Source organism: Streptacidiphilus carbonis (assembly GCF_000787775.1).
Lineage (GTDB): Bacteria > Actinomycetota > Actinomycetes > Streptomycetales > Streptomycetaceae > Streptacidiphilus > Streptacidiphilus carbonis.
Map to the genome: position 1 here is coordinate 1 of NZ_BBPM01000047.1, position 57,192 is coordinate 57,192.

Below are 57,192 nucleotides of genomic sequence, written 5' to 3' on the forward strand. Positions count from 1 at the left end.
ATGAGTCGAAGCCGCGGGCCGCGTCCCCGGTCCACTCGCTGCCCAGCTTCCACGAACCCTCGCGCAGGCCGCCCGTCACGTCGAACAGGCCGTCGCTCAGAGCCTTGTAGGCGTCGTGCAGATACTCCAGGCGGCCGAAATCCCCCAGCAACGGGGTCAGGAGCAGCTCGATCAGGCTCTGCCCGGTGCAGAACTTGAACAGCTTCTCCGCCCCGGCCAGGAAACCCTCGCCCATGTTGGTGTGCAGCGTCCACACCATGTGGGAGATGCTCTTCGCCTCGTACTGCGAGGCGTCGTCGGGTTCCTTGGGCTGGACCTTGTCGCTGTCGAAGCTCCCGAGGTGGGAGGCGCCGGGCAGCGAACCGAGGTCGGGGAAGCCGCCGAGCGGCGTGGGGTAGAGCGCGCGTAGCTGCGCAGCGGTGTCGTGGTCCGTGGAGCGGTAGTCGTTCGCGGTCGCGTCCGACTTCTGGGCGACCAGGCCCATGCCGCGCTGGCACTGGCCTATCTTCTCCTCGAAGAACTGGGCGACCTCGGGGATGATGCCGCTGACCAGTGCCAACAGCCCTTCCAGTCCTTGGTTGTTGGCGCATGGGCCCGAAGCGTAATGGTTCAGCGTGCCGAGGTTCTCCCCCTCCGCGCGGACCTGCCCCGAGTAGCTGTGGAAGTCGTCCAGCGGCGGTGTCTTGAACCCGTCCATCCCCATCCCCGTTTCCTGCCACGGCCCTTGTGCCGATCGCTCCGCGACTCTACTGGGGGTGTGCGATCCGACCAGCAACGCCTCCTCTCACTCCCCACGTCGGCACAGCCGGCGGGTCTTCGCCTCGTCCCGGCCGTTCGCTACCCGAACGGGACCGCCGCTGACGGCTTTCATCGACACCCACCGCGGCCAGTTCGGCGTCGAGGCGATCTGCCGCACCCCGACCTGCGCCGGGATCCCGGTGGCGGCCTCGACCTACTACGCCTGCAGAACACGACCGCCCTCGCAGCGCGCCCTGCGCGATGAGAAGCTGACCCGGCAGATCCGGCGGATCCATGAGGCGAACTACGGCGTCTACGGGGCCCGCAAGGTCTGGCACCAACTGCGACGCGAGGGCGTCCAGGTGGCGCGTTGCACCGTGGAGCGCCTCATGCGCCAGGAAGGCCTCGTCGGTGCCACACGCGGCCGCAGGATCCGCACAACCGTCCCGGGCAAGGACGGCCGGCGGGCGGGCGACCTGGTCAACCGCGACTTCCACCCCGCCGGGCCGGACCGGACTCAACGACCGGGACGGCCTCACGTCACACTCCACGGTGTTGATGGCCGGAAGCGGCGCGTGGCGCACCGATGCTGAGGGGAGGTTGGGTTACAGACCGGCGAGCAAGGGGGCGGATATGGGAAAAGCCAGCAGGCGCAAGCAGTTACGGACGCGGGAGAAAACCCGCGAGTGGTCGGCGCCCGCCGCAGCCCGTCAGGCCCACTGCTGCGCGACGTTCAAGACGTGCAGGAAGGCGACGCTTTGAATGTCGACGTAGTTGAGCGAGTAGACGCCGGCGGCCGTCAGGCCGCCGGGGTCTTGGTGCTCACGGTGTCGCCTTCGTGCCCACGCTGTCGTCGGGGCCCTGGGGCGCGTTCGAACGGGCGAGGGAGACGCTGCTCAGAGTCCGGACGGGCGCCTGGAAAGCCAGGTGGCGTGCCGGTCGCGCATCTGGTCTCGTTCCTCGGTGCTGGTCAGCAAGACGTCGGCACCACCGTCATAGGGGTGGTGGATGCGCCGGATCCGGGTGTCGGTGATCATGACGCCCGCTGTCTTCTCGTCTGCGACATCGCGTAGGAGACCATCGATGCAGCCGGTCTGCCATGGGCGTTCAACGGCGAAGAGGTGGCAGTAGGTGCGGAATTCCGGGTCGGCGTCGTCTGTCGTCAACAGGCTCTGCCAGTAACCGGCATCTGGTTGGCGGGGCGGGACATCGGGTTCAGTCGTCCATGTGGGAGTGATCACGTAGACGTCCTTGTCCGTGAACAGCTCGTCGAGGACGGTGTTGTAGCGCCCGAGCAGGACGGCGTACTCGGCCTCGTCCTGCGGGTACCTTTTTGACTCCGGGAGGCTGTGGAAGCGGACCCAGACGTCCGGGAAGCGGCTGCGAAGTAGGTGCCCGACGGGAGGGCAGCTGGGCCATCGCTGCTGCCAGAGCGCCGTCAACGCTGCTTGCTTGGTCTCTGGCATGTGAAGCTCCCTCTCGCTGGGCCTGCGGTTGCCCATGATGCCCGACAGACCGCAGGTGGAAGCGCCCGACAGCGGCCTGCGGTCATGCGGTGGTGTGGGTTTCGGTGATGGCCAGGCGGGTGGAGGACTCGTCGACGATGGCCTTGTCCTGGGTGAAGGCGGCGATCAGGGACTGCCAGGCGATGTTGTTGACCGAGCGTGGCAGGCCGCGGCCGGCGAGGTGGATCAGTTCGACGGCGTCGTCGGAGAACAGGGTGTCCTGGCGGCCGGCGATGGTGATGTGGTGCTTGATGTAGCCGGCAGTCTCCTCCCTGCTCATCGTCGGCATCTAGTAGCTGATTGCGATCCGCTGTTCCAGGGCGGCCAGGACGCCGTGCTTCATGCGCTTGCGCAGGGTGGGCTGGCCGATCAGGACCACGGCGAACGGTGTGGTGGAGTCCATGTCGTAGTTGGTGAGCATCCGGATCGCGTCGAGTTCGCCGTGGTCGAGCAGGTGCGACTCGTCGATGACGACGGCCGGGGTGCGGCCGCGTTCGTCAACTTCGGCGGCCAGCGCTGCCGGCCCGGGCGGCCAGCGCCGCGAGGTGGAACTGGGTGTCGCCCAGGCTGGTGACGATCCGGTTGTAGAGGTCGCGCATGCCGACCTCCGGGTTCGGCTGGTAGATCACTGAAGCGGGCCGGGTCGAGGGAGGCGACGGCGCCCTTGAGGGCGACGGTCTTGCCGGAGCCCACGGCGATGGCGAGGACGAAGACCAGCAAGAACAGCGAGAAGAGCACATAGCCGACCCGGCCGGGCCGAGAGGTCACCCCCTACGGGGCGGATGTACGGAAGATGGCAGCTGGCTCACGGCTCGGGTCCTGTTCACATGGCGACGGGGGGTGTTCGCGCGAACACGCGATCGTTGGATATGTGACTGCGTCTCAGTCGGTTAGTTGACCCGGACGATCTGCCAGAGCTGGTCGTTCACGCTGACGTCGTTCCACTGGATGACGGCCGCGCCGTTGGCGGTGGACGACTGCGCCACGCCGGCCAGCAGTCCGTTGTTGACGTTGGCGAGTTTGTAGTAGCCGCCGCCCGCGTCGGTCAGGGTCCACTTCTGTGAGTTGCCGCCGTTGGCGGTGTTCTGAACGATGGCCGCGCCAGCGGAGGCGGAGCCGTTGCCGACGTCGAGGTTCAGTCGGCTGTTGACGTTGGTGAGGGTCCAGGCGCCGCCGCTCTGGGACTGGAAGGTCCACAGTTGGCAGTCGCAGGCGCTGTTCTGCCACTGGTCGGCCGCCGTGCCCGTGGTGGCGGAGGCGTTGGGCATGTCCAGGTACTTGCCGCTGTTCTTGTTGACCAGTACGTACTGGCCGGTGGACAGGGGCGGCAGGGCGGTCTGGGCGAGATTCCACCGCTGGCAGGCGCAGCCGGTACTTTCCCACTGGCCGGCGCCGGTGCCTGCGGTGGTGGAGGCGTCGGGTATCTCCAGGTACTTGCCGCTGATCCGGTTGACGGCCGAAAAGCCGCCTGCCGGGTCGGGTGCCACGGCCCACTCGTGGTCGGGGGTACCGTTGTCGTCCCACTGCAGGATCTTGGCGCCGTTGGCGCTGGACTGGTTTGCCACACCCAGGACCTTGCCGCTGGCGACGTTGAAGATTTTGAAGTAGCCGTCCGTCTGCTGGACGAAGCGCCACTTCTGGTCGGTTGCGCTGTCGGCGCTCTGTTGGATGGCAGCGGTGCCGTTGGCGGTGGAGCCTGCGGCGATGGTCAGCATCAGGTGGCTGTTGGCGTTGGACGCGGTGTAGGTGGCGCCGTCCGAGAGGCCGCCGCCCAGGTCGATGGTGCTGTAGGTGACGGGGTTGAGGCCGGTGCCCCCGTAGCCGCCGCTGAGAACCTCCAGGCTGTGGCCGTCGGCCAGGGGCAGCAGGCCGCGGCTGTAGCCGCCGGCGACGTTGGAACTGATGCGGGTCCAGGTGTTGGCGGCGCCGTTCTGGGTGTTGAGGAAGAGGCTGTCGGAACTGTTGGCGCTGACGACGAGGGTTCCGTTGGAGCCACCGGCGGGCAGCCAGGTGATGTACGGGGTACTGGTCGGTACGGTGCCGTCGGTCGCCCTGAGCGGGATGCCGGTGGCGGAGCCGAACGCCTCCGGGTCGGAGGAGACCTTGTAGTAGACGGCGAAGTCGCCCTCGGGTGCGCCGCCGTACTCGTACGTCATCACGTAATTGCCGTTGGGCAGTTTCGCCACGGTCGGCATGCCGGGGCGGCTGCTGTAGGGGGACACCGCCACGTCGTCGACGACCGGGCCCCAGGTGACGCCGTCGGTGGTGTCCTGGTGCACGACCTTCTGGCCGTGGTTGGGGTCGCGCTGGTCGGAGTAGTAGCAGATCAGCTTGGAGCCGGAGGCCATCAGGAACGGCTCCCACACCGGGGTGTCGCCGTTGGTGTCGAAGGCGGTGCCACCGGTGGCGATGTCGCTGACGAAGGTCCAGGTCACGCCGTGGTCCGTGCTGGCGTACAGGTCGAGCTTGATCGCGGACCGGTCGCTGGGGACGGAGGCGCCCGCGGCGAAAACGGTCCCGGCCGGGTAGGCGCCGATCGCGCTGGGCAACTCGTAGAGGAACGGCTCCCAGCGCATGCCCCAGCTGTTCTGGGTGTCGGCGACGCTGGAGATCTGGGTCCAGGTGCTGCCGTTGTCAGTGCTGCGGTAGATCGGGAAGACCGGAGTGCCCGAGGTGTACTGCTCGAAGGTGGCGAGCATGGTGCCGTTGGACGATCCGCTGTGCTGCAGCCGCACCGCCCGCGGGTAGAGCGAGCCGGGGGCTGGGGCGTTGGACGGCGGGGTGTACATGGTCTGCGAGGCGCGGGAGAGGGCATGCGCCGGGTCGGCGGGGAGGACGAGCGCGGCGGTTGCCGCGATCAGGGCGAGCAGCAGGAGGACGAGGGTGGAGCGGCGGGAACGCGGCGTGGTGCCGGGTCTGGCGCCGTCGTGGGTGATGGACATGTGCGGCTCCCTGCAGGTGCTGCGGAGGTGGGTGGGGGTGCCGACCGCTCCCGGGGTGGGCCGGAGCGTGAGCGGTGGGCGGCTTGGGTACGTCAGGTCACCCGGTCAGCCGGAGAGGGGCAGCCGGGGACGTGCAGGCGGATACGTGCAGGTCGATGACGTGCGACGGCGGACCAGGCGAGATCGCCATGGGGGGCTTGGCCGTCGGTGACAGGAAGGTGGCACGACGGGGCGCGAGGTCGGGTTTCCGCGGCCGTGCTGGTCTCGACCAGCCCTCGCCGGAGACGAGGTCTACTCGCGCTTGTCCGGCGCGGGCGGCAACGTCATTGGGGCGGTTAAGCGGTGGGGCGCGCCGTGGGCTGTTCGCGGGGTGGTGGGGGTGCTGTGGAGGAGCGGACGATGAGTTCGACCGGTGGGACGCTCGCCGCCGGCAGGTCTTCGTCGGGCCTCTCGATGGCATGCACGAGAAGCCTGACGCCTTCCTGGGCCGCGGCGTTGAACGGCTGGCGCACGGTGGTCAGGGGCGGGGCCACGAAGGCGTAGACGGGGTTGTCGTCGAAGCCGACGACGCTGACGTCCTGCGGCACGCGTCGTCCGGCTTCCCGCAGCGCGTGGATCACTCCGATGGCCATGTCGTCGCCCGACGCGAACACCGCGGTAACGGTGGGGTCGGAAGCGAGCTCACGACCTGCCGCATAACCCGAGGCAGCCGACCAGTCGCCCTCGATGTACGGAGGTGCGGTTTTGCCCCTTTCCTTGAGTGCGGCCCGCCATCCCTCGAGACGGTCCTTGGCGGCGTACCAGCGCTGCGGCCCGGCGACGTGATGCACCGTCGCATGCCCCAGGTCCAGCAGATGCTCCGTCGCGGCTCGGCCCAGGAGTTCGGAGCCCACCCCTGAGGTCACGGTGCGGGAGGTGGCGAAGACCGCCGGCGCACCGAGGAAGAGGACCGGCACGTCCACGCGGAGGGCGATTTCTCCCTCATCCACCGGTTCGGAGATGACGATGCCGTCCACGCCCTGCTCAAGGAGTGAGTCGACGGCGCTGGCGATGTCCCCCTGGTCGCCTTCCCGGGTGCCGACGACACGCAGGGTGTAGCCGGCGTCGCGAATGGCTCGCTCGATGCTGACGCGCAGGGAAGCGACGCCGTATCCGGCGATCCCGAGGGTCACCAGACCGATGGAACGAGTTCGACCAGAAGCCAACACTCTGGCCGCGTTGTTCAGGCGGTATCCGAGCTGTTCGGCGGCTTTGAGCACACGTCGGCGTACGTCTGCCGAGACGTACGGCTCGTCGTTGAAGACCCTCGACACCGTCTTGCGCGAGACCCCGGCCATCTGGGCCACATCCGCGCTACGCGGCAAAGCAGGGCTGCCGCCCTGTCCCACCTCTCGTACCATGATGTCTCCTCGTGACCAGATGCCTGAATACTGCGAGGTCAGCTATGTGACCGCGCGGTCATGTCTAAGGGTGCGGGAGATGAAGTGTCAAGGGTTGCCACAAAGAATCTCCCTTTCTATTTTCTTCGGGCGACCCACGGACCGGACGGTCTTGACAGAGAGCCCCACGGTGGACCTATGTTCCTTATGTTCCGATCGCTCTTGTTGGATCATGTTCGATCTTGGGTGCTTCGGTAGGCCTCCCGTCCCGTCCCGCCGTGCCTCGGGGCCGGGGTCGGGGTTTCGGTCGACACAACCTGCTCCGCCTCATCCGTCCCGCGCTGGAGACCCCAGCGCCCCGCCTCCCTACTCGGCGATTCCTCCACATCCACCCCTACTTCCTCCGGAGCCGTCCACCCATGACTTCCACCCGTCCGCTGCGTGTCCCCGGCATCGCCTACGGCGGCGACTACAACCCCGAGCAGTGGCCCGAGGAGGTCTGGGCCGAGGACATGCGCCTGATGCGCGAGGCCGGGGTGACCATGGTCAACGTCGGCATCTTCTCCTGGGCGCTGCTGGAACCCTCCGAGGGCGTCCACGACTTCACCCGGATGGACCGTATCCTCGATCTACTGCACGCCAACGGCATCGCAGCCGACTTGGCCACCCCCACGGCAGCTCCGCCGGCCTGGTTCTTCCGCGCCCACCCGGAGGCACTGCCGGTGGACAAAGACGGCCGCACCCTCTGGTACGGCAGCCGCCAGACCTTCTGCCCCAGCAGCCCCGCCTACCGAAGGGCCGCTCTGCGCATCGCCGACGCGTTGGCCCAGCGCTACGCCGACCACCCGGCTGTCGCCATGTGGCATGTGCACAACGAGTACGGGTGCCACAACGCCGCCTGCTACTGCGACACCAGTGCCGCCGCCTTCCGCAGCTGGCTCCGCGCCCGCTACGCCGAGGACCTGGACGCGCTCAACAACGCCTGGGGCACCACCTTCTGGAGCCAGTGGTACTACGACTGGGACGAGATCCTGCCGCCCCGCGCCACGGGCGCCCCACCGAACCCCACCCAGCAGCTGGACTGGCGCCGCTTCTGCTCGGACGAACTGCTGGCTCTCTGCACCGCCGAACGCGACGTCCTGCGGCAGGCGGCTCCGCGGATCCCCGCCACCACCAACTTCATGGTGCTGCGCACCTTCGACGCCCTGGACTACTGGCGCTGGGCGCCAGAGCTGGACATCGTCTCCAACGACCACTACCTGATGTCCGACGACCCGGAATCCGACATCGACATCGCGCTCAGCGGCGACCTGATGCGCTCCCTGGCCGGCGGCCCCTGGTTCCTGATGGAGCACTCCACCGGCGCCGTCAACTGGCAACCCGTCAACCGTGCCAAGGTGCCGGGCGAGATGCGCCGCAACGCCCTCGCGCACGTGGCCCGCGGCGCCGACGGCATCTCCTTCTTCCAGTGGCGGGCCGCCAAGGCCGGCGCCGAGCAGTGGCACTCCGCGATGCTGCCGCACGCCGGCACCGACAGCCGCATCTGGCAGGACGTCGTACACCTCGGCGCCGATCTGAAGGCGCTCGCCGAGGTACGCGGCAGCACCGCCGCCGCCCAGGTCGCGATCCTGTGGAACTGGGACGCCCGCTGGGCCCTGGAGCTCCCCTCCCAACCCAGCGGCGAACTGCGCTTCCAGGATTTGGTCCGCGACTGGTACACCCCGCTGTGGCGGGCAGGCGTGGCCGTGGACTTCGTGCGGCCGGACGCCGACCTCGACCGCTACCGCCTGGTCCTGGCACCCAGCCTCTACCTGGTTGACGACGCTGGCGCGGCCAATCTGGCGGGCTTCGCCGAGCGCGGCGGCACGCTCGCCGTCGGCTTCCACAGCGGCGCGGTCGACCAGAACTGCCACGTCCGGCCCGGTGGCTACCCCGGCGCCTTCCGGGACATCCTCGGGGTACGCGCCGACGAGCTCTTTCCGCTCCTGCCCAGCCAGACGCTCCAGCTCGCCGGGCAGGTCCCCGCAGGAGCCACGGCCACCCTGTGGTCCGAGCGGATCCAGCTCACCGGCGCCGAGCCCGTCGCGTCCTTCGCCGACGGGCCGCTTGTGGGAGCACCCGCCGTCACCCGTCACACCCCCGCCAGCGGAACCGCCTGGTATCTGGCCACCCGCCCCGATCCCGCGACCCTCGCCGCGTTGATGGATCGAATCTGCCAGGAGGCCGGGGTTCAGCCGGTAATCGACTCTTCGCCGGACGGCCTTGAGGCCGTCCGCAGAAGTGGCACCGATGCCGACTACCTGTTCCTGATCGACCACGCCGGCACCGGCGCCCAAGTCCCCGCGACGGGCGTGGAACTCCTCACCGGCAAGCCCGTAAACGAGTCGGTCACCGTCCCGGCGGGAGGTGTCGCGGTCGTCCGCGAGCCGCACTGAGGTTGGCGGCAGGGGCATCAGCCATCGGCGCAGCTTCGGCGCGCCGGCAGCGTCCTGCCCCTGCCGCTGCTCCGCGCCGGCAGGGGGCCGCCGATCAAAAACGTGTGGGCCGACAGCGCCTACAGGGCCAGGCCCTGGCCCAGGCGTTCGCCCGGCACGGGGTGAGCGTCGAGGTGGTGTGGCGAAGCGGTGATTGTCTGACGGTAGGTCTCCTCATCGGGGGCGGTGGAAGACGGCGTAGGCGATGGTCCGGTCACCCTTCATCCGGCACTCCCCGGGTTCACCACACGCTTCAGCATGTCTCGCACGAGCGGGGTGTCCGCACACGCGAGGGCCTGTTCGACAAGGCCGCGTAGTTCCTGGTCCTGAAGGATCATCGGGTACCCCCCTGCCGTGGACAGGCGACGGTCCGATTGGCGAACCGTCAGCAGCGCGACCCGGATGGCCGGGCTGATCGTGCCCATGCGAATCAGGGCTTGGAGCGCCAGGCGGAAGAACCCGAAGGCTTCACCTCCGGCGGCAATCCGCAGCACGAACTCCTCCAGGGCCTGCATGCTCGGTTCGGCCTGGCCTGTGATTGACCAGAGTGTGGTCGCGGCGGTCAGCCGCACCCAGTGCGTACGGTTCTTCAAGGCGAGTCGGACCCGGTTCGCGTAGGGCGCCGCGTCGAGCCCGAAGTCGGCCAGGTCACTTATCGGTCCGTATTCGGGTTCCTCAGCCGCCAGGACCGCGTCGCCGAAGAACCGGAGCGCCGCCGCACGGTCTGCGCTGATGCTTGCGGCGGCTGCGGCAACCAACCAGTGATTCCCTGGGGAGTCCAGTACCTGACAGGTGCGCAGGGCCGGTTCGGCTGAGGCCGCGCCGGGTCCTATCGTTCGCAGCATCCCGAGCACATAGCTCGAGGTCCAGGTGTCGGCGAGCAACGGCAGGAGTTCGGGCAGCGCCGGCAATGCATCCTCGCCCCATTCCGCCAGCACGCCGAGGAACTTGCGGGTCGCACTACCTCGGGCCCCGTCCTGCCGGATCGCCGTCTGCAGCGCAGGCAGCAGGACCTCCGCGTGGGCTCGTAGCGGGATCAGTACGTCCTCGATGTCCGGCCGCCTCGGGTCGCCGATGATGTAGCCGCGGCCTTGTTCCTCCTGCTGCGCGCGGAGCTGCTCGATCAGACCCGGCAGGGCACGCGGGTCACCGATCCGGGCCAGGGCCCACCGGGCGATTTCCCCGACCGTTCCGTCGAGGAACTCATCGGCGCCCTCGTCGTCGAGCAGTTCGGCGAGCCGGTCGGCGTAGGGGCAGCAGCCGTGCCCAGCACCGCAAGGACGTTTACTGCCCTCAGCCGCACGGCGCCGTCCAGATGGGTCAGCAGCCCGCCGGCCAGTGGCAGCAAGGCGGCTTCCACCGAACGCCGCTCGGTCAGGAGCCGCCACCCCAGGTCCAGTGCCACTCGGCACAGCTCAGCGTCCCCGAGTCGCTCTCCTGTCTCCAGCAGTCGGACAGCGAAGGAGAGTTCAACCTCGGGTTCGTGCGTGAGCAGCCGGGCCGTCGACGACACCAGGTCCTCGCGGGTCCAGGGAACGTCGACGGCCGGGGTGTACCAGACTTCTTCGAAGCGCGGCCGCAGCACGTGGTCGGAGAACACCTCGATCAGCCGGTCCACCTGCCGGACCGGCAGGTCCCGGTCCAGGACCGCCGAGGCGTGCACGGCCGCGACCCACAGCACCCGATCGTCCCCGTCCAGCACCTGCGCCAGCACCGCCCGTACTTCCTCGACGGGGTCACCGCCACGGACCTGCAGCTGGCCAAGGGCAAGCAACAACGGGAGACGGAGCGTCGGGTCCGTCTCCACCCGCCATCGCTCCAGCAGCCGGACGATCCCGGCGCCCAGGGGTATTGCCGCTCGCCGCACCGCCGGGTCCGGATCCGCCAGCAGCGCCCACGCTCCTGTCCAGTCCTCGTCTGCCAGGGCCGGTGCCCGCATGGCCACCAGCAACTCGACGAGGGCGACCCTCGCGCCCATAGCCGGGTCGGCGGCGAGCGCGATGACGAACGGCAGAGCAGCTGCCGCCGCAGACGGCGTCCGCCCCTTCGCCCTCGCGACAAGGGAGGCGTGGAGCGGATGACAGTTCTCCTCCGTCGCCGCCGCCCCCGCCAGCGCGAGCAGGCGCAGCGCCCGCGGCACGGCGTCGACCCGATCGTGCGGATGTGCCGTCTCAAGTTCGTCCCATGCCACAGAGTCCAGCGCGTCCAACGACTTCCCCGTCACCGGCATCCCGTCCACCACCACCTCGTCCTGCCCCTCATCGACCGTCATGGTCCAGGAATCCCACCGTCCTGTCGCTCGAATTCGCTGCTGCCTCATGAGACACCTCTCAGCCTGGAGCACCGGGGCTGCGGTGTCCCAGGCGGCGCCGGTCCTCGGAGCGGGTGCCGGCGGGTTGGAGGTCGGCGTAGGGGTGCAGGTGGGCTCCGGCGGTGCCATGGACCAGGGTGCGCTCGGGTTGGGCGGGGGTGGGCGCAGGCGTGGCCTGGCCCAGGAGGTCCAGGGCAGCTTGGGGGCCGTGGTCGCGGCGCACGGTGGCGAGTTGTTCGAGGTCCCAGGCCATGGCGCCGACGATGGTGCGGCGCAGGCCGTGGGCCTCCACGGTGCCGCGCACCAGCAGCAGACCCGAGTGGAAAACCGTGTGGGCGACCGCGTGGTGGGTGTCCTGGAAGAAAACGACGTCGACCAGGCCGGAGCCGTCTTCGAGGGTGACGAAGATGATCCTCTTGCCGGAGGGGATGGGTGGGGTCTGGGTGGAGGCGCGGATTGGCGCGGCCGTAGCCGTCCCTCTTGATCCGCTTGACTCGCGTGTTCTGACCCTCGACCTGGCCGGAGCTCCGGGTACTGGTCAGGCCCGCGATGACGGCGTCCTGGTCCCGACGCAGTCCGTTGACCAGCGAGTGCAGGGCGAGGAGGTCATCGCGTTCGACGCGGTCCATCCAGGCCGGGAGGTCGTGGCCGGTCAGGTCCCGCATCATGGTGGCGAAGTCGCGAACATGGCCGGTGACCGCGTCCAGTTCGGGGCAGCCGGCGCGGATCTCCTTGAGGCTGAGGGCGTCGTCGGCGGACAGGTTGCCCGGGTTCGTCATGATCCACCGGACGACGCTGCGGGGCCGCGGAGCAATCCTGGGCGCCGCCGGCACGACAGTGGTGGCCTTGAAGGGGCGCAGGTAGCGCAGTGCGGGCACCGGCCTTCGGCCGCCCGCGCCCGGGCATGCTTCGTGACCTGGCCGACCGTCCGCTCCACCAACTCCACCACGACGCCCGCCAGATGCGGATGAAGGACATCGAAACTTCGCGAGATACACCCCGGACACGATGACAGGCCGCACCGACACCACCCGCCCGATCACAAGATCAGCGACAGAGCCGTTTCCCGTGATAGACGTGCGGTTGGAGGGCCAGATCCCTTCGATCCGGTCAACGCTGTTTGCGCAGGACCATGAATTTCTCGCCGTAGGCGAAGAGCGTCGTATTGCCCACCACGTTGCTGTCCGACGCTGCCGCGCGGTAGCGGAGGCCGTCGAGGTAGAGATAGCTGTTCGGCTGAATGTCGGGAGTGTTGACCACCGACTCGGGAAGGCTCGTGTACTGGTCCCACGAATCGCGCTCCTGGCGGGTGAGCCAGAAGACCGGCTCCAGCGGGGGCCACGCGGAGGTGACCCTCACATCAGTCGACGACGGGGCGGGATTGCTGATGGCCTCCCAGGCAATGATGTCCGGCACCCCGTGATAGGTCAGGAAGAAGGTCTGCTCGATCACGTCTTTCAGCCCGAAATCGTCCGCCTGGGCAAGCAGCGCGGGGACGATCTTCTTCCGGTACAGGTCGAGCACGCCTAGGACCGCGGCATGGCGCGTTTTCCGTGCCTCGTCGAGGATGTCCAGCAGGTCGACTCGCTGGTACAGCCTGAAAGCCACCAGCACCGGCAGTTCGCCGTCGTGGGCGGGCCGGCGGCGGGCCTCAGGGCGAGTCGGCAGCGGATTTTTCGGGGCCATGGCCTCGGGGCCATCGGCCTTGATCGCGTCGACCACGTCCTTCAGCCAGTGGGCGCGAGCATCCGAGTTCGCCACCCGGTTCGTGTCCGTACTCTCATATGCTGCGACCCCCCGACCCCCAGCTACCAGGGGCAGCGCTCCAGGTGCGCCGCTATCGTGGCGCGGTTCCAGGCCCCGTCCGCGATAGTGACCCGGTAGCGGCGGGCCAGCACGGCGCCGGCCGCGAGCTCCCGCTCCTCTGCGAAGGCCAGCGAGGGATTGACCATGGGCACGGTTTCGCTGCGGACGAACCAGTGCGGGCGACCCCCTTCGTCGTCCGCAGGGTCGGCGCGGAACAGCAGGGTTGCGTGCCCGTCCACTTCGTCGTGTTCGCCGACATAGGCCAACCAGGGTGACGCGGCGCCCATCACAGCGGAGCCTTCCAAGCCGTCCGCGGCGAGCACCCGGCCGCCGATAAAGGAGCGCGGGCCGCGCCAGAAGAACCCGCAGTAGGCGGCCTGTGCGCGTCCGAAGACGGCGGGGCTTCCGAAGAGCAAAGGCTCACGGCGGACGTTGCGCAGTTCAGTGCTGAACTCAAGGGTCCAACTGCCTTCGGCCCGGTCGACGTCCTGGACCGACACTCGGCGGCGTTCGCGGATCCACAGTTCCCCATCGGCTGTGATCCAGGCCAGTTCCTCGGTGAAACCGGTGCTGTCGATGGAGCCGAAGCCGAGGTGGTCTTGGCGGCCGACATTGGGCAGGTCCAGGTATCCGGCGTCAGGAGCGCCCGGCGTGTAGGTGCCTCCGCCCCAGAAGTTCTGGCCGGACAGATGCGAGGCGGTCATGGCCAGGCCCTTGTGCCAGCGATGGTCGTGCGGGCGGTTTCCGCTGACGACCCGTCCGGCCAGGGTGCGCAGTGGATGCATGTACGGGCTGGGACACTCGGCGGCGGGAAGCTGCGGGCGGTAGTGGTAGCGGAACAGCGCGGTGCCGTTCAGTTCGGCGGTCAGCTGGTCACCATGCCCCTGGGTCATGAGTACGGTCTGCTGGCTCAGCATCGCGCCCACTCCGGAACACCTCCGTGGAGTCGCTGGTAGAAGGGGTTGTCGGGGAGCAGGTCGGTGGGTCGCACTGTCGCGCCGGTGAAAGCGGCCTGGTAGAGCGCGGTGACCAGTTCCAGCGCCTCCCGGCCACCGTTCCGGCCCGACAGGGGTGGACGCTCCTTGCGGTCCATCGCGTCCAGCAGGCCGGGCAGCAGCGCGGTGTGCGAGCTGCGGACCTCCGCACCGTCGACCGCCCGCAGTCGTTCCGGCGTATAGGTCCAGTCCGCGTCGCCGTAGCCGTACAGGTGCCGTAGTTCGACGCTGGCTTCGCTGAAGTCGAAGCGCAGATAGCTTTCCTCGCGCCGGGAGAGCGCGGAGTTGACTACGGTGGCCAGTGCCCCCGACTCGAAGCGCACGAGGGCTGTGGACACGTCCTCCACGTCCATGTCCCGCTCCAGGCGGGCGGCCATCGCGCGCACCTCGGCCCAGGGTCCGAGCACCGCCAGCAGCAGGTCCATCTGGTGGATTCCGTGTCCGAGTGTCGTGCCGCCGCCCTCGGTGTCCCAGCGGCCGCGCCACGGCACGGCGTAGTACTCCGGTGAGCGGTACCAGGTCGTCACTGCTTGGGCGACCAGGGGTCGCCCCAACTCGCCGGAGTCGAGTTGACGGACCAGCCGTCGCAGCCCGGATCCCGAGCGCTGCTGGAAGATGACAGAGGCGTATGGGCCGCCCTGCCGCTCTGCGGCCTCGACCAGGTCGAATTCGGCCAGTGAGAGGAAGGGCGGTTTCTCCAGCCACACCCAGGCCCCGGACCGCAGGCTGCTCAGTGCCGCGTCGAGGTGGGCAGCCGGCGGGGAGCACAGCACGACCAGGTCGGGGCGCTCTCTGCGGAGCATCGCGTCGAGGTCGGTGTAGGCGGCGGGGATCCCGTGCCGGACGGCGAACGAGTCCGCCCGCTCGGCGTCGATGTCCACCGCCGCCACCAACTCGGTTCGCCCGGCCTCGGCCGCGAATGCCGGCAGGTGTGCTTCCTCGGCGATATGCCCGGTGCCGACGACGGCCACCCGGAATCTGGTCATGTGTTTCGATGCTCCCCGCATGCCGGTTCTCTTGAGGGTGGCGCTCTTGGTGGTGGGAAGGCGGTCAGGTCGCGCTGACGGCCAGTGTGCTGACGACTGATCAGTAGGCGGGGCCGTAGGTCACATCGGTGACCAGGTACTTGCCGGTCAGCACGGCCGGGGCCTGGACCAGGTTTGTCTGCTGGGTCTGGGCGAAGCCCAGGTCGGGGTCGCTGTTCAGTTTGGTGCTGTAGGACTCGAGGAGCAGGCCGAGGTTGGCCGAGTTGCTGAAGGTGTTGCCGGAGGCCGCGGTGGGGTTGCTGACTCTGACCCCGGCCGGCGAAGTGATGGCCATCGGGCCGGCGGTGATGCCCAGCGGGTCGGTGAGGGTGCCGCCGTCCGCGCCGAAGGAGAGCGTTCCGCCGTTCAGGCCGCCGACTCCGAGGATCTTCATCTGCGGTTTGTTCGGTGCGGTGCCCACGCCGGGTGCGTCGGTCAGATAAGGCAGTCCGGCGACGTAGGAGAGTGTGGCGCCGGCACCGACCAGCACGGCCGGGACGGAGGCAGTGACCCGGACTCGTCCGTCGGTGACCCGATAGACCGTGGTGACCGGAAGCTCGGTTCCGCCCGGGCCGATCAGACTCTGCACCACTTCGCGGCCGACGCCGCCGTCGACCTTGACGGCGCGGGTCCGGACCGCGGAGTCCGGCGCGGGGCTGAGGAAGTGCGTGCCGGTGACGTCGGTGTAGGCCAGGCCGATGCTCTGCTTGCCCGAGGTGGCGGCATGGATCACGTCGGCGTTGCCTGCGGACACCAGATAGGCGGTCCCTTGGGCGTCGAGCACCACCGAGCCGGAGCCGACCCGCAGCTTGTACTGGGTGTCGGTGGTCTGCGCCTTGGTGTACCACCGGCTGGGGTCGCTGAACTGCCACACCGTCATAAAGGCGAAGTGCCCGTCTGGGACCACACTCTTGTCCGGCTCGGTGCCGACATGGGTGTAGGGGATGGTGGAGGTGCCCAGGTAGCGGCCGAGGTCGTCCTTGACGATGCCGCTGTAGTGCTGGAGTCCGTACAGCCCTTCGAAGCCCGCCCGCAGCTCGTTGTGCCGGGCGCCGCCGTAGTCGAAGCCGCGGGCTCCGAGCCGCATGTCCAGGTACCGGGTCATGGACAGGCCGTCGTTGTAGAAGCGCCGGTCGCCGGTAAGCCGCCAGCCCTCCCACAGAAAACTGATCGCGATGGCGCCGTAGTTCTGGTCCAGACCGCCTGAGTGCTCAGGGTAGAAGGTGTAGCCGCGGTCGGTCTGGCGCAGGGGCTGCACCCGCTGCGTGAACACGTCCATGGCCTGCTGCTTCAGCGTCTTGGCGGCCTGCGTGTCGCCGAACCTGGCCAGTTGCTGGGAGAGCATCAGGGCGCCGTCCACCGAGGCGATGGCCTGGTTGTCGGCGTCCTGCGGGTTGAAGGCGGAGACGGTGGTGAGCCAGGTCCAGTACCCCTGTCCGAGCTTGAGCAGCGCGGCGCGCTGGTCGGTGCGGAGCATGCCGTCGCCGTACTGCAGGACGTCGCCGACGTGGAGCAGCGCCCAGGCAGTCGTGGGCCAGTCTCCGCCGCCGCCGGCTGCCAGGGTGTAGGGCATGTAGGCGGCCCAGGGCCGGCCGCTGTTCTTGACCAGGAGTGTGGTGTCGCCGGGGTTGTCCTGGGTGTAGACCCGGTTGGCGAGGTACCAGTCCACGCTCTTCTGGAACGCGGCCACCACGCTGCTGTCGCGGGTCTGCGCGTGGTAGAGGGCGATCAGGCTGGAGGCTCCCAGGGAGTTGTCGCCGAGGTCCTTGGTCTTGCCCTGGATCTCCAGGCTGCCGTCGGCGGTCTGGTGCGCCAGCATCGACTGGACCTGCTGCCGCAACTGGGCGGCGTAGACGGCGGAGCCGTCCGGGATGTCGCCGAGGTGCACGCTGAGGTTGGGCGACAGCACCAGTGCGGGAACGGCGGCGCTGCCGGCCGTGTCGGCGCGCGCGCTGCCCTGCAGGCCGGCGGCGGCCAGTACGGCGGCGGCCGTCATCGCTATGGCGGAGACTACGGACTTCCGTGCCTTTGGCATGGTTCTCCTCATGGAGGTCGTTCTCGGGTGGGAGGAGCGACGGTCAGCCCTTGAAGCCGGTGGTGGCGATGCCCTGCACCAGGTGCCGTTGGAACAGTACGAACAGCACCAGCAGCGGGGCCAGGGTGACTGTGGCCATCGCGAACATCGGGCCCAGGTCGGAGCCGGAGGTGGCGTCCAGGAACATCCGCAGTCCGACCGGGAGGGTGTAGCGGGCGGGGCTGTTGAGGTAGATCAGCTGGGAGAAGTAGTCGTTCCAGGTCCAGATGAAGGTGAAGATCGCGGTGGTTGCCATCGCCGGTTTCATCAGCGGCAGCAGGATGTGCCAGAAGGTCCGGAAGGGGCCGCAGCCGTCCAGTGCGGCGGCCTCGTCGAGCTCGCGCGGCAGTCCTCGCATGAACTGGAGGTTGAGGAAGAGGAAGAAGGCGTCCACGGCGAGGAACTTGGGCAGCACCAGCGGCAGGTCGGTGTCTACCCAGCCGAGCTGATGGAAGATCAGGTACTGCGGGATGAGCAGGATTTCCTTGGGCAGCAGCAGGGTTCCGATGGCGATCCCGGTGACCAGGGCCCGGCCGCGGAACTCCAGCCGCGCCATCGCATAGGCCGTGATCGAGCAGGAGAACATGTTGCCGATCACCGCGCCGACGGCGATCAGGGTGGAGTTCATGAAGTAGACCGCGAAGCTGGTGCCGGCCGTCCCCGCCCAGCCCTGGGCGAAGTTGCCCGGGGTGAAGTGCCTGGGCCAGAAGGACAGACTGGCGACGATCTCGTCGGTCGATTTGAACGAGGAGCCCAGCATCCAGGCCACCGGGTAGAGCAGGACCAGCAGCAGGGCGATGATCAGCAGGTGCGGAAGTGCGGGCCGAACGGCCCTGGTGAGGAGCGGGCGCATCGTCAGTCTCCGTAGTGGACCCAGTACTTGGCGGACCAGAAGAGCAGCCCGGTGATCACGCCGAGGCCGGCGATCATCACCCAGGCCATCGCCGCCGCGTAGCCCATCTGCTGGAACTGGAAGGCGCGCTGGTAGAGGTAGAGGGTGTAGAAGAGGGTGGAGTCGACCGGACCGCCCTGGCCGTCCCCGACCAGTTGGGCCGGGGTGAAGGCCTGGAAGGCGCCGATCATCTCGACCACCAGGTTGAACAGGATCACCGGGCTCAGCATCGGCAGGGTGATCGACCGGAAGCGTCGCCAGGGACCCGCCCCGTCGACTTCCGCCGCCTCGTAGAGCTCGCGTGGAATCTGCTTGAGGCCCGCCAAGAAGATCACCATCGGGGCGCCGAACTGCCACATGGCCAGGGCGACGATCACCCAGCGGACGTAGTTGGGGTCCGAGACCCAGGCTTCGCCGCGGATTCCGAAGAGCCGCAGAAAGCCGTTGAAGGGGCCGTCGGTGTCGAAGGTGCCCTGCCAGACGATGGCGATGGCGACGCTGGTGCCGAGCAGTGAGGGCAGGTAGAACAGCGCCCGATAGACGCCCTGCCCGCGCCGGGGCCGCGCCAGCAGCAGCGCCACGGCCAGCGCAGCCAACAGCTTCAGCGGAGCCGAGGTGACGACGTACTCCGCGGTGACCTGGATCGAGTGCAGATAGCGCGGATCGGAGGTGAACAGCCGGCGGTAGTTGGCGAAACCGACCCAGTGCGGCGCGCTGAGCAGGTCATAGCTGGTGAACGACAGATAGAGCGAGTAGAGCAGCGGAATGGCCAGCACTCCGACGGTGCCGATGATCCACGGGCTCAGCAGGATGAACGCCGGTCCGCCCTGCCGCTTCCCGGGACGGCGGCCCAGGCCTGGGGCGGCGGTGGAGCGGTCGGGCCGCACCGCCACGGACTCGGCTGTGGCCGACGCCATCAGGAGTCCCCGGCCAGCATCTGCTTTGCCTGCTGCATGAACTGTCCGGCGGCCTGGTCGATGCTCGCCTTGCCGAACCAGACGCTCTCCGCGGTGCGGACGAAGAGCCCGGTCTCGATCTGGGTGGAGGCGGACGGCGAGGGCGGCGGTGCAGCGGAGTTGTTGCCGGCCTTGCCCACATAGCCGGTGTAGGCGGCGACCTGCCGTGCCGAGCCGCTGAGGGTGGGCGTGAGCGCCGCGAGCACTTTGCTGTTGGCCGGCGCGCCGCGGCTGATGCCCAGCTTCAGCCCCGCCTGGGCGTCGTTGATCAGGAAGTCCACCAGTTCGGCGGCCTCTTTGGCGTGCTTGGAGTGCCCGTACACGCCCCAGTCGACGGAGCGCTTCAGGTAGGCGCCCGGCCGAGCGGCGGTCTCGCCCGGCAGGCCGACGTACTGCCAGTTGCCGCCGGGCAGGGTAGTGCTGGTGCCGTAGGCATCCATGGCCACCTGCCCCTTGGCGATGGGGACCTTGGTGACGTCACCTGCCACGCCCGGTTCGGTAACTGTCGCCGGCGGCACCGCGCCGCTCTTGCGCAGCCCGTCCCAGTAGGTCCACCAGGCCGTCAGCTCCGCCTGGGTGAAGCCGAGGCTCTTGCCGTCCGCGCTGTAGAGGTTGCCGCCGCGCTGGCGGACGAAGATCTCGAAGGCCTGGACGTTGGCGCTGTCGTCGCCCGCGCCCCAAGTCTTGCCGTCACCCTTGGCGGATATCTGCTTGGCCAGGTCTCCGTACTGCTGCCAGGTCATCCCCGCGGTGGGCGCGCCGACGCCGGCTGCGGAGACCAGGGCTGAGTTGTAGAGCAGAGCGAACGGGTTGGAGCCGGCCGGCACCTCGTAGAGCTTGCCCAGGTAGGAGCCCTGGGCCAGGTATGCGGGGGCGATGGAACTGGTGTCGAGTACGTCCTTCAGTGCGCCGAGGTCGGCCAGCGAACCCTTGGACGCGTACTTGGAGACGGTGTCCACCTGGAACACATCGGGGGCGTCGCCCGCGGTGACCTCGGTGTCCAGCTTGTCGTAGTAGCCGGGGTAGGCCGAGGGCTCGCTCTGCACGGTGATGTCCGGGTGCGCCTTCTCAAACAGAGCGACCGCCTCCTGGGTGGCCTGCGCCCGAGCGGGGTTGCCCCACCAGGTGATACGCAGAACGGTCTTGCCGCCCGCCGAGGTGCCGGTGCCGCCCCCGGCACAGGCGGACAGGGCCAGCAGCACCCCGGCGACGGCAGCGGCGGTCCCAGCGGTGGCGGCGGTTCTGTGGCAAGTCGCTGCGGGTCGCTTCATTGCGTTCCCTCTCGTGAACGGTCACATGTGTGATGCCAAGACCATAGGAACCGCCCCGCAGGGCGTCAATAGGGGTCGTGCAGGTTTCCGTGGAACGACAAGGCTCATCCTGGACTCGGCCGACGTGGTGGGTTATCGTGACCGTTGCCATGAAGCAGCCAGAATCACCGATCACCATGCGGACCGTCGCCAAGCAGGCCGGCGTGTCCTACCAGACGGTCTCCCGTGTCATCAACGAAGCGTCAGGAGTAGCACCGGAGACCCGGTCCCGCGTGCTCACGGCAATGCGCGAGCTCGGCTACCGCCCAAGCCTCGCGGCGCGTTCCCTGGCCCGGAACCGCACCGAGATCGTCGGTCTGGTGCTGCCCAGCTCCGTCGACCTGACATTCGCCGACGCCCATCTACTGCAAATGGTCGGCGGAGTGGACCGCGGTGTCAGCGACAACGACTACAGCACTCTGCTGGCCAGCCCCAAGGAGTCGGAGCCGGTACTGTCGGCCTTCCGCAGGCTGGTGCGTCAGCGGACGGTGGACGGTGTGCTCATCGAGGCCGGTATGGGCGAGGAGGGCGTCGCCCTGCTGGTCGACGCCGGCTACCCGGTAACAGTCATCGGCCACACCAGCCTTGACGTACCGTCGGTCCGCCCGGACGACGAGAGCGGAGCCTACGTCGCCATGCAGCACCTGCTGGCGCTCGGACACCGCCGGATCGCCCTCATCGGCAGCGAGAACCCGGGCAACCTCGCAGTCGCCGCCCGCCGCTCCGGTTGCGACCGCGCCCTGGCCGACGCCGGCCTGGCGCTGGACATGTCCCTGGTCGAGCGGGGCGAGTGGACCATCGCCTCGGGCCGGGCGGCCACCGAGCGGCTGCTCGACCTGCCCGCACCACCGACCGCCGTCTTCGCATTCAATGACAGCATGGCCATCGGCACCCTCCAGGTCGCCCGGGAGCGCGGAATCGAAGTGCCCCGGCAGCTCTCGGTCCTGGGCTTCGACGACACCCCGAGTGCCGCCCTGCTCACTCCGGCTCTCACCAGCGTCCGCGTCTTCAGCGCCGAACAAGGCGAGCGCGCGGCCCGCACCCTGATTGGCATACTGCGCGGCATGACCCCACCGAGCTCGCCCGTCATCCTGCCGAGCCAACTGGTGGTCCGTTCCTCGACCGCGCCACTGACTCGCTGAACCATCCCGGTGTGAACGGTCACGACGGATCAAGCAATCGCCCCGAGCCTTGCCGGGGAAGAGGACCGACTGTCGCGCATGGCCGTCGCCGAGTGTGGGTCTCCACGGCGGGCTGGTAACGCCGTGCGGGCAGGTGAGAGTGCGTTCCTGCCGGTCGATATGGAAGTCCACCTTGGTGGAGCCGGGATGCGCGGCGGCGCGGGGATCGTCGCGGACCGGGCCGAGGAGGATGATGTCCCAGCGCCGGGCGGGCTGGAGGCCCTGGCTGGTCGGGCCCGCGTGGAGGAGGCTCACGTTGCGCTCGGGCACTCGTGGTGGGTGCAACCGGTACTGGGCGGGCCTCGACGGTGTTGCGAGGCCCACCCAGCCGTGTGCCGGTTCTCTTGCGGTTCCGCCGGTGCCGGTGTTGATCCGGGCCGGCGCCTGGGGTCCGCGCCCAGGGCCGACACCTGGACCGGGACCGGGGTCGTCAGGTGCCCGGGGTCAGGGTGTCCTCCACACCGGGGTTGGCGGCCAGCCAGGTCTGCACGGCCTTCGCCTCGTTGCCCTGTCCGGCCTGTTGGATGTCGTTCTCCAGTGAACCGAGTTGGGCCTCCGTCAGGTGGAAGTTCTTCAGCCACCCGGCGATCTGCGGGAACTTCTGCGGGAAGTCCTTGTTGGCGAGCGAGTCGATCTGGTCGTGTGCGCCGAAGGCGCCCTTCGGGTCCGCCAGCTTGGTCAGGCTGTACTTGCTGTAGGCCCAGTGCGGGGACCACAGCACCACCGCGATCGGCTGCTTCTTCGCGTAGGCCCGTTCCAGGTCGGCCAGCATGGCCGGCGAGGAGCCCGCGACCAGCGTGAAGTTCTTGTCCAATCCGTAGGCCGGCAGCACACTGCTCTTGACCAGGCTCATCTCACCGGTGCCGGGTTCGATGCCGATGATCCTGCCGCCGAACTCCGACGCGTGAGCGGCCAGATCGGACAGCGAGTGGACGTCCTTCACATAGGACGGGACCGTGATCTCCAGCGAGGTCGGCGAGTACCAAGCGCCCAGGTTCACCAGGTCCTTGTGGTATTTCGCCCAGTACTGCGACTGCGCGTGCGGCAGCCAGCCGTCCAGTTCGAAGTCCACCTGGCCGTTGGACATCGCGGTGAACATGGAGCCCACGTCGAACTGCTGCAGGTTCACCTTGTAGCCGCGGCGCGTGAGGAGGTCGTCCCACAGGTAGCTGGCGGCGATGTCCTCGTCCCAGGGGAAGTAGCCGAGCGTCACGGTCTTGCCGTGGCCGGAGTCCTGCGGGGAGCCGCCAGGGACCGGCGCGAGCTGGTCGACCAGGCCGGGGTGCTTCGCCAGCCAGGACTGCACGGCCTGCTGCTCGTGACCGGTACCAGCGGCGTGCACGGCGTTCTCCAGGTCGGTCAGGTCCGACTGCGCCATCCTGAAGCTCTTCAGCCACTGGCTGATCTGCGGGAACTTACCCGGGAAGCTCTTGTTCGCGAGTGTGTGGATCCGGTCGCCCGCCCCGAACAGCCCCTGCGGGTCGGTCAGCTTGGTGAGGTGGTACTTGCTGTAGGCCCAGTGCGGTGACCACAGTGCCACCGCGATCGGCGTCTTGCTGCGCACCGAGCGGTCGAGGTCGGCCAGCATGCTGGCGGTGCTGCTCGCGGTGAGCTGGTAGTCCTTGTCCAGGCCGTAGCCCGGCAGCACCTTGGTCTGCAGCAGCTTCATCTCGCCCGCGCCCGGCTCGATGCCGGTGATCTTCCCGCCGAACTCGGACGCCTTGCCCTTGAGGTCGGCCAAGGTGCGCACGTCCGTGACGTACGAGGGGACGGCGATCTCCAGCGAGGTCGGCCCGTACCAGGAGCCCAGGTCGACCAGGTCCTTCTGGTACTGCGCCCAGTACGAGGCGTGCGTGGTGGGCAGCCAGGAATCGAGCTCGAAGTCAGTGGAGCCCTTGGCCATGCTCGCGTAGAGTGCGCCGACGTCCATCAGCTGCAGATTGGGCTTGAAGCCGCGCTGCTGGAGGACGTCCTGCCACAGATAGCTGGAGGCGACGTCCTCGTCCCAGTTGATGTAGCCGAGGTTGACGCTCTGTCCGTGCCCGACGTCGGTGCTGCTGGACGCGGCGGGCGTGGCGTCGGAGCCCTTGTCCTGGGCCAGGTTGAGACCGCCCGCGACGAGGGCGATCACCAGTACGCCGATCCCGGCAACCGCGCTGGCGGGCCGGTAGCGAAGGACCGACAGGCCGCGCGCCGAGTTGGCCTTGGCCAACGCGCGGCGGCCGAGCGGGGAGACCCGCTCGCCGAGCGCTGCGGTCATCCGGTCCAGGTACATGGCGAGGATCACCACGGCGGTGCCGCCCTCGACCCCCATGCCGACATTGACCTGGCTGATCGCCGTGTAGATCGACTGGCCGAGGCCGGGTGCACCCACCATGGCGGAGATGACCACCATGGACAGCGCCAGCATGATCACCTGATTGAGGCCGGCCAGGATGGTCGGCAGCGCCAGTGGCAGCTGCACGCGCAGCAGGGTGTTGCGCGGGGTGGTGCCGAACGCCTCGGCGGCCTCTACCAGTTCCCCGTCCACCTGGCGGATGCCGAGGTCGGTCATCCGCACGCCGGGCGGCATGGAGAAGACGATCGTGGCGATCGCGGCGGGCACGATGCCGGTGCCGAAGAAGAAGATGCCGGGGATCAGGTAGACGAAGGCCGGCATGGTCTGCATCAGGTCCAGTACCGGCCGCAGCAGCGCGTTCCCCCACCGGCTGCGGGCCGACCAGATGCCGAGGGGAACCGCGAGGAGAATCGTGATGACACTGGCCACGATCACCTGCGACAGCGTCTGCATGGCCGGTGTCCACAGCTGCAGGGAGTCGATCAGCGCGAGGCCGAGAAAGGCCAGCACACCGGAGAGCGGTCCGCGCAGCCAGAACGCGACGACCGCCAGGATCGCGGCCAGCAGCAGCGGTTCGGGTTTGCCCAGCACCCAGTCGACGCCGTTGTACATGCCGTTGACCACGGTGGTGACGGCGTCGAAGAGGGGTTGGACGTTGTTCTGCAGGAAGCTGACGACGTGTTCGGACCAGTTGCCCAGCGGGACCCGGTACATCAGCGGCTCCCCTCGGCGTCAGCGGACTCCATCGCGGTGCCGCCGGCGGTCGTGGCGGCGGACTGCGAAGCGCGCCCGAGCACTCGGTCCCGGTCCACGTCCTCGACGAACGCAGCCACGTAGTCGTCCGCCGGAGCGAGCACGATCTCGGCCGGAGTGCCCTGCTGGACGATCCGGCCGTCGCGCATCACCGCGATCCGGTCGCCGAGGCGCATCGCCTCATTGAGGTCGTGGGTGATGAAGACGATGCTCTTGCGCAGGTTGTGCTGGATCTCCAGCAGCTGGTCCTGCATCTCGCGCCGGATCAGCGGGTCGAGCGCGCTGAAGGACTCGTCCATCAGCAGCAGGTCGGCGTCGGTGGCCAGGGCGCGGGCCAGGCCGACCCGCTGCTGCATTCCGCCGGACAGCTCGTCCGGCCAGGACTGCTCCCAGCCCTCCAGGCTCACCAGGCGCAGTGCCTCAGCCGCCCGCCGGTCGCGTTCCTCACGCGGGACCTGCTGCACCTGCAGGCCGTATCCGGCGTTCTCCAGGACGCTGCGGTGCGGGAAGAGCGCGAAGTGCTGGAAGACCATGCTGATGCGGCGCGATCGGACGGCCCGCAGCTCCTTGTCGGGCAGCGTGGTCAGGTTCTGGCCACCGAAGAGGACCCGACCGGAGGTGGGACGGGTCAGTCCGTTGAGCATCCGCAGCAGTGTCGATTTGCCGGATCCCGACAGGCCCATGACGACGAAGATCTCGCCTGGTTCGACGTGGAACGAGGCGTCGACCACGGCCGCAGTGGTGCCCTCGGCCCGGAGTACCTCTCGATCGACTCCCCCGCGAAGGCGATCGACGGCATCGTCCGGTTTTCTCCCGAACACCTTGAACAGTTGGTCGGCCTCAAGCGTGGTCACGTGCACCTCTCGGTCAGGGCGGATAGGGCAGCCACGACCGTGCCGTGCTGGAGATTGGAAGGCCTCGCACAACCTGGTTCGCGACTGCGAAGCGGGCCGTACTGATACGACCGAACCCCGGATGTTCGAATGTGATCGAACGCCCTGGGCGACTTCCCGGCCCGTGTACCCGGAGGCCGCGCTCCGCAAAACCGAAAGTGACGGGTGACACGGAAGTTTCACCTCAGGCACGCAAAGTCATCGCCCCAGGTGGGATCTGGCATGAGGGCCATCATTGGTCTGAACCAATGCCGATTGGGGCCCATATGGGACCGGCAAGGACGCAGCGGCCGGACCGGGCCTTGGCGGTGGCCTGGCCGCAGCAGCGGGCGGCGCCGTGACGGCACCCGCCATCGCCCGCCGGCGGCGGGAGAAGTCCGCGACCCGACCGGCCGCCTACGCCAGCTCCCCCGCCGTCACCGCGTCCACCACGGCGTTGCGCAGCGCCGACAGCTGCGCATCGGCCGATCCCGTTGCCCAGGCAGACCAGGTCCACCCTGGCGGCCAGGGTCAGGATCGTAGCCCTGGCCGCCCCGTAGCGGGTGGGGACGGTTTCCATCTCCACGCGTCGGAGTCACACTGCCATCGCGCCGTTCCGGCGCAGGAACGGCGCGACGGCCTCCTCACGCAACCGACGGCTGAGCGTTGAAACCGGTCAGAGTGGATCTCCCTCCTCGGATGGTCCCGCTTGCATGTGACTAGTGGCTCATCTCGGATCCTTGGCCATGTAATTGATCCGGCGTTCGTTGCACGGCAGGCTGCTTCCACGTCGTGATCGTGGACGTGGTCGTGGGGCGTCGTCCGGGAGTGTTCGTTCGGTGAGCATGGAAGAGGGTCGTCGGCTACAGCGGATCAGCCGGACCTCGAAAGATCCGGTGCGCCTGCGGCGGGCGATCGTGTTGATGATGTCCGCGCAGGGCCAGTCGGTACCGGATATCACCTTGTTGATGCAGGTCAGCGCCGACTATGTGCGTGACGTCATCCGCGCGTTCAACGAGTGGGGTTTGAGGCGCTGGACCCAAAATGGAGCGGGGGACGCCCCCGGACGATCAGCGGCCAGGTGCGTGAGCACATTTGCTTGATCGCCCGGACGTCCCCCGCCGACTGGAAGATCGCTGCGTTCTCCACCTTGAGCCCTTGAGCCTGACCAAGCTCGCTGAGCACCTGGTCCAGCAGAACGTGGTGCCCGCCGTCAGCCGCGAGACTCTGCGGCGGATACTGCGCGAGGGCAAGGTCTCCTGGCAGACCACCACGACCTGGAAATCCTCGAACGACCCGGACTTCATCGCCAAGATGCACCGAATCCTGGCACTCTACGACTCGCCGCCAGCTGATGGCCGGGTGGTCTGCGTGGACGAGTTCGGGCCGCTCAACCTCTTACCCCGCAAGGGCAAAGCCTGGTGTCCGGCCCGCTCGCCGCGCCGACTGCGGGCCACCTACAACCGCTACGACGGCGTGATGCCATCGGCGCCTACGTGCACTGGCGCAATGCCCGGGGCCCGGCCGAAGAGACGCTTCGCGCCGGACTCGCCGATCCGTGCCTGGACCCAGTACCCCGTCCAGGCCGCTTGAGGCATCGCTCCACGCTGACCACGTGCGCTACCTGACCGAATCCTTCGCCCTCGCCGCCCTACGGCGAGGCCGGCCCATCGAACAGTTCCTCGGCGCGGCAGGCCGACCGGACAAGCCCGGCATTCGCTGGGTGGAGGTCAGGCCGGCACCTGCCGGATACACCGTCGTGCTCCACACCGCCGAGGACATCGGCGGAGAGCAATTCTGCGATCTCGCCGAGTTCCCCGCCCTCGATTCCGACGGCGAGGAGGACTTCGGCCAGGAGATCGCCACAGCCGAGGACAAGTCGCAGGCCATGGCGACCGCCGAGGCCAGCACGGGAGCCGTCCCCGGCCGGTGGGTCAACGCCGGCATCGCCCAAGACGAATACCTCGACTTCGTACGGGCCGGACGCACACCACGCCTCACATCGACTGCAGAACCGACCTGACCCCGTCACACGACGACAGGATTCGGCACATCAACGCCTCGTTCGCCGGTCAACCTTCCGAGCAGAGCCACTAGGAGGGTGTCGGTGCTGCGCTCCCCCATCCGCTCCAGCGACAGGATCTGATCACGGGTCAGGGTGAACAGGTCGGCAAAGTCCTCGATGAGTCCGAGTTCGACCAGCTGGACCACGATCTTCTCGCCGAGGCCGTCGATGCCCAGGGCCCGGGGCCTCGGTCGCGCGGTCGACCTCGACCAGAAAGCACCGGCAGTTGCTGCTCGGGCGCTCGCAGGACGGCGTCGGCCTGGGCGCGGCGCTTGTTCGGGGCCTCGTGAACGACCTCGGTAGTCCACGACAGGATCGTGCCCATACCCCGCCCCCAGTGCGGTGCCGCCGGTGAGGAACGCCAGGATCGTCTCGTTCACCGCCATCGCGTGCGGAGCCCCCGACCGCCCCGCGCCCCAGGCGATGTTGCCCACCTCCCGACCCGCGGGCGTCATCTGCCTCGCTGGCGCCGTTCGGTTCGACAGTTGCCGCGGCCTGGTGGGCAACCGCCGGACCATTCAGGCCGTATCGGCCGTCAGCAGCGGGCGGACCACGTAGACGGTCGTAAGGCGTTCCTTCACGGTGCGTTCCCAGTCCACCTCCCAGCCCAGGCGCTCGGCGACCTCCGCGACGGCGCCCGGGCCGGCCCCACGGAAAGCGCCCGCGGTGAGCTTGACGGTCCCGTAGCGGGGCTCGGTCGGCGCGGGCTTGTTCTTGGCTGCTGCGCGGGCGACTGCCTTGGCGTGGAGTTCGTCGGAGCGGGTGACGCCCTTGCGCAGCAGCTTCTCGATCCGGGCGCACCACTGCTGCCGGGTGCCGCCGCGCTCTAGCCGGTAGCGCTCCCGGGAAAGGATCACGAAGTCGCCACAGGAGAGCTCGCCGCTGCCACGAGTGCCACTGCCGCCGATCTGGATCGGGTCACTGGGGCTGAGCGCGCTGATGGCAAGGAAAACGGCGAAGAGGGCGGCCAGCAGCGCACCGCCGACGGCCAAGAAGAGCCACTGAAACCAGAACTGCCACCAGACCCCGGCCCTGGAACGCGGTGGCAGGGGCCCGAGTTCGGACTCAGGAGGCCGCGCCGCGGGAAGCGGCAGCGGGTCGAACAGGCCCATGGTTCCCCCTTATTGGCCAGGCGGCGTCAATCGTCGCCGCCACCCTACCGAAGCCGGGAAGCCGCCCCGGGGCCGTCAGCGCTTCAGCGGACGCTGTTGGCCATTTCGGGCCCTGTTGCTTTGCCCCGTCGACTTGGTCGGCGGGGCAAGGCTGCGAGGTGGCTGGTTCGGGGACGGGCCCGCCGTCGCGCTGTCATCGGGTAGCCCGGGCTCAGATGCCCGGGCTACCGACCACCTTCTCTCGAGGTGCAGTCGCGAAGCTACACAAAATTGAACGAGCCGGTTCCGGAGTCCACCAGCCTTACCTGCTGGTGGCGATGACCGACGGCGCGCGTCACCGTTCCTCCGCTCCGCGCCGGTCCGACTGCTCGATCCGGTCGTCACATGGCAGGTCGGGCAGCGGGCGGGCGTCCTCGCGCTCGACGGCCGCCTGGTGGAGGCGCAGCACGCCGTAGCCGCCGATCTGTTCGGGCTCCCGACCGGTGAAGTGGGCGAGTACGGTGCCGTCGGGTGCTCGTAGGGTGCGGCGAGTGCCCGACTCGTGGCCGTCGCCCGTTCCCGACTCCCACCTCTCGGCGGTGACGGTGATGTGCGACCAGCGGACCGCGCGCATCGAGTCGCGGCCGGCGATCACGAAGCCGTTCTCGAAGCAGTAGAGGTGCGTCATCGGGCCGCCCTCGCGTCGCTCGAACCGGGGCAAGCAGGTGAGGCCGGCCAGGCCCAGGCCCATGACCAGCCCCAGGGTCGTGATCAGACCTTCGGGCCAGCGGGGAACACCGCGGACCAGCTCGTAGCCCGCCGCCCCCACGAAGAACACGCCCAGCATCATGAAGAACCCGTCGCCGACCGCGGATCCCGGGACCGCGAGCCTCCGGTACCCGCCCAGCCCGTCGGCCGACCCCATCTCCAGCGCCGCCTCGCGTTTGCTCACGCAGCCCTCCCCGCACCGGTGCCCGCACCCACGGCCCCGCCGTGGGGTCCCGCCTCCTCCAGGGAGACGCTGCGGAGCCCGCCTGGGTTCCTCGGCGAGGCAGCGCACGGGCTTCCTGCGTGAGCCGCTCAATTGCTCATGCGCTTCTGGGATGGCTCGGCTCAGTGGCGTCCGAGGCCAACGACACGGCCGCACAGACCCTCCGCCGGCATGGCTTCGTGCCGCAGGACTATCCGCCTTTTACCCAGGCGCACCGGTTGCTGCCGCTGCTGTTCGGTCCCGTCTACGCGCATGTGCATGACCAGGACCTGGCAGTTCGCGAGGCCGCCATCGCCGCGTGCATCCTCTTGGTCGACGATGCGCGACTGCGGCAGCACCGTGCGATGCTGATCACCTTGGTCCGCGAGGTTCTCGGAGCAAGCACTGTGTGGCAGTACCGGGAGCGGGCGATCGAAACGTTGGAGGACTGGGGCGAAGACGCCACTGGCCTGGTTGGCCGCGATCCCTGGGCCTTTATCAACGCCGACCTACCCGGTTGCTCGCATGGGCAGGACTGCCCCAACGACAAATTGGCGGACCAGCTGCCGTTTTGATGAATCACTCGGCGTTCGAACAGCGAGTTCACTGTCCGCGACGGCTCCCCAAGATCTGGGCCAGAACCGAGATTTGACTCCACCGGGGGTCTTGCGGTTCGACTATCACGATGCATCTGGTGGCCCAAGTGCCCGTTCCGAAGGTCGAGTTGTATCGCGGCCGATCCTCGTTGAGCAGCGAGGCGCCGCCCGCATGGGGTGCGGGCGGCGCGGCCGGGCGGTGGTCGGCCGCCCGGCGCGGTGCGGGTGGTCAGGCGGGGTCGGACGGCTGGGGGACCGTTCGGGCGCGCGCGATGCGGACGACGGCGGCCAGGAGTGCCGCGCCCGCGAGCGGGGCGCAGGCCAGAGTAGTTGCGGCGGCGATGTGGTGAACGGTGAGCTGGGAGTCGTCACTGAACACCACAGCCCAGGGCAGTGCGGTCAGGCCGATCCCCACGGTGCGCAGCGGGTCTGGGCGTGGGCGGGTGAGCAGGACCAGGACGGCGGTCGCTGGGAGCAGTCCTGGCCAGCAGTACAGCAGCAGGTAGCTCAGTGAGCCGGGGCCGACGTTGTGGCCGAGCAAGTAGCCCAGCGCGACGGTGAGGGGTGCGCCCAGCAGCGCTGCCGCACCGATCACCCGGCGGTTGCGCTGCCGGGCGACGTCCACCAGGTCGGGCGGGGCCAGCACCACCAGCACGCCCAGGGCCACCGAGAACCACAGGACATGGGCGCCCTCCCCCAGCGGGATGAGCCAGCGCCACGTGGTCGGGGAGGGCCAGGTGGCGATGATGAGCAGCACGGTCTTGACAGCGGTGGCCAGCAGGGAGAGCATGCGGGCCGGTGTCCAGCGCCCGGTCAGTGCGCAGGCCAGGGCTGCGATCCAGGGCAGGTTGTCCACCGCGGCCAGGGCCGTGAGGCCCGGACCCAGGCCCCCTGAGAGGATGTCGGGTGCCAGGACCACCACGAGGAGCAGGCTGAGGCCGGCGGCTCCGGCCAGGGCGAAGGGCGCTGCGCCGGCGGCGATGCGCCCGGCGGGGTCGGTGGAGCTGAGCCGGGTGCGCAGCCGCAGCGCGTGGGCTGCCAGGTCGGAGTGTTCGCGCAACAGTGGCAGGCCGGTGAGGCCAGCTGTGGCCTGGGCATGGACCGCGGCGATCTCCGGTCCGTGCAGGTTGCGGTATCGAGCCGGGTACAGGCGCAGCAGTCGGGGTTCAGGTGCGCGGTCGGAGGCGGTCATGCGGTCACCGTCCCGGGGCCGAACGGCTGGCCCGGCGGTCGGCTGGCCCTGGAGGCCGGGAATCGGGGCAGTGCGAGGCGGCGCTGGGCCTCGCGCACGGTCAGGCTCAGCCGCTCGGTCTCCGCGACCAGGGTGCTGCGGCCCGTATCGGTGAGCGCGTAGCTGCGGCGCAGCCTGCCCCCGACGACCTCCTCCGCGTGGACGTGGACCAGGCCCTGCTGCAGCAGCCGGTCCAGCGCCGTGTAGAGGGTGCCGGTGCGCAGCCGCACCTGGCCCCCGGAGATGGTGAGTACTTCCTGCACGATCGCGTACCCGTGCCGCGGCGCGTCAGCCAGCGCGGTGAGCACCAGCCTCGTCGGCTCCTGTAGTTGACGATCACTCATGGACCGAGCATGAGGCAGTCAATCGGTATATGTCAATGGTCGGCCTATAGTCCGCCACTCGAAGACAGGCGAGGACACGGATTGCGGAAATCCTTGAGAGGGCGTCTCGCTGTCCATAGGTCCGGCCTTCCGGGTTGCAGGCCCCGCAACCCGGGGCCGGACCTTCGACGCCCCTCTACTTGCCGGGGCGACCGAGCTGGTGAACGGTCCAACCCTGGTTGCGCCACGGCGCGGGGTCCAGGGTGGTGCGGCAGTCGACCAGTAGCGCCGTCTCAGGCAGGCCCGGGCACCTCGCACCGGCCGGTCGCCCAGGGCGTCGCCGATCAGGCTCATGGCGACGCCGGTGCGGGACTCGTTGATCCGCACTCCTCCAACGCCCGGTCCGACGGCTGACGCTGCCCTCCACCGTCCCGACCGCGCACCGGCGGCTGGAGCGGTGGTGTGTGGCGCGGACATGGGAGCTGGCTGGGTCAGCAGGGAGCTCACCCAGTTCCGCCGCATGCTCACCGGCACCCACGGCCCCCACCTCAGGTTCACACCTCGCGGAGCAGTAGGAAGTTGTCCCGCTGACCGGTGACGCTGTCCAGGACGGTACTCGCGTCGGGCTTGGCCCGACAGATCAGGCTCACCGCTCCCCGGCACCGACTTCGACCAGTACTTCCCCGCTGGAGCGCCAGGAATTCCTCACCTGGACGGCATGCGAGCCCACGGTGACGGGGCTGTTGACCAACTCCCCGCGCCGCAGCAGGCCGACACGCTTGCCGTCGATGTAGACCTCATAGCGCCGCAACTGCGCGTAGGTGTCCGCGTCATCGCGATAGACGGAGACCTCGGTGGTCGTCGAAGCAGCAGCAGACCGCGGTCTCGCCCCCATGGCCTTCTCACTCGCCAGCAGGAAGGCTGGCTGTCCGGAGACCGTCACCATCACCTGAGCAGCACAGCCGAGGCCAAAAGCCACCAACCCGGTCAAGGCCACGGCGAAAGCCGCCACCGGTTCCGTACGGTGCCCGGCTCCATCGGTGGGGAGCCAGGCACCGCCTATTACTCCAGCCGTAGATCGTGATCATGGATGCGGCGGTCGTCCGTCGGTGCTGAACTTGATCCGGTGATGTCGGCGTGGGTGTGAGGTACGCGCAGGGCGCCGGACTGACCGACCGGGCATCCGGAAACCGTCTCAAGGGGAAACCCAGTCGACCGCACGGGCGGGGTTGCCTACGCTGCACTGCGTGATCCCCGCACTGCGCGTCCGCCGACTCTTCCACGCCGTGGAGGAATACCAGGGTGTGGACGTCTTCCTCGCCGTCGTCGATCCGTGGCTGGACGAGCACGCCGATGTCGTCCGGGAGTCCCTCGCGCCGCTGGCCGACTTCGGCGGATGGACGCGGACCAAGTATCAGTTCGGCGATCCCCTGGAGACGGCGTACGCGCTGAGCCGCGTCAGCGATGCACTGATCTACAAGTTTCAGCCGCTGCTGCCGCCGGGCTCTGAGATCCCCTGGGCGCACGACATCCACGAGCCTGAGCGCTGGCCGCATGTCACACGTGACCAGTATCTGGCTGTCTTCACCCGGCTCGGCATGGCCCCGATCGGCGACATCGCGTTCGAACCGTTCTTCCACGAGGTCGTCCACGTCGCGCAGCATGAATACTCGGGGGCGCCGGTGGAGATCACCGGGACGGTCTGGCCGGGCCTGATGTTCGGGGAGATGCTGTTCAGCCGCGCCGGTGTGACGGTGCGTGCTGGCGGCCGGCACCTGGTCGCGGGAATCGCGGACAGGTCGCCGCTCCACGATGTATTCATGCGCCGTTACCGGGAGACCTCCGACGGGTCGCTGGGCTGGGGCAGCAACTCGCAGTGGAAAACCGACTTCCGCCGCGACTACCTCACCGATGCCGCCTTCCACTTCGACGTCGACGAGGAGCCCGACTCAGGCCAGGACCTCCTCGGCGAGCCGAGGAGGTTGACGGCGGCCGAGCGATCGGCCCTGGTGCGGCACCGCTGCTTGACCCGTCCCCTCCAGGATCCAGATGCCTGGCAAAGCGCCTGCCCGGGCGGGCGGCTCACCGTCTCTCGGGCCTGATCCACTCCGAGGTCCGGTCCCGCCGTACCGACATCACCAATTCAAGTTCAGTAGCCTGCCCACGTGGCTGAGACCTGGGACGTAGAGCATCTGATCGCGGACGGCTTCGAGCGTGTGTACGTCGAGTTGGAGTGGTACGACGGACCTCGCGCTGGCCTTGCTGAAATCGACGGGACGCCTCACTACTTCCAGAACGACGACTACGACCACGCCCACGAGGCCGACGAGTACCGTGTCTGGCCCGCCAGCGAGGCGGCGGTGGAGTTGGAGCGCGAGCAGTGGGCTATCTTCGCCAGGTGGAACGAGCACTACGAGGCCGGAACGGTCGGGTCGGAGAGCCATCCGGGCCACGGCGGGATCGACGCCCGCTACGACGAACTGGCCCTGCTGCTGGCCTCGCACCGCCAGGCACCGAACGACGCGCGGCGGCTTGTTGGCGAGCTGCGGTTCGACGCCGGAGCTCGGTACCGGGTCGCGGGGCTCGACTACTGGTTCCGGTGGCGTCCGAGCAGGTGAGGCCGCCGTTGATCATTAGGCGTTGTGTCGACAACCAATGATCACGCGGCGGCCTCGGACGCCAACGTAGTGCCTGCCCACTGGCAGGAGGCATTCGAAGGTCTGATGAGTCGGATAGCTGGCCGGTTCTCCCGGGTTGAACCCCGCCGCCGGGTAAGACGGTTGATCTCCGGGCTGCTGTCGGACCTGCCGCGGAAGAACTGCTGGACCCTGGCCGAGCATGCGGGCGACGCCACCCCGGACGGCATGCAGCACCTACTGCACCGCGCGAAGTGGGACGCCGACGCGATCCGTGACGACGTACGGGCATACGTGGTCGAGCACCTGCACGACACAGAGGCGGTGCTCGTGGTCGACGAGACGAAGGGCAACGCGACCGTCGGCGTGCAGCGCCAGTACACCGGCACCGCCGGCCGCATCGAGAACGCTCAGGTCGCCGTCTACCTCGTATACTCCGCCGCGCGCGGACACGCCGCCATCGACCGCGCCCTGTACGTCCCGCGCTCGTGGACCGATGACCGGAACGCTGCCGGGGCGCCGGTATCCCCGACGATCTTGCCTTCGCCACCAAGACCCAGCTCGCCGCCCGGATGGTCGCCCGAGCCCTGGACGCCGGAACACCCGCCCGCTGGGTCGCGGGAGACGAGGTCTACGGCGAGAACCCGCACCTTCGGGCCGCCCTCGAACGTCGCGGGACCGGTTACGTCCTGGCCGTGTCCAGCACCCACCCCGTCGTCACACACGCCGGGAAGTTCCAGGCGAAGATCCTGGCGGCGCGGATCCCCAGGCGGGCCTGGCAGCAGCTCTCGGCCGGGGCGGGCGCGAAGGGCGAGCGGTACTACGACTGGGCCGAGGTCGACATCCACGGCCCGACTGGCCGCCTCGGCCGCTGGTGCCTGCTGGTCCGACGCAATCGTCGCACCGCGAACTCGCCTTCTACCGCTGCTTCTCACTGAACCCGGTTTCGCTGACCGAACTGGTGCAGGTGGCTGGACCGCGTTGGACAGTGGAGGAGACATTCCAGGCGAGCAAGGGCCTGACCGGCCTGGACGAGCACCAGGTCCGCCGCTGGAACTCGTGGCACCGGTGGGTCACCCTCGCCATGCTCGCCCACGCCTTCCTCGCCGTGACCGCAGCCGCCGAACGCCGTGACCGCCCTGCCACCGACGGCCTGATTCCGTTGACCGGCAACGCGATCCAGCACTTGTTCGCGGCACTGATCAACCCAGCGCACGACCTCGCGCACCGACTGCACTGGTCGCAGTGGCGACGCCGACACCGAGCCCGCGCCCGTGACTGCCACTACCGACGGCAAGCGACTTCCCAGCCATGAAGATCACGATCTACGGCTGGAGTAGGAGGACGTGATTCAGAGTGCTGCCGGTGCCTCAATGTCCGCAAGGCGTCAAGAAATCATGGGATGTCTTCCCAGCTTTGGCAGCCCGACTTGATCGGATTTATGAAACTTTCACGCGCGGAATCTGCCGATTCCGCCCGCCTCCTACACCTTGACCACGCCTCGCTTCACCAAGACATCCCATGCCTTCTTGACGGGCCACGAAGGAGGGGAGCAGCATCGGCGCGAATTGTTAGCGCTAACCACGATCACCCAAAGGGGAGGAGGCGACGACATGACAGCAACCGCATGGAGCCGCCGGCGACTCGGCAGTCTCGGGGCGGGAATCACCATCATGCTCGGTACGTTCATCGGCACCGCAGCCTCGACGGGCACGGCGCATGCCGCGTCGCAGGGGCCGTGTGACATCTACGCTGCCGGCGGCACGCCGTGCGTGGCCGCGCACTCGACGACACGCGCAATGTACGCGGCATACAACGGTCCGCTGTATCAGGTACGGCGCTCCTCGGACAACGCGACCATGAACGTCGGCCTGCTCTCTGCCGGCGGGGTCGCCAACGCTCCCGCGCAGGATTCCTTCTGCGCCGGCACGTCCTGTGTGATCACCGTGATCTACGACCAGTCCGGGCGGTCCAACAACCTGACCCCGGCGCCAGCAGGCGGCTATGTGCACACCCCTGACAATCCCGCCGACGCCGGGGCCGCACCGATCACCATCGGCGGCCACGAGGCGTACGGCGTGTTCACCGCCCCCGGTATCGGGTACCGCGACGACACCACCAACGGAATCGCCACCGGGGACAGCCCCGAGGGCGAGTACGACGTGGTGGACGGCACGCATTACAACGGCGGGTGCTGTTTCGACTACGGCAACGCCGAGACCAGTAACAACGACGACGGTAACGGAACCATGGAGGCGATCTACTTCGGCAACGCCAGGTACTGGGACACCGGTGCCGGCAATGGCCCGTGGATCATGGCCGATCTGGAAAACGGCCTGTTCTCCGGATCCAACGTGAACAGTCCCAACCCCGGCGACCAGACGGTCAATTACCGGTTCACCACCGCAATCGTCAAGGGCACCGCGAACCAGTGGGCGATCCGCGGCGGCAACGCCCAGTCGGGAAGCCTGTCGACCTTCTACAGCGGAGCGCGTCCTGCCGGTTACAACCCCATGCACAAGGAAGGCGCGATCCTGCTGGGCATCGGCGGCGACAACAGCAACGGCGCCGCCGGAACCTTCTACGAAGGTGCGATGACCTCGGGCTACCCCTCCGACGCCACCGAGAGCGCAGTGCAGGCCAACATCAACGCCGCCGGATACGTCGCCGGCAGCGGCAGTGGCAACAGCACCGGCTCCTTGCACGCGGATGGTGCGGGCAAGTGCCTGGACGACCCGAACGGCGCCGCGACCGGCGGAACGCAGCAACAGATCTGGGGCTGCAACGGGCAGACCAACCAGACCTGGACACACACCTCAACGAACCAGTTGACCCTGTCCGCGGGCGGCTCCACCTTCTGCCTGGACGCCAACGGCAACGGCACCAGTCCAGGCACCAAAGCGATCATCTGGACCTGCAACGGCCAGAGCAACCAGCAGTGGCAGTTCAACTCGAACGGCACCATCACCGGAGTGCAGTCAGGGCTCTGCCTTGACGTGACGGGCGCGTCCACCGCGGACGGCGCCCTGGTCGAACTGTGGACCTGCAACGGCGGCAGCAACCAACAGTGGAACCTCGGATAGCTGTTGAAGCTCACTCCTCCCCTCGGAGCGGCCCAGCCCCGATGCCGTTGCGTCAGGGCCGGGCCGGTCCGGCATGGTGGGGAGGGCGTTGCGCGGCTTGGCCCTTCTGATGGCGCTCAGCGCGTACTTCGCCGATGGTGCGTCCGACCCGGAGAGCCAGCTGCCCGAAGCTGCTCGCGCGACTCGGCGCCGACGGTGACGAGCGGATCCGGGGCGGCGAAGCAGATGGCGCGAGGACGGAGCCGGAGCAGTGGTGAGGTGGCGGAGTTCCGCATATCCGTCCTCCGCCAACACCGCCCCCTCCCCCACAACCCGGCAGGCCAGTAGCGTCCAAGGCCTGCGTTCACGTGGGTTTCTGACGCAGAGCGCCTCACCCCGTCGCTGAGGTGAGGCGCAGCACGCCCGGGTCAGCCAGTCAGCCGCAAGATGTGATTCGCCAACTCGACGATCACACCGCCGATGCACCCTGCACCTGACCGTGCGGGGGCCCCGGCTGCGGGACAGAATGCGTCGAAGTTCTCGGCCTGCGGCCCCTTCTGGCCCTCGGTTGCGACCTCGGGAGAAAAGAGATCGAGGGCGTCGGCCCGGTGCCAATGATCGATCAGTGCAGGTGATGGCACATCAGTCGCCCGGTGCGACTGCGGCTTCAGTACCCGCAGCACTCCGTGCGTAGGGGCGTGATGATCTCTTCGACGAGCCAGTGTGCGACCTGTGGGGGGTAGGGGCTTCGCAGGCTCAGCACGATGTGCGTCAGGCCAGCGGCGATGAGATCCCGGATGGCCATGCGGTCACCGGCTGGGTCGTCGTAGGAGACGATGTACTGCACGGAGCGGGTGATCGTCTGCGGGTCCCGGCCGATGGCCGCACAGTGTGCGTCCAGGACGCGGCTGCGTTGGGTGATGTAGTCGAGGGTGTTGTGCGGCGGGCCGGGGATGTTCCAGATGTCCGCGTGTTCGGCGACCAGGCGTAGGGTTCTGCTGCCCCAGCCACCGATCAGCAGGGGCGGGCCTGGTTGCTGGACGGGCTTGGGTTCGTTGCGGTTGCCCTTGAGGGTGTAGTAGTGGCCGTGGAAGTCGAAGACTTCCTCCGTCCACATGTGCTTGAGGATGGCGATGGTCTCGGCCAGGCGGGCGATGCCTTCGGCCGGCGGCACCAGGGGCAGGCCGTAGGCCTCGTACTCGGCGACGGCGGGGTTCTCGCCGGTGATGCCACCGGCGCCGGTTGGTTGGTGGGTGCCGCCCACGCCGAGGCCCATGACCAGGCGGCCACTGGAGATCACGTCCACCGTCGTGGCGATCTTGCCGAGGACTGCGGGTTGGCGGATCCGATTGCTGGTCACGAGCAGCCCCAGGCGCAGCCGCTGGGTCCGTGCGGCCAAGGCGCTCAGGAGCGTCCACCCTTCCAGGATCTGCCCATCCTTGGGGCCTGCGATCGGCATCAGGTGGTCCCACAGCCACGCGTCCGCGATCTCCGGCAGGGCGTCGGCCTCCTGCCACACTCGGAGGATTTCCTCGTAGGAGGCGCGCATCGGGGTGGTCTTGATGCCGAACGTCACCCGGTGCTGAATCTGGTCGGTCATGGTGCACACGCACCCTTCGGCTCGACATGTCGCCGCTGAGACGGCAATACTGTCACCATAGAGGATCGTCAGTGAAGCTGACTATCAGTTCCGCGATACGATGCGGGCATGACGGACGATGCAGCCTCCGATGCCCTCGCCTCCCGACTCGGCTATCTGGTCAAGCACGTGCAGCTCCGGCTGGCCGAGGCGTCCGCGCTGGCGCTGGCGCCGTTCGGCGTCGACGGACGCGAGCTGGCGGTCCTGGTCGTCCTCGCGGCGGAATACCCGCTGTCCCAACTGGAGGCTGCAGGCAGGCTCAGTGTCGACCGCACGACGATGGTGGCGCTCGTCGATGCCCTGGAGGAGAAGGGGCTCGTCGAGCGCCACCGCAGTCCCCAGGACCGGCGCAAGAACACCGTGCAACTGACCCCAACGGGTCAGGACACCCTCCGCAAGGCCGAGCACGCCCGCGAGGAGATGGAACGCCAGTTCCTCGCCCCGCTCTCCTCCTCGGACGCAAACCAATTGGTCCGCGCCCTGCAGACCCTCGTCACCGCCCCGCAGACCCTCGGCTGACGACCGGGAATGAGAAGCCCTGTCCCCGGGCTGGGCATGGACCAGCGCCCCCTCCAGATTCGGTGAGTTGTGAAGCCACCTCGGCGGGCTCTGCCGCCTCGGTAGCGGCGGTGGCCTTCGCCAGCGTTCTGCGCGGCGCCGCTTGTCGGGCAGAGCCGCATCCGGCCGGGCGGGCTGTTCGAGCACGGACATAGCCGTCTTCAATTCGGCGAACACCACTCGCACATAGTCGACGAGAGTCAGCGGATCCGATGAGGACGTCGACCGGTCGAACGCGCTGTAGAACATACGCGCTCCCAGGTCGGCCGCGAGATCGGCGACGAGTTCCGGGGTGCCGTGAGTGCGAAGCGCGTGCTCCATCGTCTCGGCGAGCGCCGCCCGCTTGGACGCGGAGCGCTCCTGTAGCTCCGCGCTGTGCGCGACCTGGTCGACCCACGTCCGAGGGATCGGTGAGCCACAGCAGCGCCCGGCGGTCGCGCGGCCCACCAGCGCCGCACCTCGCACCGGACGCGTTGTCCAGCCAGCCCTCGGGATCCCGCCGCAGTTCGTCGGCCGCCGGCGCGAGAGCGCGGAAACAACGCACGGCCGCCTCCGGGCCGTAGGCCAGGTCCAGCAGCAGACGTCCCGCTCCGGGCTCGGCCCTTCCCTGGTGCACTTGTCCACCCCCACGGTGCCGTTTGCGAGGGGGCAGCGGCCCGCGTCCGCGTCGGTCGCGGGCCTGACCGCACGTCGATCACGCACCGTTACGAGTGACGATTGCTTTCCCGCGGGGTCTTGTCGCGACCGATCCCCCTCCCCTAGCATCCACGGCATTGGTGAATCGATTCGACGAAGCGATTCGACGAATCGATCCGATGTGCAAGGCCAAGGGAGCAGCATGACCACCATCAAGGACGTCGCACTCCGGGCCGGCGTCGCGCCGAGTACCGTCTCGTATGTCCTGAGCGGCTCCCGGAAGATCTCGGAGGAGACCCGGCAGGCGGTCCAGACCGCGATCGACGAGCTCGGCTACCACCCGCGGGCCAGCGCCCGCTCCCTGCGCAGCACCCGCACCAACGTCATCGCCCTCGCGCTGCCCCGGGTCCCCGGCGGCTACCACCGCTCGGTGGACGGTCGGTTCGCCATCGAGATCTGCGACGCGGCGCGCCGCCACGACTACGACGTCCTGCTGATGACCGATCAACACGGCGTCCCCGGGCTGCGCAGGATCGCAGGCAGCGGCCTGGCCGACGCGGCCATTCTGATGGCCGTGGAGCTGGAGGATCCGCGTGTCGAGGCGATGCGCGAAATCGGGTTTCCCACGGCCTTGTTGGGCAGTCCGTCAGGCGAGGTCGGACTGCCGTGGACCGACCTCGACTGGGAGGCAGCCGCGGCGCTCGCGGTCCACGAGGCGGCCGTGGCCGGCCACCGCAGGATCGCCTACCTCGCGACCACCGAGCACGAGATCCTGGCCCGCCGCGGCTACGCGGTGCTGGGTGTGGCGGGCGCGCGCCGCGCCGGCGACGAAACGGGCGCCCAGGTCACAATCCACGACTCCACCAGCGACATGGTCCGTCTCGATGGACGCCTCCGCTCGCTGCTCACCGCGCCGGACGCTCCCACCGCGCTGGTCGTCCAGCACGTGTCCGCGCTGCCGCACATCCTGGCGGCGTGCACCGCCGCGGGCCGCCGCATCCCGGAGGACCTGTGGGTCTTCGCGGTCGGCAATCTCCCGGACGACATGGGCGGTCGTGAACTGCCCCGTATCGAGCTGCCCATCTCGGAGTTGGCCGACGAGGTGACTCGCCTCGCCGTCCAGGCCATCGCGGATCACGCGACGCAGCACACCGCCAGGGAGCCGGCTGGCCACCGCCGCCTCTCCCCCGTACTACTGCCGCCCCGCGCCGTCTCCTGACCGTCCCACCCCACCCATCCCTTCCTGTATTCGTCCATCCCGCCTTCGTCCTCGATCTGCTCCAGAGCCGCAACCGATCGGAGAGCTCGACCATGCATGTCCCTCGCGGGGGCATACGCCTTCCCGCGCTCGCCCTGGCCATCGCCGCGCTGGGTTTGAGCGGCTGCGCCGGCAGTCCGGATCCCAACACCCTGATCGTGCTCAACTCCGCCACCGAGCCGCACGAGGCGGCGGACCAGCAGAAGCTGTTCGACGCCTGCGCCGCCCCTCTCGGCGTGAAGGTCGTCCAGACCAGCGTGCCCGCCGACCAGGTGCCCTCCAAGGCGCTGCGGATGGCATCGTCCCACTCGCTTCCCGACATCCTCGACCTCGACGGCTCCGATCTGCCGACGTTCGCTGGCATCGGCGGGCTGCTGCCGCTGCAGCCCCTGGGCGTGTCCTTCGCCGGACAGTCGGCCGGCGCTGTGTCCATGGGCAGCTACAACGGCACGCAGTACGGGATCGCCCGCGCCGTCGACTCGCTGGGCCTGATGTACAACACCGACCTGCTGAAGCAGGCCGGCATCAAGCCGCCCACCACCTGGGACGAACTCAAGCGGGACGCCAAGCTGCTGACCCACGGCCACACCTACGGCATGGCGTTCAGCGCCTCGCCCAACGCGGACGGCGTCTTCCAGTTCCTGCCCTTCTTCTGGTCGGGAGGCGGCAACGAGGCGCACCTGGGCGACGGCAGGGGCGCCCCCGCCCTTCAGCTGTGGAAGGACCTGGTCACCGACGGTTCGGCCTCCTCCGCCGTGGTGACCTGGAACCAGCAGGACATCAACGACCAGTTCGTGGCGGGAAACGCCGCGATGATGATCAACGGCCCGTGGCAGGTCCCGGTACTCGGGTCGATCAAGAGCCTGCACTGGGCCGTCGCACCGATCCCCGTCCCGGCGGCAGGGGACCCGGTGGTGCCACCGCTCGGCGGCACCGTGATGACCATTCCGCGCACCGGCAACCCGACGAAGCAGCGGGCCGCCGCACAACTGCTCAACTGCCTCAACACCGCGAAGAACCAGCTGGCCTGGGGCGAGTCGGAGTACTACATCCCCACCCGCACCGACGCCGCCCGTACCTACGAGCAGGACAACCCGGAACTCGCCGGCTTCGTCTCGGAGATTCCCACCGCCAAGACCCGCGTCGCCCGCGTCGGGACCGGCTGGTCCACGGTGGAGACCGCTCTCGCCTCCGCCTTCCAGAACGTGCTCACGGGCAGGTCCACGCCGCAACAGGCGCTGAAGCAGGCCCAGTCGCAAGCGAAGTCGGGGAATTGAGGAGCCGGTGATGAGCAGCACACAGAATGTCGCCGTGTCCGCACCCGTCAGCGACGGGACGCGCTCGCGGCCCAGCAGGGCCCAGGGCAGGCGCAGCGCGTTGCGCTGGTGCTTCATCGCCCCGGCCGTCGGCTACATGCTGGCGTTCTTCGGATATCCGCTGGTCCGCAACGTCGTCATGAGTTTCCAGCACTACACGCCGAGTACCTTCTTCGACGGCCGGGCACCCTTCAACGGTCTCGCCAACTGGAGGGCGGTCTTCTCCAACCCGCTGTTCACCGACTCGCTGTGGCACACCCTGGTGTTCACGCTCGGCTCGCTGCTCGGCCAGTTCACCCTCGGCCTCGCGCTCGCGGTGTTCTTCTCGCGGCGCTTCCGTCTCTCCGGGGTCGTCCGGGCCGTACTGCTGCTGCCGTGGCTGGTACCGATGGTGGTCTCGGCCGTGGTGTGGCGCAAGCTGCTCGATCCGGCCACCGGGGTGCTCAACACACTCCTCATGGACGTGCATCTGATCGGCTCGCCGCTGCCCTGGCTGAGCAGCCCGAACGCGGCGCTGGCCTCCGCGGTCCTGGTGAACATCTGGATCGGCATCCCGTTCAACATGGTCATCCTCTACGGGGGCCTGCAGGAGATCCCGACCGATCTGCACGAGGCCGCGGCGCTCGACGGCGCCGGCGTCTGGCGCACCTTCCGCAGCGTCACCTTCCCGCTGCTGCGCCCCGTGGTCACCGTCGTCCTCGTGCTGGGCTTCATGTCGACACTCAAGATCCTCGACCTGATCCTGGCGCTGACCAACGGCGGTCCCGCCGACTCCACCCAGACACTGGGCACTGTGTCCTACCAACTCTCCTTCCTGCAACTGGACTTCGGGCAAGGCGCAGTGGTCGGCAACGTCCTCATCCTGATCAGCGCGGTCTTCGCCGTGCTCTACCTGCGGGCCAACCGCGCCGACTTCGGACCGGAAAGGTGACCGCCGTGTCCCGTACCCGCCGTAACCGCCCTGCCGACAACCGCCCGCGCTGGAACGGCAACACGATTGCCGCGCTGGCCATCCTGATCGTCCTGCTCTTCCCGCTGTACTGGATGGTCAACATCGCGCTGCAGTCCGACCGGAGCCTGGCCGGCACCACATGGCTGCCCACCGCGCCGACCTGGGCGCACTTCAGCACGGCGCTGAGCACCGAGGGCGGCTCGCTGCTGACCTCGCTCACCGTCGCCCTGGGAGCCGTCGTGGTGTGCCTCGCGCTGGCCGCACCGGCCGCCTACGGGCTGGCCCAGTTCAAACTGCGCGGCACCCGAGTGGTCGTCTTCGGCACGCTCATCACCCAGATGGTGCCGGGAATCGTCATCGCCAACGCCCTCTACGGCGCCTACGTCGATCTGCACCTGGTCAACTCCTACCTGGGGCTGATCTTCGCGGACGCCTCCCTCGGCCTGCCGTTCTCGATCGTGCTGCTGCGCGCCTTCATGGTCTCCATCCCCGCCGAGGTGGTGGAGGCGTCGCTGGTGGACGGTGCCAACCGCTTCGTCGCCTTCGTCCGCATCGTGCTGCCCATGAGCCGCAACGCGCTGATCACCGCCGGCCTGTTCACCTTCCTCTTCTCCTGGTCGGACTTCATGTTCGCGCTGACGCTCAACACCACCGACAACGTCAAACCCATCACCGTCGGCATCTACGAGTTCGTCGGCGCGCACGTGAGCGACTGGGGGGCCGTCATGGCCACCGCGGTGATGGCGGCCGTGCCCGCCGCCGTCCTCCTGGTGATGGCGCAGAAGTACGTGGCCGCCGGGATCACCGGCGGATCGATCAAGTAGACCCAGCAGCAAACAGACTGGCCTCACCGATCCAGACAGGAACCCTGAATGAAGTTCACCGACGGCTACTGGCACATGCGCCAGGGCACCGACGCCCACTTCGCGAAGTCGGTCAAGGACACCGTCGCCGAAGCCGACAGGATCACGCTGTACGCGCCGGTCCGGGACGTCGAACGCCGGGGCGACACGCTCAACAGCCCCCTACTGACCGTCGAGTGCTGGTCACCGGCCGAGGGCGTCATCGGCGTCCGCTACACGCACCTCGCCGGCGCGGTGGCCCGCGAGCCGCGGTTCGAGATGCGTCCCGGCAACGGGTCCGCCGGCAAGGTCTCCCGCGACGGCTCCGTGGTCGAACTCTCCTCCGCCGGGCTCACCCTGCGCGTGGACACCGACGCCCCCTGGCGGCTCGACTTCAGCGCGGGCGGCCGTCCCCTCACCACTTTCGGCGCCCGCGGCACGGGCTTCGCCACCGACAAGGCCGGGCGCCACTTCATGATCGGCCAACACGCCCTGGGCGTAGGCGAGTTGGTCTACGGTCTCGGCGAACGGTTCACCCCGTACGTCAAGAACGGTCAGAGCGTGGACATGTGGCAGGCAGACGGCGGCACCAGCAGCGAGCAGGCGTACAAGAACATCCCGTTCCACCTCACCAACCGCGGCTACGGCGTCTTCGTCAACCACCCAGGAAGGATCAGCTACGAGGTCGGTTCCGAGGCCGTCGGCCAGATGCAGTTCAGCGTCGAGGACCAGTCGTTGGAGTTCTACCTCGTCCACGGCCCCTCGCCCAAGGAGATCCTGACCCGCTACACGGCCCTGACCGGACGGCCGGCGCTGCCCCCCGCCTGGTCCTTCGGCCTGTGGCTGACCACCTCGTTCACCACGTCCTACGACGAGGAGACCGTCCGCAGCTTCGTCGACGGCATGGCCGAGCGCGACATCCCGCTGAGCGTCTTCCACTTCGACTGCTTCTGGATGCGCGAGTACCAGTGGTGCGACTTCACCTGGGACGAGCGGGTGTTCCCCGATCCGGAAGGCATGCTGGCACGGCTGAAGGAGCAGGGGCTGCGCATCTGCGTCTGGATCAACCCGTACATAGCCCAGAAGTCCGCACTCTTCGCGGAGGGCATGCGCGAGGGCTATCTCGTCAGGAAGGCCGACGGCGACGTCTGGCAGTGGGACCGCTGGCAGGCGGGCATGGGCCTGGTCGACTTCACCAACCCGGCGGCGTGCCGCTGGTACGCGGAGAAGCTGCGCGAGCTGCTCGGCCAGGGCGTCGACTGCTTCAAGACCGACTTCGGCGAGCGCATACCGACGGATGTGGTGTGGCACGACGGCTCCGACCCAGAGCGCATGCACAACTACTACACGCAGCTCTACAACCAGACGGTCTTCGACCTGCTGAAGCAGGAGCGCGGCGAGGGCGAGGCGGTCCTCTTCGCCCGTTCCGCGACCGCCGGCGGCCAGCAGTTCCCGGTGCACTGGGGCGGCGACTGCGAGTCGTCCTTCGGCGCGATGGCCGAATCACTGCGCGGCGGGCTGTCGTTGGGGCTTTCCGGCTTCGGCTTCTGGAGCCATGACATCGGCGGCTTCGAGGGGACGCCCACGCCCGCGGTCTTCAAACGCTGGGCACAGTTCGGACTGCTCTCCTCACACAGCCGGCTGCACGGCAGCAGGTCCTACCGGGTGCCATGGGCCTACGACGACGAGGGGAGCACCGAGGCGGTGGACGTCGTCCGCACTTTCACCCGCCTCAAGCACCGCCTGATGCCCTACCTGTTCCGGGCCGCCCTGCAGGCACGCGATCTGGGCACACCGGTCCTGCGCGCGATGCTCCTCGAATTCCCCGACGACCCGGCCTGCCACCAGCTGGACCGGCAGTACATGCTCGGGGGCGACCTGCTCGTCGCACCGGTGTTCACCGAGGAGGGCGACGTCGAGTACTACGTGCCGGACGGCACATGGACGCATCTGCTCTCCGGTGAACGCATCACCGGCCCGGCCTGGCGGCGCGAACGGCACGGCTTCGACAGCCTCCCGCTGCTGGCCAGGCCCGGCTCAGTGATCGCCTTCGGCGCCGGCGCGGACCACCCCGAGTACGACTGGGCGGACGGCGTGACGCTGCATGTGCACGCCCCCGCCGACGGCTGCGAAACGCTGACGACGGTGCCGGCACCTGACGGCATGACAGGCCCGACGTTCCGCGTCCACCGCGAGGGCGACACGGTCACCGTCGACGCCGTCCGCCCGCCGGCAGAGGCCAAGCCTTGGCAGGTCCTGCTCGTCGGCGCCTCGGCCACCGAAGGCGCATCGGGCGCGGCCTCGGTCCACCGCACGGCCCAGGGCGTACTGCTCAGCTGCGAGGCGCAGACCGCCACGGTCTCGGCCCGCTGGTCATAGGATCCGGGCGTCGCCGAGCCGGTGGGCGAGATCAGCGCTGCTATCTCAGCCCGCCGGTCCGGCGGGGCGCCGCCACCTATGCCAGAAGACCCCTGCTCGTCGGCCAGGCGCAGGATGTGCAGGGTCTTGGCGATCCGCCCGTAGTGGGCGATCACGTCGCCGAGCGGTCCCGGGCGTCCGTCGCGGGAGAGCATCCGGATGACGTCGTACGCGCGGAGGGCGCCGGTGTGGATGGAGCCGATGATCCGCAGGATGCTCTCCCAGCGCTGCTCAATCCGGGCGAGGTCGACCCGGCCGCAGGCCGCGCCCTGGAAGGCTCCGTAGTCGGCTGCACAGTCGATCCGCCGCATCTTCTGGCCCGGCAGGTTCGCCAACTGCGGGGCGTACGCGAACGCGGCCAGGGTGAGCAGGCCGAAGACGATGTCGGAGTCGCTCGCGGTGCCGGTGACGATCATCTCCGGGCGGGGTCGCCGTCGCGGTCGTAGAGGCGTCGAGGACGTACGGGCAGTCGCGCGGGCTGCCCGCCACGACCGCTTCGGCGATCTGCGGTTCGGGGTCGCCGGGCTGCAGGCAGGCGCGTGCTGCCAGGACCGCGGCTGTGGCGGCGGCCTGGCGGTCCGCGGTGTCGCGGTGGTGTGCCCGCAGGGAGGGGGTGGAGCAAATGAGGCCGGCGAACCGCGTCAGGGTGTCCTTGGCCCGGGGGAGGTCGGGCTGACGTCGCCAAGCCCAAGCCGGGCTGGAGCGGCGTCGTGCTGTGCACGGTCCTGGAGGCACGCGAACCCACCCTGCTGCGCTACTCCTGGCGAGACGAGGGCGGCGGCCAGACCACCGAGGTCGCCTACCGCCTCGAACCCCACGCCACAGGCACCCGCTTCACCTACGCCCACACCGGCTTCACCGGCGTCGGCGGCTACTTCATGGCCAAGATCCTCAGCACCGTAGATGCTCACCCAGGGCCTGCCCGCCGTCCTTGACGACCTGGACGAAAACGGCAGCCTGCGCCCCAAAGCGATGTAGCGCACAAGGACATGCTGAGCCGTCTTGGCCCCGAACCGCTGTGCCGTTAGGGCACGTCGGGCGGTCCTTGAGAGCCGCCAGGACGGCGGTGGCTCAGTTCGGCGGGCTGTCCCAGCGGTAGAGGTCGGGCATGTTGTGCCTGCCGCCGGAGTTCTGGTTCTCGATCTCCGCGTTGGCGGTGTAGGACGTGCCGTCCTTGAAGGCCACCACGCAACGCAGATGGGCGGTGTCGCCGCGCACGGTGTCGTGTACGTGGGGGGTGCAGGACACCGACGCGACCGGGCGGTGGTCCACGTGCGTGATGTGCGCCGTCATCGCGCTCTGCAGCTCGGCGTAGGCCTCCGTGTTCGCCCCGCAGCCGGCCGCGCCGACAGCGACGGCCGTCAGAGCGAGGAGCCCCGCCGCTCGCCGGACCGGTCCGGTGGCTCCCCTGGTCGGTCCCGATGCACACCTCCCATGAGGTCGGGCCATTCTCATCACAGGGCTCCTGATCGGCCGGCTGAAGAATCCCGAGCGTAGCGGGGACGTACACCGACCTTCACCATTCCCGACACGCGGCCACCAGCGCCATCGCCTCCTCTGGTGAGCCAGTCCCCCATCGGTGCACATCCGGGCCGCAGACCGTGTGGAACGCTCCGCCTGACAGCAGCCGCTGCCGACAGCGTCGACCTCGTATCCGGCGAAGCCTTCGCGGTCTCGGGTAGCGCGCGGGCCGGGACGGTAAGTACGCCGGCGGCGGTGAGCCAGCCTCCGAGTTGGCGAGAGCTCCCCATGGCGGGCCCGCAGCGGGTGCGACCGTCCCATGACAGGCGGACGCTGGAGTCATGACGGATGTTCCCGACCGCCTCGCCGGCCACCAGGCACACGTCGTGGTGCACCCCGTAGTCGACGCCCTGCGGCCGTTCCGTCGGGTCGAGGTCATGGGCGTCCAGGTCGGCAAGGCGTACGGCGTGCTCGACGTGATCGAGTTCGCCCGGCGCGCCGGACTGGACGACATCGTCCTCGACGACACCGAGTCGGTGCTCGGCGCCTGCAATGCGCCGCTGGCGCACCGCGCGCTTGCGGTCGACCGCCGCATCGGGCTCCTGCTGCCGTGCAACGTCGTCGTTCGCACCGCCGAGGGCCGCACCGTGATGGAGGCGATAGACCCGCAGATCATGGTCCAGGTCACCGAACGGCCCGCACTCGCCGCCGTGGCCGGCGAGGCCACCACCCGCGCACAAGGCCCCGGGCCGCTGTGGGAGACAGGTTGCCGTTCCTCGGGCACAAGGTGGGTGACTGCGATCGCGTGGGCCGCGTGCTGGAGGTGCTCGGTTCGGACGGGGGGCCGTCCTACCTGGTGGAGTTCGAGGACGGCCACCAGGGCGAGGTGTTCCCTGGTTCGGACTGCGAGCTCGAACCGCACGCCGGGCACGAGCCGGAGCGCAGCGCACCGTAGCTGTTTCCCCATTGCCTCACAGGTCGGCCGGCGGCTGCTTCAGGTGCTGGGCGAACCAGTCGGTGGCCAGCTCCGCGACGGTTTCGAGGGCACCGGGTTCCTCGAACAGGTGGGTGGCGCCGGGGACGACGGCGAGCTTGCTCTCGCAAGGGAGTTGCGCCTGGGCCTGGCGGTTGAGGTGGAGCACGAGGTCGTCGCCACCTCCGACAATTAGCAGCGTCGGCGCGGTGACCTGGGGGAGCCTTGTCTCGGCGAGGTCGGGGCGGCCACCCCGGGATACGACGGCGCTGACAGGAGAGCCGGGTTCCGCTGACGCCCACAGGGCCGCGGCGGCGCCCGTGCTGGCACCGAAGTAGCCGATGGGGAGGCCCTGGACCTCGGCGCGGGTTTCGAGCCAGCGGGTGGCATCGGCCAGTCGTCCCGCGAGCAGCGGGGTGTCGAAGACGTTCGCGCGGTCGAGCTCTTCGTCCTCGGTGAGCAGGTCGAACAGCAACGTGGCGAGGCGGGCCTGGTTGAGTGCGGCGGCGACGCAGCGGTTGCGGGGGCTGTGGCGGCTGCTGCCGCTGCCGTGCGCGAACAGTACGACGCCGGTCGCGTGCTCGGGCACCGCCAGATGGCCACCGAGTGCCGTAGCGCCTGCCTGCACGGCCACTTCTGGATCGGTGCCGGCGACCGTTCCGGTCGCTGGTGTCGGCCGACCTGGCGCGTCTTGGCCAGTCGGCTGGTTCGCGCGCCGCAGGCAGGCGCTGACCTCCGCGTCGGAGGTCTGGGCGAAGTGGTCGTAGAACTGGCCGACGCCGAAGAACTGGGCGGGGGTGTCGAGGCAGACGAGTTCGTCCGCCACGTCGTGGAAGCGGCTTTCCCAGCCGCGCGGTGCGATCGGGACGGCCAAGACGATCCGGGCGGCGCCCTGGCGGCGGGCGATTAGGCAGGCTGCGCGGGCGGTCGAGCCGGTGGCGATGCCGTCATCGACGATCACCACGGTCCGGCCGGCCAGCGGCACGGGTGGCCGGTCGCCGCGGTAGCGGCGCACCCGGCACTCCAGCTCGGCGCGCTCACGGGCCTCGACCTCGGCCAGCTCCTCGTCGGTGGTGCGCGTCTCATGAAGCACCGCCTGGTTGCACGCGGACGCCCTGCTCGCCGATCGCGCCCATGCCCAGCTCGGGCTGGAACGGCACCCCCAGCTTGCGCACGACCAGGATGTCGAGTGGCGCTCCGAGGGCCTCCGCGACTTCGACGGCGACCGGCACGCCCCCACGGGGCAGGCCGACGACCACAACCTCCTGTGCGTCGGCTCTCAGCAGCAGTCGCCCGGCCAGGCGTCGTCCGGCTACCGTACGGTCAGTGAAGTACACGGCCCACCTCCTTGGAGGAGCACGTGGCTACGCCGTCTCCCGGTCCACGCTACGCGCGGAGCCGTGGCCGGGCCTGCCGGGCCGGCCACGGGGCCTGGGCCTGGCCATGAGCGGCGGGACAAGCGGGTGGCTGCGGCTGACGCTGCTGGGCGGGCGCGCGATGAACTCGCCGCGCTTCGGCCTGCTGGTTCGGCACAGCCGCACCCGTGCGGCCTGGACGGCAGGACCGGGGCTGGGTCGCGCGTGCGGCGCACCGCCCTCCCGGGCGGTGCGCCGCACGCATGTTCTCCACCACGCTCACCGCTGCTGGGCCAGGCGGACACTGACCCACTCGCTGTCGCGTCAGCCGAAGCTGACGGTGACCGACCGGTGCACGCTCTGCCGGGGCAGGGTGACGGACAGGGTGTGGGTCGTGCTGTCGAAGTGGTAGTCGTCGGGGGACAGTCGGGAGCCGTCGGCGCTGACGCTACTGGCCAGCGCCGTGACACCGGTGAGCAGGATGGTCCACTGCCGGGACTGCACCTGGCCGGGGAACGATCCGCAGGTCGGACTGATCGTCACCGTGCGCCTGGTTCCGGTCTCCTGGTACCGGATCGCGGTCGTGGCGCCGTGGCCGGGCTTGGTGGTGGTCCCGTTGTCCTCGTAGAGGGTGTAGGAGCCGGAGGCGCCCGCGGCGACGGTGAGGGTGACCTTCGTCAGCGGGGACTGGTCGTTGCTGGTGACGTCGTCGGTGCGGGTGGGGATGATCGCACCGGCCTTGACGAACACCGGCATGGTGTCCAGGCCGGTGGTGACGGACTGGGTGGTGCCGCCGGTGTAGGTCTGTCCGGTGAAGTAGTCGGTCCACTGGCCGGGTGGGAACCACACCGAGGTGGTGGATGTGGTGCCGGGCGTGGTGACCGGGGCGACCAGCATGTCCGGGCCGTAGAAGAACTCGCTGCCGGCGGTGGCGTACGCCTGGGGCTCGTCCGGGTACTCCAGGTAGGTCGGGCGGGTCACCGGGACGCCGGTGGCATTGGCTTGCTCGGCGAGCGAGTAGGTGTACGGCACCAGGTTCTCGCGCAGGTTGAGGAACTTGTCGGCCGAGGCGCGGGCGGCGGCTCCGTACTGCCAGGGCAGCCGGTCGCTGTGGTTGCTGTGCAGGCGGTCGATCGGCTGGAAGGTGCCCAGCTGGACCCAGCGCGCGTACAGGTCGTCGGGGAGTCTGTGGGTGGTGAGGGTCTGCCCGCCGGAGGTATAGGTCTCCGAACCGGTCAGCCCGGTGGTGTCGTTGTGGCCGCCGATGTCGTGGCTGATCGCCGACATGCCGGTGGCGGCTGCCTCGCCGGGGGTGTAGCCGACCTCCGCCCTGAGGGTGCCCCAGGTAGAGGAGGTGTCGCCGGTGAAGTGGACGGTGGTGCGCTTGTCGGCCCAGGGCCCGGTCGGCAGGGCTGCGTTGCCGCCGGACTGCAGGGAGCCGTAGGCACGGGAGAGCACGAAGCCGCGGCCGATGGACTTGTCGGCGTCGGTGGCGTACTGCTGGTTGATCCAGGCGTCGGGGGTGACGCCGGGCACCGAGGACTGCGAGGAGTCGCAGCACCAGTCGAGCCACCAGAAGTCGTTGCCCTGCTGGTCCATGGTCTGATGCAGGTTCAGGTACGCCTTCAGCTGGTCGGGGTCACCGAAGTCGAAGGTGTAGCAGTCTCCGGCGCCGCTGCTGGCGGCAGATGCGCAACCGCCCTTCTGCAGCTTGCCCTTGGCGGTCGCCTGGGCCTGGGCGAACTGCGGGTCGGAACTGAGGATGCTCGGGTGGATGTTGAGCGTGTTGTGCAGGCCCTGGGAGGCGGACCAGTCGAAGAACGCCTTGGGGTCCGCGAACTTGGCGGTGTCGATCTCCCAACCGCTCCAGGTGTTGGGGGACTTGAAGTCGGTGTCGGTCACCAGAACGTCCAGCGGCACGCCTTCGGAGCGGAAGGCGGGCAGGATCGTGTTCTCGTAGTCGGCGGCGGTGCGGTCGATGTACTCCGAGTACCACACCCCGTAGGCCCACTCAGGGAGCAGCTCGGCCGGACCGGTCAGTGTCGCCAGGTCGGACAGGCCCTGCTGGTAGTCGTGCCCGTAGCCGAAGACATAGCCGTCCTGGTACGGGGTGCCGCCGTGTGATGGGCGCTGGGTGACCTGTCCGGTGCCGGTGTCGTACAGGGCGGAAGTGGTGTCGTCGAGCAGGTACCAGCCGTCCTGGTACAGCAGTCCCGGCGTGGTCGCCGGGGCGCCGTTGTCGCCGTTGACGCCGTCGAGGCTGCGGCGGTAGCCGCCGAGCGCCAGGTGCGGCTGCGGGGCGGAGGCTCCGGCCGCGGTGACGGCCACCGTGTCGAGGTTGACATGGCAGCTCGTGGCGGCTGGGCAGCCGATGGTGAGGTCGTCGGCGCCGGCCTTGAGCGTGATCGGCACCGAGGCGGTCTGCCAGCTGTCCCAGCCTCCGGTGACCGGCAGCGGCAGGGCCTGTGACGTACCGCCGGCGGACACGGTGGCGCTGCGGGTCTGGTAGAGACCGTCGCCGCCGGTGCCGTTGGCGTAGCGCACCTGCAGTGCGTAGCTGCCGTCGGCCGGTACGCCGACCAGATGGGCCGCCACGCTGGACCCCTGGTTCAGCTCCGCGACGAACCCGCTGCCGGAGTAGCCGGTGTGGTCGGTGGCGACGACGGCCGAGCCGGCGAGGCGGGCGGCCTCCGCCTCGCAGCTCACCGCGAACCGGCAGTCGGTGATCGCGGTCGTGGACGCCGGCGGGTAGGCGGCGCCGGGGTTCACCAGGGCCACGCTGTCGATGTTCACATTGCCGGAGTCGGTGGCGGTTCTGGCCAGCGTGACCGTGTGGTGTCCGGCGCCGAGCTGCACCGAGGTGGTCGCCAGGCTCCAGGAGTCCCAGTTGGCGGTGGTCGGCAGGCTCAGTGTCCGGCTCGCGCCGCCGTCCACCGACAGGGTCAGCGTCCGCGTGGTGGACTGGCCGTCCCCGCCGACGGAATTGGCGTAGCGGGTGTCGAACTGGTAGGTCCCGGACGCGGTGACGTCGACGTCGGCCGACAGCGAGTTGCCGGTCCCCTGGAAGCCGGCCAGGAAGCCGGAGCCGGTGTAGCCGGTGTGGTCCGTGGCGGTGCTGAGTCCGCTGTACGACAGGCGCTCGGCCTCGCACAGGGTGCCCAGGGTGCAGGTCAGCTGCTGCCACGGGGTGGCGGTGACCGGCGCCCCGCCGGCCGACAGCTGCACGGAGAGGTTCTGGGCGTTGAACGCGCCCGACCCCATCTGGTACCGCAGGGTGAGCGCGCTGGTGCTGACGGTCAGCCAGCCGTTGGAGGTGCTGGTGGTGTAGGTGGTCGGCGTGAACGCGGTGCGGCCGATCGCGTTGAAGGTCGCGCTGTCGGTGAACCTGCCGTCCTGCGCGTACTCCGTGCGGATCAGCGTGGGTGACAGCACCTCGAAGCGCGCCCCGCCGGAGGTCACCGTGGCGAGCCGATGGACTGCGGCCACCCCGGCCCGCTCCCCCGCTGACGCCGGTCCGGCACCGACCGTCGCCATGGCCGCCATGCTGACGGCCAGTGCGACGACGGTGGGCCGCCGCCGGAGTAAGCGCATCACGCGCTGCGCTGAGCTTCTTCTCATGGGAGGGCCGCACCCCATTCCATCGTTGGAATCTCTGTACGTGGCATGACATCACACCCCCCGGGCGGTGTCCATGAGTCCGGCGCCAGCTGCGGGGTTCCGATCGTCAGCGCCAGCGGGACGGTCGCCCTGCCATCGCCAGGGCTTCCAACGTTATTACTGGCGCCTCGGGACCTCGGCGCCGGGGGGATACCGGCGCACCATGGTGTCGAAGTAACAGGCGGGTCTGACCGCAGACGCGGATCCGGATCACGCCTCACTGCCCCGGGCGAGGACCCGACCGATCGCGCCGCCCGGGCGCACCTGCAAATGGCTACCGGTAGTTCGTTAAACCGGGCAGTAGCGGGTTGACGTTTGAGCAGGCCGGTCGTAGAGCGGAGGGAAGGGATACCTCGCCGAGTGGGGGCGTGATGACTGAGCGGCAGGTATGTCCGCCGGGGCCGCTGGAGGCGTGCGCGGCGCGTTTTGATGACCTGTTCCTCAACCTCGCCCAGCGGCGCGGGTTTCGCGAGTAACTGACCGGGTTGCTGGCGCCGCGCGACCGGAACAAGACGCTGACCTGCCTGGCCGGGGTCGAACCGGTGGCCAGCGCGGGTCTGGCGAGCGTGCAGCGGCTGCAGAACTTCCTGTCCGAGTCGGGCTGGAACAGCGACCAGGGTCAACGACCGCCGCCTGGAGCTGCTGCGGGCCGACCCCGCCTGCGCGCCCCATGAGGCCGGGGGTGCTCGTGATCGACGACTCCGGGGACCGCAAGGACGATACGGCCACCGCGCATGTGGGCCGTCAGTCGCTGGGCCGGTTGGGCAAAACCGACACTTCATCCTCTACCTGGTCATCGCCCTGGTCGACCTCAACGTCGTCGAATACACCTCCACCAACCGCCTCCGCGCAATCGACTGGAACGGCAATATGGCCGCCCGCCTGCTCTACTGGCCCACCGTCGCCGTTCTCCTCCTCGCCACCACAGTGGGCGTCTTCCTCCTCCGAGGCGGCGGCATATGACGTGATGTCGTATCGTCACTGGAACGTGTGATTGCCGATCTCCGCAGCCCGAGGGGTCCGGGAATGCATCGCTCTTGCCGCAAGGTTGACCGGGCAGACACCCACCTACAACGAGCGGGGGACCAGCAAGGTGACGCAGGCGAGAGAGCTCTACCTGAGCGTGGCGGACACGGCAGCGAGACTGCTGGCCGCTCCGGAAGTGGCAGATCGCTGGCGCCGGCCATCCTCCCTGGCGAAGCTCAGCGTCCAGGGGCTGGCGGGGCACCTGGCTGGGCAGGTCTTCTTCGTTCCCGCGGTGCTCGCGGACCCAGTGCCGACCGAGCCCGCAGTCTCGATCCACGAGTACTACGCGCGAGTCAGCTGGATCGGCTCGGACCTCAACACCCCGTTCAACCAAGCCATCCGGTCCGGCGGCGAGGAAGAGGCAAGCGAGGGTCCAGCCGCGCTTGCCGAGCGAGTTGCCGCCTGCGTCGAGGAACTGCGCGCCACCCTCCCCGCCAGTCCGGATCGCCCGGTTCGCCGCCCCACCTGGGGCCCGTGGTCGATCAGCCTCGACGACTTCATCACCAGCCGGCTCTTGGAACTCGTGCTCCACTCCGACGACCTAGCGCACAGCGTCGGGCTGCCGACCCCACAGTTCCCGGCCCCCGCCGTCGAAACCGTCGTGGACCTGCTGTCCCGGATCGCCTTGAGGCGGCACGGCGCGACCAATGTCCTGCGCGCACTGAGCCGCAGCGAACGCGCACCTCTTTCCATATCGGCGTTCTAGCACAAGCACCAAAACCCGCCGAAAGCGCACTTACCGCCCCCTAAGAGGACGTTAAGTCCGTTTCTGGTAGCGGCCGCGTCCGGGTTGGTCGAGGAGTCCCTGACGGACGAGTCGTCCCAGGCGGGAGCGGGTGACGTTGATGGAGGGCTCGTCGGTGGGCAGCTCAAGGAGTCGGTGGAGGTCGTGCACCCGGAAGACCTGCCCGGGGTGCTCGTTGAAGGCGGTCACGATGCGCTGGTAGATGGTGGCGGGCTCCTCGGCGGTCGGTTCGCCGTCGGCCGGGGTGAGGCTGTCAATGACCTTCCGGGTGGTGTCGATCTCGGCGAGGCGGTGCGCCTGCCGAGAAGTACATCCGCACAGGTCACCCGTACTAGCCATCGTCCTCGGCGGTCCCAGCACAATGATCAACTGCGGTGCTGAAACTGACCTACGTCGCCGTCACCAAGGCCTTCGCCCTGCTACGCCTGCTACCGATGAGCGACCGCGACAAGGATGCCGAGATCCCTGCCCCGCGCCACCAGCTCACCGTCCTGCAATGCCAACTCGGCCGCGAGCGAACCAAGTTCGCCGCACCGGACCGGGCCCACCTCGCTGCACGAGACTTCGAGACCCACTCTCGTTCAGGGCCCCCACCACCAGATCTTCTGCGTCTCTTCAGTGCCCGGTCGGGTTCGCCGCTCTCAGTGTGTCCATCGCCTGGTCGAGGAGTACGGACAGCGGGATCGTCCCGTCGACGGCCCTCCAGGTGTCGGCGGCGGCGTCGAGGCAGGAGATCGCCGACGCTACGAGGGCCCGGGCGCGGAGGTCGCCCGCGGGGTCCGTGTCACCGCCGAGCCGGCGGGCAATCTCTGGCGCCAGGATGCTCTGCCA

The 57,192-nt window shown here is 68.9% G+C and carries 47 protein-coding genes and 8 pseudogenes (1 of these 55 only partly in view); 22 read left to right on the top strand and 33 right to left on the bottom strand.

The genetic code is table 11. The annotated features are described in order from the left end of the window. Positions 1–697: hypothetical protein (locus TR46_RS28380; RefSeq protein WP_201776454.1), on the bottom strand; the 697-nt coding region annotated here is incomplete at its 3' end. A 58-nt stretch (positions 698–755) separates the two neighbouring features. Here TR46_RS28380 and TR46_RS41450 point away from each other — a divergent pair. Beyond that, complete coding sequence (locus TR46_RS41450) at positions 756–1,331, top strand: IS3 family transposase (RefSeq protein ID WP_063770686.1); 576 nt, start codon at positions 756–758, stop codon at positions 1,329–1,331. 303 nt (positions 1,332–1,634) lie between these two features. On the opposite strand, the gene TR46_RS28390 is transcribed toward TR46_RS41450, so the two are convergent. The 6 genes from TR46_RS28390 to TR46_RS28405 all read right to left on the bottom strand — a co-directional run bounded on the left by TR46_RS28390 (position 1,635) and on the right by TR46_RS28405 (position 6,585). Continuing rightward, a complete protein-coding gene (locus tag TR46_RS28390) occupies positions 1,635–2,204 on the bottom strand; it encodes a DUF3885 domain-containing protein (RefSeq protein ID WP_042406672.1) in 570 nt (189 codons plus the stop codon). An 82-nt stretch (positions 2,205–2,286) separates the two neighbouring features. Beyond that, entirely contained in the window at positions 2,287–2,523 is a 237-nt protein-coding gene (locus TR46_RS43710; protein ID WP_201776455.1) for a hypothetical protein, read from the bottom strand. 9 nt (positions 2,524–2,532) lie between these two features. After that, positions 2,533–2,757 (bottom strand): AAA family ATPase, encoded by a 225-nt coding sequence (locus TR46_RS43715; protein WP_201776459.1) that lies wholly within the window; start codon positions 2,755–2,757, stop codon positions 2,533–2,535. Next, complete coding sequence (locus tag TR46_RS45155; RefSeq protein WP_269084282.1) at positions 2,741–2,872, bottom strand: hypothetical protein; 132 nt, start codon at positions 2,870–2,872, stop codon at positions 2,741–2,743. The genes TR46_RS43715 and TR46_RS45155 overlap by 17 nt, the downstream gene beginning before the upstream one ends. Positions 2,873–3,133: 261 nt before the next feature. Continuing rightward, the gene (locus TR46_RS28400; protein WP_042406677.1) at positions 3,134–5,185 is read right to left on the bottom strand and encodes an RICIN domain-containing protein; all 2,052 of its coding nucleotides are present in this window, start codon (positions 5,183–5,185) and stop codon (positions 3,134–3,136) included. A 335-nt stretch (positions 5,186–5,520) separates the two neighbouring features. Then, positions 5,521–6,585: a LacI family DNA-binding transcriptional regulator gene (locus tag TR46_RS28405; protein WP_042406680.1), complete on the bottom strand. Its 1,065-nt coding sequence runs from the start codon at positions 6,583–6,585 to the stop codon at positions 5,521–5,523. A gap of 398 nt (positions 6,586–6,983) precedes the next feature. Here TR46_RS28405 and TR46_RS28410 point away from each other — a divergent pair, with 398 nt between their 5' ends. Then, positions 6,984–8,999 carry a beta-galactosidase gene (locus tag TR46_RS28410; RefSeq protein WP_042406683.1) on the top strand — a complete coding sequence of 672 codons (2,016 nt, stop codon included), beginning with the start codon at positions 6,984–6,986 and terminating at the stop codon, positions 8,997–8,999. Positions 9,000–9,259: 260 nt separating this feature from the next. Here TR46_RS28410 and TR46_RS28415 read toward each other — a convergent pair whose 3' ends face one another. The 11 genes and pseudogenes from TR46_RS28415 to TR46_RS28465 all read right to left on the bottom strand — a co-directional run bounded on the left by TR46_RS28415 (position 9,260) and on the right by TR46_RS28465 (position 20,368). Then, the gene (locus tag TR46_RS28415; protein ID WP_042406686.1) at positions 9,260–9,976 is read right to left on the bottom strand and encodes a hypothetical protein; all 717 of its coding nucleotides are present in this window, start codon (positions 9,974–9,976) and stop codon (positions 9,260–9,262) included. 185 nt (positions 9,977–10,161) lie between these two features. Then, positions 10,162–11,310: a hypothetical protein gene (locus TR46_RS28420; RefSeq protein ID WP_042406689.1), complete on the bottom strand. Its 1,149-nt coding sequence runs from the start codon at positions 11,308–11,310 to the stop codon at positions 10,162–10,164. 58 nt (positions 11,311–11,368) lie between these two features. Then, positions 11,369–11,812 (bottom strand): annotated as a pseudogene (locus TR46_RS42630) (OB-fold nucleic acid binding domain-containing protein); the annotation flags it as partial. Positions 11,813–11,864: 52 nt separating this feature from the next. Beyond that, positions 11,865–12,128, bottom strand: a pseudogene (locus TR46_RS44630) (ISL3 family transposase); the annotation flags it as partial. Positions 12,129–12,459: 331 nt separating this feature from the next. After that, positions 12,460–13,110: a hypothetical protein gene (locus TR46_RS28435; RefSeq protein WP_042406696.1), complete on the bottom strand. Its 651-nt coding sequence runs from the start codon at positions 13,108–13,110 to the stop codon at positions 12,460–12,462. A gap of 47 nt (positions 13,111–13,157) precedes the next feature. Then, positions 13,158–14,048 (bottom strand): DUF6807 domain-containing protein, encoded by an 891-nt coding sequence (locus tag TR46_RS28440; protein WP_236655553.1) that lies wholly within the window; start codon positions 14,046–14,048, stop codon positions 13,158–13,160. Between the two features lie 17 nt (positions 14,049–14,065). Next, a complete protein-coding gene (locus TR46_RS28445) occupies positions 14,066–15,136 on the bottom strand; it encodes a Gfo/Idh/MocA family protein (RefSeq protein WP_042406702.1) in 1,071 nt (356 codons plus the stop codon). Between the two features lie 100 nt (positions 15,137–15,236). Continuing rightward, positions 15,237–17,210, bottom strand: coding sequence for a hypothetical protein (locus tag TR46_RS38335; RefSeq protein ID WP_152626726.1), 1,974 nt, complete (start codon positions 17,208–17,210; stop codon positions 15,237–15,239). A gap of 43 nt (positions 17,211–17,253) precedes the next feature. After that, positions 17,254–18,102 carry a carbohydrate ABC transporter permease gene (locus TR46_RS28455; RefSeq protein WP_042406704.1) on the bottom strand — a complete coding sequence of 283 codons (849 nt, stop codon included), beginning with the start codon at positions 18,100–18,102 and terminating at the stop codon, positions 17,254–17,256. A gap of 2 nt (positions 18,103–18,104) precedes the next feature. Then, a complete protein-coding gene (locus TR46_RS28460) occupies positions 18,105–19,058 on the bottom strand; it encodes a carbohydrate ABC transporter permease (RefSeq protein WP_084719001.1) in 954 nt (317 codons plus the stop codon). Next, complete coding sequence (locus TR46_RS28465) at positions 19,058–20,368, bottom strand: ABC transporter substrate-binding protein (RefSeq protein WP_042406706.1); 1,311 nt, start codon at positions 20,366–20,368, stop codon at positions 19,058–19,060. Before TR46_RS28465 ends, TR46_RS28460 begins: the two co-directional genes overlap by 1 nt. A 149-nt stretch (positions 20,369–20,517) precedes the next feature. Here TR46_RS28465 and TR46_RS28470 point away from each other — a divergent pair, with 149 nt between their 5' ends. Continuing rightward, positions 20,518–21,549: a LacI family DNA-binding transcriptional regulator gene (locus TR46_RS28470; RefSeq protein ID WP_084719002.1), complete on the top strand. Its 1,032-nt coding sequence runs from the start codon at positions 20,518–20,520 to the stop codon at positions 21,547–21,549. Positions 21,550–22,018: 469 nt separating this feature from the next. Here the strand turns inward: TR46_RS28470 and TR46_RS28475 are convergent, their stop codons facing one another. Together TR46_RS28475 and TR46_RS28480 are read right to left on the bottom strand one after the other, a co-directional pair. Further along, positions 22,019–24,640, bottom strand: coding sequence for an ABC transporter permease/substrate binding protein (locus TR46_RS28475; protein WP_042406713.1), 2,622 nt, complete (start codon positions 24,638–24,640; stop codon positions 22,019–22,021). 23 nt (positions 24,641–24,663) lie between these two features. Continuing rightward, positions 24,664–25,539: pseudogene (locus TR46_RS28480) on the bottom strand (quaternary amine ABC transporter ATP-binding protein); the annotation flags it as partial. Between the two features lie 857 nt (positions 25,540–26,396). Between TR46_RS28480 and TR46_RS43720 the strand changes: the two are divergent. The 3 genes from TR46_RS43720 to TR46_RS28490 are packed head-to-tail and all read left to right on the top strand — an operon-like array spanning position 26,397 to position 27,574. Further along, positions 26,397–26,654, top strand: a complete 258-nt coding sequence (locus TR46_RS43720; protein WP_236655558.1) for a helix-turn-helix domain-containing protein — start codon at positions 26,397–26,399, stop codon at positions 26,652–26,654. A gap of 55 nt (positions 26,655–26,709) precedes the next feature. Further along, positions 26,710–27,144, top strand: a complete 435-nt coding sequence (locus tag TR46_RS43725) for a hypothetical protein (protein WP_201776457.1) — start codon at positions 26,710–26,712, stop codon at positions 27,142–27,144. A gap of 22 nt (positions 27,145–27,166) precedes the next feature. Next, complete coding sequence (locus tag TR46_RS28490; protein WP_042406716.1) at positions 27,167–27,574, top strand: hypothetical protein; 408 nt, start codon at positions 27,167–27,169, stop codon at positions 27,572–27,574. A gap of 5 nt (positions 27,575–27,579) precedes the next feature. Here the strand turns inward: TR46_RS28490 and TR46_RS43270 are convergent, their stop codons facing one another. The 3 genes from TR46_RS43270 to TR46_RS28505 form a co-directional block, all read right to left on the bottom strand. Further along, on the bottom strand, positions 27,580–27,996 hold the full coding sequence (locus TR46_RS43270; RefSeq protein WP_152626727.1) for a hypothetical protein: 417 nt from the start codon (positions 27,994–27,996) through the stop codon (positions 27,580–27,582). A 138-nt stretch (positions 27,997–28,134) separates the two neighbouring features. Continuing rightward, the gene (locus TR46_RS28500) at positions 28,135–28,728 is read right to left on the bottom strand and encodes a hypothetical protein (protein ID WP_042406722.1); all 594 of its coding nucleotides are present in this window, start codon (positions 28,726–28,728) and stop codon (positions 28,135–28,137) included. Positions 28,729–29,062: 334 nt separating this feature from the next. Continuing rightward, positions 29,063–29,659 carry a hypothetical protein gene (locus tag TR46_RS28505; protein ID WP_042406725.1) on the bottom strand — a complete coding sequence of 199 codons (597 nt, stop codon included), beginning with the start codon at positions 29,657–29,659 and terminating at the stop codon, positions 29,063–29,065. 119 nt (positions 29,660–29,778) lie between these two features. Between TR46_RS28505 and TR46_RS28510 the strand changes: the two genes are divergently transcribed. Continuing rightward, complete coding sequence (locus TR46_RS28510; RefSeq protein ID WP_152626728.1) at positions 29,779–30,252, top strand: hypothetical protein; 474 nt, start codon at positions 29,779–29,781, stop codon at positions 30,250–30,252. 250 nt (positions 30,253–30,502) lie between these two features. On the opposite strand, the gene TR46_RS38340 is transcribed toward TR46_RS28510, so the two are convergent. The 3 genes from TR46_RS38340 to TR46_RS28525 all read right to left on the bottom strand — a co-directional run bounded on the left by TR46_RS38340 (position 30,503) and on the right by TR46_RS28525 (position 32,839). After that, entirely contained in the window at positions 30,503–31,465 is a 963-nt protein-coding gene (locus TR46_RS38340; RefSeq protein ID WP_052433161.1) for a hypothetical protein, read from the bottom strand. After that, positions 31,462–31,848, bottom strand: coding sequence for a PadR family transcriptional regulator (locus TR46_RS28520; RefSeq protein WP_042406728.1), 387 nt, complete (start codon positions 31,846–31,848; stop codon positions 31,462–31,464). The genes TR46_RS38340 and TR46_RS28520 overlap by 4 nt, the downstream gene beginning before the upstream one ends. 625 nt (positions 31,849–32,473) lie before the next feature. After that, positions 32,474–32,839, bottom strand: coding sequence for a hypothetical protein (locus tag TR46_RS28525; RefSeq protein WP_042406731.1), 366 nt, complete (start codon positions 32,837–32,839; stop codon positions 32,474–32,476). A 235-nt stretch (positions 32,840–33,074) separates the two neighbouring features. Between TR46_RS28525 and TR46_RS28530 the strand changes: the two genes are divergently transcribed. From TR46_RS28530 to TR46_RS28545, 4 genes and pseudogenes are all read left to right on the top strand, one after another. After that, the gene (locus tag TR46_RS28530; protein WP_152626730.1) at positions 33,075–33,929 is read left to right on the top strand and encodes a hypothetical protein; all 855 of its coding nucleotides are present in this window, start codon (positions 33,075–33,077) and stop codon (positions 33,927–33,929) included. A gap of 63 nt (positions 33,930–33,992) precedes the next feature. Further along, the gene (locus tag TR46_RS28535; RefSeq protein WP_042406735.1) at positions 33,993–34,445 is read left to right on the top strand and encodes a hypothetical protein; all 453 of its coding nucleotides are present in this window, start codon (positions 33,993–33,995) and stop codon (positions 34,443–34,445) included. A 105-nt stretch (positions 34,446–34,550) separates the two neighbouring features. Next, positions 34,551–35,778: pseudogene (locus TR46_RS28540) on the top strand (IS701 family transposase). A 298-nt stretch (positions 35,779–36,076) separates the two neighbouring features. Continuing rightward, positions 36,077–37,546, top strand: coding sequence for an arabinofuranosidase catalytic domain-containing protein (locus tag TR46_RS28545; RefSeq protein ID WP_084719006.1), 1,470 nt, complete (start codon positions 36,077–36,079; stop codon positions 37,544–37,546). Positions 37,547–38,192: 646 nt separating this feature from the next. Here the strand turns inward: TR46_RS28545 and TR46_RS28550 are convergent. Next, the gene (locus TR46_RS28550; protein WP_042406741.1) at positions 38,193–39,125 is read right to left on the bottom strand and encodes an LLM class flavin-dependent oxidoreductase; all 933 of its coding nucleotides are present in this window, start codon (positions 39,123–39,125) and stop codon (positions 38,193–38,195) included. Between the two features lie 108 nt (positions 39,126–39,233). On the opposite strand from TR46_RS28550, the gene TR46_RS28555 reads away from it, so the two are divergent. From TR46_RS28555 to yicI, 6 genes are all read left to right on the top strand, one after another. Beyond that, complete coding sequence (locus TR46_RS28555; RefSeq protein WP_042406743.1) at positions 39,234–39,683, top strand: MarR family winged helix-turn-helix transcriptional regulator; 450 nt, start codon at positions 39,234–39,236, stop codon at positions 39,681–39,683. 877 nt (positions 39,684–40,560) lie between these two features. Next, complete coding sequence (locus TR46_RS28560) at positions 40,561–41,577, top strand: LacI family DNA-binding transcriptional regulator (protein WP_042406745.1); 1,017 nt, start codon at positions 40,561–40,563, stop codon at positions 41,575–41,577. A 92-nt stretch (positions 41,578–41,669) separates the two neighbouring features. After that, a complete protein-coding gene (locus TR46_RS28565) occupies positions 41,670–42,893 on the top strand; it encodes an ABC transporter substrate-binding protein (protein ID WP_042406746.1) in 1,224 nt (407 codons plus the stop codon). Positions 42,894–42,903: 10 nt separating this feature from the next. Further along, positions 42,904–43,863 carry a carbohydrate ABC transporter permease gene (locus TR46_RS28570; protein ID WP_042406749.1) on the top strand — a complete coding sequence of 320 codons (960 nt, stop codon included), beginning with the start codon at positions 42,904–42,906 and terminating at the stop codon, positions 43,861–43,863. Positions 43,864–43,868: 5 nt separating this feature from the next. Beyond that, entirely contained in the window at positions 43,869–44,708 is an 840-nt protein-coding gene (locus tag TR46_RS28575) for a carbohydrate ABC transporter permease (RefSeq protein ID WP_042406794.1), read from the top strand. Between the two features lie 48 nt (positions 44,709–44,756). Next, complete coding sequence (gene yicI, locus TR46_RS28580) at positions 44,757–47,105, top strand: alpha-xylosidase (RefSeq protein ID WP_042406751.1); 2,349 nt, start codon at positions 44,757–44,759, stop codon at positions 47,103–47,105. A gap of 89 nt (positions 47,106–47,194) precedes the next feature. On the opposite strand, the pseudogene TR46_RS40020 reads toward yicI, so the two are convergent. Next, positions 47,195–47,636, bottom strand: a pseudogene (locus TR46_RS40020) (Tn3 family transposase); the annotation flags it as partial. A 218-nt stretch (positions 47,637–47,854) separates the two neighbouring features. On the opposite strand from TR46_RS40020, the gene TR46_RS28585 reads away from it, so the two are divergent. Further along, positions 47,855–48,079, top strand: a complete 225-nt coding sequence (locus tag TR46_RS28585) for an SRPBCC domain-containing protein (RefSeq protein ID WP_236655554.1) — start codon at positions 47,855–47,857, stop codon at positions 48,077–48,079. A 136-nt stretch (positions 48,080–48,215) separates the two neighbouring features. On the opposite strand, the gene TR46_RS41475 is transcribed toward TR46_RS28585, so the two are convergent. Continuing rightward, positions 48,216–48,593 (bottom strand): hypothetical protein, encoded by a 378-nt coding sequence (locus TR46_RS41475; RefSeq protein WP_152626731.1) that lies wholly within the window; start codon positions 48,591–48,593, stop codon positions 48,216–48,218. 449 nt (positions 48,594–49,042) lie between these two features. Here TR46_RS41475 and TR46_RS45600 point away from each other — a divergent pair. Both TR46_RS45600 and TR46_RS28595 read left to right on the top strand, forming a co-directional pair. Next, a pseudogene (locus tag TR46_RS45600) lies at positions 49,043–49,279 on the top strand (DUF302 domain-containing protein); the annotation flags it as partial. Positions 49,280–49,359: 80 nt separating this feature from the next. Next, positions 49,360–49,560 carry a DUF1918 domain-containing protein gene (locus TR46_RS28595; RefSeq protein ID WP_042406757.1) on the top strand — a complete coding sequence of 67 codons (201 nt, stop codon included), beginning with the start codon at positions 49,360–49,362 and terminating at the stop codon, positions 49,558–49,560. A gap of 16 nt (positions 49,561–49,576) precedes the next feature. Here the strand turns inward: TR46_RS28595 and TR46_RS28600 are convergent. Together TR46_RS28600 and TR46_RS28605 are read right to left on the bottom strand one after the other, a co-directional pair. Next, positions 49,577–50,915: pseudogene (locus TR46_RS28600) on the bottom strand (phosphoribosyltransferase family protein). Positions 50,916–51,257: 342 nt separating this feature from the next. Continuing rightward, positions 51,258–54,524 (bottom strand): TIM-barrel domain-containing protein, encoded by a 3,267-nt coding sequence (locus TR46_RS28605; RefSeq protein WP_439654395.1) that lies wholly within the window; start codon positions 54,522–54,524, stop codon positions 51,258–51,260. 437 nt (positions 54,525–54,961) lie between these two features. On the opposite strand from TR46_RS28605, the pseudogene TR46_RS45605 reads away from it, so the two are divergent. Together TR46_RS45605 and TR46_RS28610 are read left to right on the top strand one after the other, a co-directional pair. Beyond that, positions 54,962–55,398: pseudogene (locus TR46_RS45605) on the top strand (transposase); the annotation flags it as partial. A 240-nt stretch (positions 55,399–55,638) separates the two neighbouring features. Then, positions 55,639–56,322 carry a maleylpyruvate isomerase N-terminal domain-containing protein gene (locus TR46_RS28610; RefSeq protein WP_236655555.1) on the top strand — a complete coding sequence of 228 codons (684 nt, stop codon included), beginning with the start codon at positions 55,639–55,641 and terminating at the stop codon, positions 56,320–56,322. Positions 56,323–56,373: 51 nt separating this feature from the next. Here the strand turns inward: TR46_RS28610 and TR46_RS28615 are convergent, their stop codons facing one another. Continuing rightward, positions 56,374–56,700 (bottom strand): hypothetical protein, encoded by a 327-nt coding sequence (locus TR46_RS28615; RefSeq protein ID WP_042406764.1) that lies wholly within the window; start codon positions 56,698–56,700, stop codon positions 56,374–56,376. A 276-nt stretch (positions 56,701–56,976) separates the two neighbouring features. Continuing rightward, positions 56,977–57,192, bottom strand: the end of a protein-coding gene (locus TR46_RS28620) for a TetR family transcriptional regulator (protein ID WP_042406800.1). The gene runs 426 nt beyond the window's last position; the window shows 216 of its 642 coding nt (coding positions 427–642); its start codon lies beyond the right edge, outside the window; it ends in the stop codon at positions 56,977–56,979.

Excerpts from the sequence above, each read along its gene's own strand:
- TR46_RS28390 (WP_042406672.1), bottom strand. The coding sequence starts at position 2,204 with ATGCCAGAGACCAAGCAAGCAGCGTTGACGGCGCTCTGGCAGCAGCGA.
- TR46_RS43710 (WP_201776455.1), bottom strand. The coding sequence starts at position 2,523 with ATGAGCAGGGAGGAGACTGCCGGCTACATCAAGCACCACATCACCATC.
- TR46_RS28400 (WP_042406677.1), bottom strand. The coding sequence starts at position 5,185 with ATGTCCATCACCCACGACGGCGCCAGACCCGGCACCACGCCGCGTTCC.
- TR46_RS28405 (WP_042406680.1), bottom strand. The coding sequence starts at position 6,585 with ATGGTACGAGAGGTGGGACAGGGCGGCAGCCCTGCTTTGCCGCGTAGC.
- TR46_RS28410 (WP_042406683.1), top strand. The coding sequence starts at position 6,984 with ATGACTTCCACCCGTCCGCTGCGTGTCCCCGGCATCGCCTACGGCGGC.
- TR46_RS28420 (WP_042406689.1), bottom strand. The coding sequence starts at position 11,310 with ATGACGGTCGATGAGGGGCAGGACGAGGTGGTGGTGGACGGGATGCCG.
- TR46_RS28440 (WP_236655553.1), bottom strand. The coding sequence starts at position 14,048 with ATGACCCAGGGGCATGGTGACCAGCTGACCGCCGAACTGAACGGCACC.
- TR46_RS28445 (WP_042406702.1), bottom strand. The coding sequence starts at position 15,136 with ATGACCAGATTCCGGGTGGCCGTCGTCGGCACCGGGCATATCGCCGAG.
- TR46_RS38335 (WP_152626726.1), bottom strand. The coding sequence starts at position 17,210 with ATGCCAAAGGCACGGAAGTCCGTAGTCTCCGCCATAGCGATGACGGCC.
- TR46_RS28455 (WP_042406704.1), bottom strand. The coding sequence starts at position 18,102 with ATGCGCCCGCTCCTCACCAGGGCCGTTCGGCCCGCACTTCCGCACCTG.
- TR46_RS28460 (WP_084719001.1), bottom strand. The coding sequence starts at position 19,058 with ATGGCGTCGGCCACAGCCGAGTCCGTGGCGGTGCGGCCCGACCGCTCC.
- TR46_RS28465 (WP_042406706.1), bottom strand. The coding sequence starts at position 20,368 with ATGAAGCGACCCGCAGCGACTTGCCACAGAACCGCCGCCACCGCTGGG.
- TR46_RS28470 (WP_084719002.1), top strand. The coding sequence starts at position 20,518 with ATGAAGCAGCCAGAATCACCGATCACCATGCGGACCGTCGCCAAGCAG.
- TR46_RS28475 (WP_042406713.1), bottom strand. The coding sequence starts at position 24,640 with ATGTACCGGGTCCCGCTGGGCAACTGGTCCGAACACGTCGTCAGCTTC.
- TR46_RS43720 (WP_236655558.1), top strand. The coding sequence starts at position 26,397 with ATGGAAGAGGGTCGTCGGCTACAGCGGATCAGCCGGACCTCGAAAGAT.
- TR46_RS28500 (WP_042406722.1), bottom strand. The coding sequence starts at position 28,728 with ATGGGCCTGTTCGACCCGCTGCCGCTTCCCGCGGCGCGGCCTCCTGAG.
- TR46_RS38340 (WP_052433161.1), bottom strand. The coding sequence starts at position 31,465 with ATGACCGCCTCCGACCGCGCACCTGAACCCCGACTGCTGCGCCTGTAC.
- TR46_RS28520 (WP_042406728.1), bottom strand. The coding sequence starts at position 31,848 with ATGAGTGATCGTCAACTACAGGAGCCGACGAGGCTGGTGCTCACCGCG.
- TR46_RS28545 (WP_084719006.1), top strand. The coding sequence starts at position 36,077 with ATGACAGCAACCGCATGGAGCCGCCGGCGACTCGGCAGTCTCGGGGCG.
- TR46_RS28550 (WP_042406741.1), bottom strand. The coding sequence starts at position 39,125 with ATGACCGACCAGATTCAGCACCGGGTGACGTTCGGCATCAAGACCACC.
- TR46_RS28555 (WP_042406743.1), top strand. The coding sequence starts at position 39,234 with ATGACGGACGATGCAGCCTCCGATGCCCTCGCCTCCCGACTCGGCTAT.
- TR46_RS28560 (WP_042406745.1), top strand. The coding sequence starts at position 40,561 with ATGACCACCATCAAGGACGTCGCACTCCGGGCCGGCGTCGCGCCGAGT.
- TR46_RS28565 (WP_042406746.1), top strand. The coding sequence starts at position 41,670 with ATGCATGTCCCTCGCGGGGGCATACGCCTTCCCGCGCTCGCCCTGGCC.
- TR46_RS28570 (WP_042406749.1), top strand. The coding sequence starts at position 42,904 with ATGAGCAGCACACAGAATGTCGCCGTGTCCGCACCCGTCAGCGACGGG.
- yicI (WP_042406751.1), top strand. The coding sequence starts at position 44,757 with ATGAAGTTCACCGACGGCTACTGGCACATGCGCCAGGGCACCGACGCC.
- TR46_RS41475 (WP_152626731.1), bottom strand. The coding sequence starts at position 48,593 with ATGGCCCGACCTCATGGGAGGTGTGCATCGGGACCGACCAGGGGAGCC.
- TR46_RS28605 (WP_439654395.1), bottom strand. The coding sequence starts at position 54,524 with ATGCGCTTACTCCGGCGGCGGCCCACCGTCGTCGCACTGGCCGTCAGC.
- TR46_RS28615 (WP_042406764.1), bottom strand. The coding sequence starts at position 56,700 with ATGGCTAGTACGGGTGACCTGTGCGGATGTACTTCTCGGCAGGCGCAC.